The sequence below is a fragment of the Lysobacter brunescens genome (assembly GCF_042677005.1).
Lineage (GTDB): Bacteria > Pseudomonadota > Gammaproteobacteria > Xanthomonadales > Xanthomonadaceae > Lysobacter_I > Lysobacter_I brunescens.
In genome coordinates this window covers 2347854-2403558 of the sequence record NZ_JBHTIF010000001.1, presented here as the reverse complement: position 1 = coordinate 2403558, position 55705 = coordinate 2347854, and the positions used below count along the sequence as shown (strand labels likewise).

The window sequence follows — 55705 nt, the reverse complement described above, 5'->3', positions numbered from 1 at the left end:
GCGCGTCCGGATCCGACACGCCGACCGCGATCTGCTGGACAGACCCGGCGGAGAGGAAACTGTTGGTGTTCATGCGACGGCGCGCGGTCTCCAGGGGAATCACCACCAGGTCGTCCTGATCCTGGCCGAAACCGCCCTGCCCTTTCGACTTGAGCGTGCCGACCACGGTGAACGGCACGCGGCCGATGCGGATGGTCTGGCCGACCGCCTCTTCCTCGCCGAACAGCTCGCGGCGCACGGTCTCTCCGATGATCGCGGACTTGCCGCCGCCGTAGTCGCCGGACTCGAAGCCCGGGCCGCTGGCGATCTCCCAGCCGTTGATCGCGAACCAGTCCGGCTCGACGCCCTGCCAACTCGTCGACCAGTTGTTCTCGGCATAGATCACCTGCGAGCCGCCGCGCAGCAGCGAGCTGACGTACTGCACGCCGGGCACTTCGCGGCGGATCGCATCGGCGTCTTCTTCGGTGAGCGTGAAGAAATTGCCGCTGCCGGTGCGCACGCCGCCGAAGCCGCGGCCGGCGCCGGGATTGATGTCCAGTCGCTGCGAGCCGAGGCCGGAGACGATCTTCTCGATCTCCGCCTGCGTGCCCTGGCCGACCGAGACCATGACGATGACCGCAGCGATGCCGATGATCACGCCCAGCGAGGTCAGCGCGCTGCGCAGCCAGTTGCCGCGCAGCGCGTGCACGGCGGTGCGCAGCACTTCGAGCAGGGTCATGCCGCCTGCTGGAGAGGCGTGTGCGGCGCTCATGCCTTCGCCTCCACGTGCGCGTGGCCGGCCTGCGGATCGCTGTCGTGCAGCTCGCCGTCGCGCATGACGCAGGTGCGGTTCGCGTGCGCGGCGACTTCGGCATCGTGGGTGATGAGGATGATCGTGTGGCCTTCGCTGCGCAGGCGCTCGAACAGGGCGAGGATCTCCTGCCCGGTGCGCGAATCGAGCGCACCGGTCGGCTCGTCGGCCATGATGATCGGCGGCTGGTGGATCAGTGCGCGCGCGATCGCCACGCGCTGCTGCTGGCCGCCGGACAGCTCGCTGGGTTTGTGGTGCATGCGCTCGCCCAGACCGACCGCGGCCAGCGCCTCGGACGCGCGACGGCGACGCTCGGCGACCGGCGTGCGCGCATAGCTCAGCGGCATCGCCACGTTGTCCAGCGCGCTCATCCGCGCCAGCAGGTTGAAGCCCTGGAACACGAAACCGATCTTGTCGCGACGCAGGACCGCGCGCTCCTCGGCATCGAGCGTGGCGACATCGACGCCATCGCACAGATAGGTGCCCGACGATGGCGTGTCGAGACAGCCGATCAGGTTCATCAGCGTCGACTTGCCCGAGCCCGACGGCCCCATGATCGCGACGAACTCGCCATGCTCGATGCGCAGGTCGATGCCCTTGAGCGCGACGACCTCGGCTTCGGTGCCCTGCGAATAGACCTTGCTGAGCGCGCGCGTTTCGATGACCGGATGCGCGGCCGGGCGCGCGGCCGGATTGGCGACGACTGCACTCACTTGGCCGGCTCCGCCGCCTGCACGCCGACGATCACCTGGTCGCCGGGCTTCAGGTCGCCGATGATCTCGGTGCTGCTGCCATCGGAGGCGCCCACGCGGACCAGGACCGGCTTGGGCTTGCCCTCCGCGAGCACGTAGACCGGGGCACGGCGCGCGCCGATCAGTTCGTTGACGGCACGCTCCCACTGCGCACGCTGGTCGTCGCGCAGGGTGGCGCGGAACTCGCCGAACTGCTGGTTGAAGCGTTCGAGCATGCGCTGGCGCATCGCGCCGCTGGCGTTGCCGGCGCCACGGTTGCCGCCGGACTGCGGACCGCCGGGGCCACGGCCGAACAGGTTCGGCGCATTGCTGCCCTGCGGCGGCGCGGCGGTGCGCGCGGCGATGCGTTCGCGCATCTTCGCCAGCGCCGCGTCGAACGCGGCCTGCTGGTTCACATCGAGCTTCAGCGTCGCGACGAGCTTCGGCAGTTCGTCGCTCATGCCGCCGCCGCGCTGCGCGCCCTGTTGCTGCTCGGCTGCAGCCTCGTCGACCGGCGGCTTGAAGCGCATTGCGGCGTTCGGCACCTTCAGGACGTTGTCGCGACGGCTGACTTCGATCTCGGCGTTCGCGGTCATGCCCGGCAGCAGGGTCTGGTCGCTGTTGTCGACCGACACCACCACCGGATAGGTGATGACGTTGCTGGTGTTGGTGGACGACAGGCGCACCTGGCGCACCTGGCCCTTGAAACGGCGATCCGGGAAGGCATCGACGGTGAAGCTGACGGCCTGCGCCGGCTTGACCTGGCCAATGTCGGATTCGTCGACGGCGAGGACGATCTCCATCTGCGACAGGTCCTCGGCGATCTTGAACAGCACCGGCGCCTGCAGGCTGGCGGCGACGGTCTGACCGGGTTCCACCGAACGCGCCAGCACCACGCCGTTGACCGGCGAGCGGATGACGGTACGGGCGAGGTTGAGATGGGCGTTCTGCGCCGATGCGGTCTGCTGGCGGATCTGCGCCTCGGCCGAGGCGACCTGGGCACGCGCCTGGTCGCGCGCCGCCAGGGCCTGGTCGAGGTCGCCGCGTGCGATCAGCTTCTGGCCGACCAGTTCGGCCTTGCGGCCGTAGTCGAGTTCGGCGTTGCGGAGGTTGGCGCGCGCGGTCTGCAGGCTGGCGCGTGCGTTGGCGATGGCCGCATTGCCCTGTTCGATCTGGGCCTCGAAGGTGTCGGGATCGATGCGGGCGATGACCTGGCCCTTCTCGACGCGGTCGTTGAAGTCGACCAGCACCTCGGTCACCTTGCCGGACACCTCGCTGCCCACGTCGACCGTGGACAGCGCGCTGAGGTTGCCGGTGGCCGAGATCGCGACGCGGATGTCGCCCTGCTCGACTGCAGCGGTGCGGAATTTCTGCGCCTCGTCGCCTCCCCGGCCCTTCCAGTACCACCCGGCAGCGGCGAGAGCGACGACGACGGGGACGATGATCAGGGCAAGCGGGCGTTTGCGTTGTGCGGGCATGGGCGGCTGGGGTCTGCGGACGCGGATCGAGTGGTCGGGAACGCACCGGGGCGCCAGTGGTTGACCGGGCATGCGCGCGCCGGGTTCCCGGCATGGCGGGTTGCGACGGCATCCGCACGGTCGGCCTTGGCGGTCCGGACATGGCCGCGCATCATCGCACGTTCACTGTGCGGCCCAGCGTGCCGCCAAAGCCCGCAACGCCCCCTCCACGAAGAGCCCCCCATGTCCCTGCCCCTGGATCGCCTGCTGCCCATCGTCCTGCTGCTGTGCTCGAACATCTTCATGACCTTCGCCTGGTACGGGCACCTCAAGTACAAGTCCTCGCCGCTGCCGGTCGCCATCGCAGCGAGCTGGGGCATCGCACTGTTCGAGTACATGCTGATGGTCCCGGCCAACCGCTGGGGCAGCGCGGTCTACTCGGCGCCCCAGCTCAAGGGCATGCAGGAAGTGATCACCCTGCTGGTCTTCGCCGGGTTCTCGGCGTGGTTCCTCGACCAGCCCCTGAAGTGGAACCACTGGGCCGGCTTCGGCCTGATCGTGGTCGCCGCATGGCTGATCTTCCTGGAGTGACACGGTTCTGCAGAGCGGAGCGCAACTCCGCTGCAGCCTCACCGAAGCTCGCCCCACCACCGCAACCGCAGATTCAAAGGCTCGCGGGAAGCCTGCAGCGGATCTTCGATCCGCTGTGCAAAAGCAGAGATGCACGCGGTGCGGATCAACCCTCGCCGAGTTCGCGCTGCTTCGCCTTCGTCAGCTTCGCGCTCACCAGCTCGTAGCTGCGGCGCAGCAGGGGCTTCAGCTCGGCATCGCGCATCGCACCGGGCTCGGCGAGGCAGATCCACTTCGCGCGTGCCAGGTAGGGCGCAGGGAGGATGCCCGGGCGGTCGGTGAGTTCGAGGAAGCGGTCGTCGTCGACCTTGAAGCTCAATCCACCGCTGGCGTTCTCGTCTGCCGGCGAGGCGTCGATCACGCAGAACATCTTCCCGCCGACCGAGAACACGCGATTGGTGTCCCACTTGATGTCTTCGGTGACGCCGGGCCAGGCACCGACCCATGCGCGCAGTTGCTTGCTGTTCATGCGCAGAGCATACCGCCGGACCGACTGTGCGAAGATGCCCGCGTGAAGACCGGAGACCGTCTCCCGCCCTGGCACGAACACAAGCGGCTGCCCAACGGCCGCGAGGTGCTGATCCGTCCGATCCGCCCCGAAGACGCGGAAGTGCTGCGCGCCGGGTTCGCGCTCCTGCATCCCGAAGAGATCCGCCAGCGGTTTCTCTATGCGATCAAGGAACTGACGCCGGAAACCGCCGCGCGGCTGGCGAAACCCGATCCGGAGACCGAATTCGCCCTCGTCGCCGCCGAACCCTACCCGCCAGGCGAGGCGCTGATCGGCGCGGTGGCCCGGGTCGCGATCACGCCGGGCACGCGGGAGGCCGAATTCGCCATCCTCGTGAGCCACTTCATCAGCGGCATGGGCCTGGGACGGCACCTGATGCGCCGGCTGGTGCGATGGGCCCGGCGCAAGGGCCTGGACCGGCTCTACGGCGACGTGCTGGAGCACAACACCGCGATGATCGCGCTGGCGCTGTCGCTGGGCTTCCATCGCGAGCACGCAGAAGACCCCGGCCTGGTGCGCGTGAGCCTGGACCTGCGCGCACCTGCCGCGAAACAGTCCGGCGACGCCTGAAGCCGTCATGCCGGGCCAGGCATGCGGCCCGGCCCGGCACGTCCCTCAGAACGGCAGCGGGATCTCGTCGAGATCGTCGCAGGTGTAGGTCTGCTGGCTGCTGGTGGCGCCACGCTCCCCGACCAGCGGGAAACCGCAGGCACCGACCGCCTCCACGCCGACGAGCGCGCCGTTGGCATCGTAGTGGCTGGTGACGGTGATCGTTTCCCAGGGCCAGTAGGCCAGCGCCGCGGCCGAGGCCGACAGCACCGCGGCGAACGTGCCGGTCAGCAGCACGCGACGAACGAACGGAATCCGGAGACTTGCCTTCACTGTCTACTCCTTGTGATGGGGGCGAACGGGTGATGGATGCATCCATCCCGCCGGCCTGGCGCCCCGCGTCCCGGCTCGACGGGATCGACCGGCGCAGCGCCGGCGTCGCCATCATGGCAGAGCGCGCGCCCCGCCTGCCTGTCCGCGTCCGCCGGCAACAGGCCCGTTCCCGGCAGCGCCTGCCTGTGACAATGCCGGTCGCACGCTCTAACCTAGCGGCCCACCGGAAATCCCGCCCCCATCCGCACGTGCCCGTTTCCGCTTCCTCCTCGGCCCTGCTGCCCAAGCCCGGCCAGTCGCGCGCCTGGTGGCGCCTGCCCGCCAGCCCCAGCGCCCTCGCCTGGACCCTCGCCGGCGTCGCCCGCGCGCACGACGGCCCGCTGCTGGTCGTCGCCCGCGACAACCACGCCGCCCACCAGCTCGAACACGACCTGCGCACGCTGATCGGCGATCTCGCCGCCGTGCCCGTGGTGCCCTTTCCCGACTGGGAAACCCTGCCCTACGACCAGTTCAGCCCGCACCCGGACATCGTGTCGCAGCGCCTCGCCGCGCTGCACCGGCTGCCGACGCTGAAACAGGGTGTCGTCGTGGTGCCGGTGCAGACGCTCATGCAGCGCCTCGCACCGCTGTCGCACATCGTCGGCGGCAGCTTCGACGTGGCGGTCGGCCGCCGGCTGGACATGGATGCCGAGAAGCGCCGCCTCGAAGGCGCGGGTTACCGCAACGTGCCGCAGGTGTTCGATCCGGGCGATTTCGCGGTGCGCGGCGGCCTGCTCGACATCTACCCGATGGGCGCCGAGGAGCCGTACCGCATCGAGCTGCTGGACGACGAGATCGAATCGATCCGCGCCTTCGACCCGGAAAGCCAGCGTTCGCTGGAGAAGTACCAGTCCGTGCAGATGCTGCCCGGCCGCGAGGTGCCGCTGGAAGGCAGCGCGCTGGAGCGCGCGCTCTCGACGCTGCGCGACCGCTTCGACATCGACACCCGGCGCAGCGGCCTGTACCAGGACCTGAAGGCCGGCATCGCGACCTCGGGCATCGAGTACTACCTGCCGCTGTTCTTCGAGAAGACCGCGACGCTGTTCGACTACCTGCCCGCGAACGCGATGCCGGTGCTCGGCGATGGCGCGATGGACGCCGCCGACCAGTTCTGGCGCAGCACCGGCGATCGCTACGAGCAACGACGGCACGACATCGAACGCCCGCTGCTGCCGCCGGCCGAGCTGTACCTGCCGCCGGACGCGCTGCGCGAACGCCTCAACGAAGGCCGGCGCATCGAACTGTGCGGCGAAGCGCATCCGCGCCGCGACGACGCCCTGCCGCTGGGCTCGCAGCCCGCGCCCGACCTGCCGCTCATGGCAAAGGACGCCGAACCGGCGGCGGCGCTGAAATCCTTCCTCGGCGCCTATCCCGGCCGCGTGCTGATCGCGGCCGACTCCGCGGGTCGTCGCGAGGCGCTGATCGACATCCTGCAGTCGGCCGACCTGCGCGCGCAGGTACTGACGCGCTTCGACGAATTCGCGGCATCCGCCGAGCGGCTGTGCATCGTGGTCGCGGCGCTGGACAACGGCTTCGCCGTGGACGACGCCGCGCCGTGGACGGTGCTGACCGAGCGCCAGCTCTTCCCCGAGCGCGCCGCGCAGCCGCGCCGCCGCAAGCGCGCTGGCCGCGAGCCGGAAGCGATCATCCGCGACCTCGGCGAACTGAGCGAAGGCGCGCCGGTGGTGCACGAGGACCACGGTGTCGGCCGCTATCGCGGACTCGTGACGCTGGAGGCCGGCGGCCAGACCGGCGAATACCTCGACATCGAATACGCCAAGGGCGACCGGCTGTACGTGCCGGTGACGCAGCTGCACCTGGTCAGCCGCTACTCCGGCGCGAATCCCGACACTGCACCGCTGCACTCGCTGGGCGGCGAAGCCTGGAGCAAGGCGAAGAAGAAGGCCGCCGAGAAGGTCCGCGACGTCGCCGCCGAACTGCTCGAAATCCAGGCCAAACGCCACGCGCGCGCCGGCCTCGCGCTGGACATCGACCGCACCGTGTACGAACCGTTCGCGGCGACCTTCCCCTTCGAGGAGACGCCCGACCAGCTCGCCGCGATCGAAGCGGTGCTGCGCGACCTGTCCTCTTCGCGGCCGATGGATCGCGTGGTCTGCGGCGACGTGGGCTTCGGCAAGACCGAGGTCGCGGTGCGTGCGGCCTTCGCGGCGGCGATCAGCGGCAAGCAGGTCGCGGTGCTGGTGCCGACCACCCTGCTCGCCGAGCAGCACTACCGGACGATGCGCGATCGCTTCGCCGACTGGCCGCTCAAGGTCGAGGTGCTGTCGCGCTTCAAGTCGACCAAGGAGATCAAGGCCGAGCTGGAGAAGGTCGCCGACGGGCGCATCGACGTGATCGTCGGCACGCATCGCCTGCTGCAGCCGGATGTGAAGTTCAAGGACCTCGGCCTGGTCATCGTCGACGAAGAGCAGCGCTTCGGCGTGCGCCAGAAGGAGGCATTGAAGGCGCTGCGCGCCGACGTGCATCTGCTCACGCTGACCGCGACGCCGATTCCGCGCACGCTGAACATGGCGATGACCGGCCTGCGCGACCTGTCGATCATCGCGACGCCGCCCGCGCACCGCCTCGCGGTGCAGACCTTCGTCGTGCCCTGGGACGACGAGCAGCTGCGCGAAGCCTTCCAGCGCGAGCTGGCGCGCGGTGGCCAAGTCTACTTCCTGCACAACGACGTGGAAAGCATCGGCCGCATGCAGCGCGAACTGGAAGCGCTGGTGCCGGACGCGCGCATCGGCATCGCCCACGGCCAGATGCCCGAACGCGAGCTGGAAAAGGTGATGCTCGACTTCCACAAGCAGCGTTTCAACGTGCTGCTGTGCTCGACGATCGTGGAATCGGGCATCGACATCCCGAACGCCAACACCATCATCATCAACCGCGCCGACAAGTTCGGCCTCGCGCAGCTGCACCAGCTGCGCGGCCGCGTCGGTCGTTCGCACCATCGCGCCTATGCCTATCTCGTCGTGCCCGATGGTCGCAGCATCACCGCCGACGCGAAGAAACGCCTCGAAGCGATCGCCTCGATGGACGAACTCGGCGCGGGCTTCACGCTGTCCACGCACGACCTGGAAATCCGCGGCGCGGGCGAACTGCTCGGCGAGGACCAGAGCGGCCAGATGTCGGAGGTCGGCTTCTCGCTGTACACCGAACTGCTGGAACGCGCTGTGCGCAGCATCAAGCAGGGCAAGCTGCCCGGCGTGGACCAGCTGGGCCTGGATCTCGACGAGCAGCGCGGCGCCGTCGTCGAACTGAACATCCCGACCTTGATCCCCGAGGATTACCTGCCGGACGTGCACACGCGCCTGACGCTGTACAAGCGCATCAGCAGCGCGCGCGACGCCGACAGGCTGCGCGAGCTGCAGGTGGAGATGATCGACCGCTTCGGCCTGCTGCCCGATGCCACCAAGCATCTGTTCGCGGTCTCCGAACTCAAGCTCGATGCCACCGCACTGGGCGTGCGCAAGCTCGACCTCGGCGCAACCGGCGGCCGCATCCAGTTCGTCGAGAAGCCCCATGTCGATCCGATGTCGGTGATCCGCCTGATCCAGGGCCAGCCGAAGCACTACCGCATGGACGGCCCGGACAAACTGAAGATCACCCTCGACCTGCCCGATGCCGCCACCCGGATGCAGGCCGCGCGTGGCCTGTTCACCGCGCTGAGGCCGAACGCATGAACCGCATCGCCACGCTGCTGGGCATCCTGCTGGTGCTCGCTGCGACAGGCTGCGCGATGCCGACCGAGCGCGCTGCACAAACGGAAGCCCAAGGCGTGGTGTTCGTGCTCGTGCGCCACGCCGAAAAGGCGAAGGACGACCCGAAGGATCCGACGCTCAGCGACGCCGGCATGGCGCGCGCGAATCGACTCGCGGAATCGCTCGCGAAGCAACATGTGGTGGCCGCCTACGCGACAGCCTATCGACGCACGCAGCTGACCGCCGCGCCGACCGCGCGATCGCATGGGCTTGATGTGCGCACCCATGATGCCGGCATGCCCGCAGTCGAATTCGCACGGCAACTGCGCGCATCGCACCGGACGGGCACGGTGCTGGTGGTCGGCCACAGCAACACCATTCCCGAACTGGCCGGCGCATTGTGCGCCTGCCCGGTTGCGCCGATGGCCGAAGACGAATTCGACCGAAGGATGGACATCCGCATCGACGCGGACGATCGCGCCACGCTGGCGCAGCGCCGCGACTGAAGCGGCGCGCGCCATTGGACGGGCGGCTTACTCGCTGCCGGCCAGGCCCAGCGAACGGCGCGGGTCGAAATCGATGCCGGTGATGTAGCGGCGGCCGGCATGGGCCTTGATGTGGACCACGATGTCGATGGTCAGCATCAGCAGGCGCTTGATGACCGAGAACTCCAGGCCCGAGCCCTCGTTCGAGGCCTTGACCATGAGCGCGAGCTGATCCCAGGTCTGCGCGGTGCTGCCGGCGTGGCAGCTGGTGATCGAACCGGGATGGCCGGAGGCGCAGTTCCGGATGAAATAGAAGGCTTCGTCGCCGCGCAACTCGGCCAGGATGATGCGGTCCGGCTTCATGCGAAGGCAGGCCTCCATGCAGCTCTTCGCAGTGACGTTCGCCGCGCTCTGCCCGCCCTTGGAATACAGCAGGTGGACGATGTTCGGCTGCTCGATGAACAGCTCGCGCGCGTCCTCGATGGTCACCAGTCGCTCTTCGTGCGGGATGTGCCCGACCAGCGACTTCATGAAGGTGGTCTTGCCGCTGCCAGTCGCGCCGGCGACGACGATGTTCTTCTTGTACGCCACCGATTTCTTGAAGAACTCCGCATAGTTGCGCTCTGCGCGCAGTTCCAGCAGCTCCTTGTCGTGGTCGCTGACTTCCGGCGCGCCTTCGAGGATCTGCTTGAAGAAGCCGCTCTCCTCGTAGCTCTGCAGGGTGAAGTTGCGCTTGGCCGGCAGTCGGATGGTGATCGAGACCTTGCCCACGTCGCAGGCCGGCGGAATCACGAACTGGGCGCGCTGTCCCGTCGGAAAGGTCAGCGAGACGACCGGGTCGACGTCGGTGATGCGCTGGCCGGTGTTGCTCTCGTTCACCACCGCGGTGCAGAACTGGCGGGCACGCTCGAAAGTCAGCGAAGGCACCTCGATGCGCTTCCAGCCGGCATTGGTTTCCAGGTACAGCTCGCCCGGCTTGTTGATGCAGATTTCCGTCACTTCCGGCGACGACATGTACTCCAGGATGCCCAGCACGCTGTACTGGTATTCGAGGAAGTCGTTGGAGACGTTGGCGATGGGTGAATTGTCGATGTCCATGCGGAACCTGTCGTCGGCGCAGGCCGTGCAGCTGGCAAGCGTGCGGGTGGCTGGCAGCCTGGAATGGCGTGCCCCGGAACGAAAAACGACCGCTTGCGCGATCGCTTTTCGAGGTGTGCCGACCCCGTTGAAGCAGACAGGCCCGAACGGGCCCGCTGCTGCGGGATCGATGGCGGGATCAGCGGCTCCTGACCACGCCCGAGAAATCGACGTCCTTGGCGACGTAGATGTTCAGCACGGTGCCCTGGTTGATGGTGACCGTGGCGGGACGCTGGGCCGCCTTGGTCAGCGCCTGATTGGCGAGACGCTCCATCGTGCGCGCCGTATTGCTCTCGAACGGCTGCTCCACGACGGTACCGCTGCCGACACCTGTGGTGGTGGTGACCGGGCCGTTCTTCGCGGCGGCGTACTTGAAGGCGTCGCTGATCATGCTGATGAACAGGGCCGAGCTCATCTTGCTGAACCAGTGGCCGTTGTAGTCGCCCGGATGACCGGCACCGCCCAGGTTGTCCACGCCCGGACCTTCGAGGATCACGTCCAGTCCGTTCGGCGTGGTGACGCGATCCCACACCACCGCGACGCGCGGGCCGTTCGGCTCGCCTTCGTAGCGGCCGAGGGCCTTCGAGCCCTTCGGCAGCAGCAGGTGGCGTCCGTTGATGGAGTACACCGGCTCGGTGATGATGCAGGAGGTGTAGCCGGCGTAATCGGTGACGATGCGGGTCTCCAGCACGCAGCGGATGTAGGTGCCGCGCACCATCAGCGTGTCGGGATTGCGCAGGTACTGGGCGACGAGCTGCTTGGTCTCGCTCGCCGGCATCGCCTGCGCAGGCGCGTTGGCGTTCTGCTGCGCGGCCTGGGCATCGAGCACGGCCTGCAGGTAGGGCGACGTCTGCGGCATGCCGCCGGGACCGGCGCCACCGCCGCGACCGCCGCTGTCGACCATGCCCATGCGGCGCTCGGCGAGCGTCGGGCCACGCGGCTCGGGCGGACCGGCCTCGGCAGCGGCGGCGTCACGCCGGGGATCGCGCTCCTGCACGGGCTCCTGCGGCGGCAGCGGGGGCAGTTCCTGCACCGGCACCGGCTGGGGCTCCTGGACATCGGCAAAATCGGGACCGGTGCCACCGGGGCTCTTGGGCAGGTCGGGAATGACGACCTCTTCCTTCTTCGGCTTGGCGACTTCCTCTTCCTTGTCGGACATGAAGCCCTTCATCACGACCAGGGTCATGAGGATCAGCAGGGCCACGATGCCCGCGAGGAACATCAGCGCCTTGCGATTGACGCTCTGGGATTCCACCGTCTTCAGCTGCGGCGCACCGGCATCCAGGTTCGGCTGGTTCTGCGGTGCCTGCTGCTGGGCCGCGTAGTACGGATTGCTGCCCTGCTGATCGTCGGAGGAGTATTCCCCGGCCTGCCCGGGGCTGTTCGGCGGCAGATTCTGGTTCACTTGTGCTTGTTCCTACGCAGACCGACGACGTTCTTCCCGTGACGGAGGACCAGGAAGGGATAAGTACCGTGGACGACGAGCACCCCGTTATCGACCGTGGTGTTCACGAGGAAATCCTCGCCACCCTCGCGCTCGCGGCCGAACACGGCCGGGAAGTCGCCCGAGGGGAACCGGTTGATGTTGGCCAGGCGGATGTAGGTGAACTGGCCGTCGTCGTAGACGTTGACCGGGATCAGCCACTTGTTCTTGGTGCGGGTCGAATACGAATAGTCGAAGTAGTACGGACGCGTCTTGTCGAGGCGGATGTCCAGTTCGCTTTCGCGCGGCTTGGGCGCGCCGTCCTTGGCCTCGGCCTCCGCCGCGGAGAAGGACGTGTTGTTCGGATAGCTGAAGGTGATCTTGTAGTGCACGCCGGCGCGCTTGGCCTGTTCCAGCGCGGTCCAGTCGGTGGCGACGACCTTGAGCTCGAACAGGTACGAGTGCGTGGCGGTGCGCACCATCATGTTGGTGTCAACGTCGACGTTCTTGGGCTTGAGGTAGAAGACGTTGTCGCGACGGTTGAGCTCCCAGCCCGAATTGAAGCCGGTGCTGTAGTCGAGGATCTCCTCGCTCGGGCTCAGTTCGATCTGGGTAGTGATGCCCAGGCCGGTGCGCACCTCGTAGATGCGGTCGGGTTCGTATTCGTATTCGACGATGACCTGTGCGAACGCCGGCATCGCCAGCGTCATCGACGCCAGCACGCACAGCAGGACCGCATAGCAAGAGCGATGCAAGCGACTCATCGGGTGCCTACTCCATTGACTTGATTGGGGGCTTGCGGCTGACCGGCCGGAACGGTGCCGGCGGGCGCGGCGGGATACTGCTGCGGCGCGGCGCCGCCCGGCAGGCCGAAGTCGGGCGCGGCCGGAATCTGCTGCTGGCCCGGCATCGGCTGACCCGGCACCTGCTGGCCCTGGACCGGCTGACCCTGCATCGGCTGGCCCGGATAGGGCTGGCCCGGCATCGGCTGGCCCGGAACGGGCTGACCGGGATAAGGCTGGCCCGGCACGGCGCCCTGGACCGGATAACCGGCACCCGGGGCCTGCGGTGCTGCGCTCACCGGGTTCTCGACCGGCGGCGAAGCAGCGTAGTCGTTGTCGACCGTGTACTCGACGACCTGGAAGCCCAGCGGATTGTTGTAGCGCTGCTTCTCGTTCATCTCGAGATTCGGCTTGTAGGTGAACTCCATGCGCGCGATCTTGCTGTCCAGCGGCTTGGTGTCGCCGCTGCGCTTGTCGTACAGCACGCGCTGGAAGCGCACGGTCGCGCTGGTACGCGCGTTCTCACCCTGGCCGCGACGCTCCAGCTGCATGCTGAGGATCTTCACGCGGACCGCCTTGTCCTTGCCGTAGAGCTTGAACGGGCTTTCCGGGTTGGTGCGCGCATGGGTGGCGCTGTAGCCGGCGCGGACGTCGGGCGAGGACATCACGTGCACCAGCTCCCAGTCGCGCAGGGTCATCATGGCCACGTCGAAGGACTCGCGCGCGGTGATGTACTGGGCGATGTTCGCGCGGTTGACCGCTTCGCTGGCGGTGATGCTGTTCTTGCTGGTGAAGTCGCCGCGCAGGGTCGCGACCGTGGCCTGGCCGGTATAGGCATCGGCGAGGATCAGGTACGGGACTTCCTTCTTCAGCGGCAGGATGTAGATGAAGCCGCCGAGCATGATGAGGACGATCACGACGGCGACCGTCGCCACCGTCCATGCGCGTTTCTCGCTTCGCCGGGCGATGTCCGCGATGGTCACTTCGAAGTTGATGCCCTTGGCGGCGGTGTTTTCCACCTGGGCCGTGTTTTTCTGCTTGCCGAACATGAGCGGAGCCTGTGGACCGATTGGGTTGGGGGAATGCGTGCTGTCGCCGTTGCGCCGGACGGACCGGCGCGGCGCCCGATCAGGGCGTCGTGGCGCCGCCGGACGACACGCGGACGACGATCTCGTCGCCGCTCACGCCCACCGAGACCTGCTGCGCTGCGAAAGCCGCATTGAGCTGGGACACGGCTTCCTGCAGGCTCGGAGTGCGGATCTCGGCCACCGCGCTGTGCAGGGTGTAGTCCATCGGATGGCGGTAGGTCAGGACCATGTTCGAATCCTTGGCCCAGCGCTCGAGCATCGCCTTGAGCGTGCCGTCCATCGGCGATGCGTAGAACAGGTAGGTGTCCTGCAGCGGGATCGCCTGGGTTTCCTCGGAGAAGCGGTTGATGTTCTTCCAGCGGCCGCCGAAGTCGGGCGCAGGACGCGTCGCGCAGCTGGACAGCGCGACCACGGCCGCGAGGACGAGCAGGAACTTGGTGAGGATCGAGATCGTAGGTTTCACACGCCACCCGGATGGAGTTCTGGAAGATTGAGTGCGACGACCGCCCTGCCCCGGCACGGGCCGGGCAAGGCGGAGAATGGCTGCGACCGCGCGCGGACGCGCAGGCCCCGGGCAGCGCTCGGCGCGCCCGGTGAAAACGTCTGGAAGGAATGGCACCAGTGCCGGTACGGCCCTGAGGGTCTCCACGGAATCCCTGTTGTCACGTTGGATCAGGCCCCCTTTCTGCACCGATCTCCGCCAGCCCGGTCCGTGATCCGGAACCGACGGCGTCCTTGTTGACTTCACCCGATTGCGCTCCCCTGATGCCGTGCGATCCGCCGCATCCGAAAGCCGGCGACACGCCAGGAGATCGCATCCATGGCTGCGTGAATGGAACATATCCCGATCCGATGCGACGGGTCAAGGAACCGGACGCATGCGTATCGCCCGACGCAGCGGTCGCGGGCCTGCGACCCGGAGCGGCGTGGTTGCAGTTGAAACGATCCGCGTGTATTGCGTGCCGAGGGCGCGGGCCAGTCGAGACCCGGAGCGCTCAGCCCACCTGCCGCAGACGGCCTTCGTGCAATTCGAGGACGCGATCGAGGCGATGCGCCAGCTCGCGATCATGGGTCACCAGCACCAGGCTGGTGCCCTGCTCGCGGTTGAGCGAGAGCATCAACTCGAACACCGACGCAGCGGTCTTCTCGTCGAGATTGCCTGTGGGCTCGTCGCCGAGCACGCAGGCGGGGCGGTTGACGAGGGCCCGGGCGACCGCTGCGCGCTGGCGCTCGCCGCCCGAGAGTTCGCCGGGTTTGTGTTCGAGCCGATGGCCCAATCCCACCGCAGTAAGCAGATCGCGCGCGCGCCGGTCCGCCTCGCCATTCGCGCCGCCTGCCAGCAGCACGGGCAGCATCACGTTCTCCAGCGCGGTGAATTCCGGCAGCAGGTGATGGAACTGGTAGACGAAGCCGAGCGCGCGGTTGCGCAGGCGCCCGCGCTCGGCGTCCGAGAGCGCGCTCATGCGATGGCCGGCGACATGCACTTCGCCGGCAGTCGGCGTATCCAGGCCGCCCAGCAGATGCAGCAGGGTGCTCTTGCCCGCACCGGAAGCGCCGACGATCGCCACGGTCTCGCCGGCACGGACCGCGAGGTCGAGGCCTGCGAACACCGGCGTGCGCAGCTTGCCCTCGGCGTAGGTCATCGACAGCGATTCGGCGCGCAGCACGCAGCCGTCGGCCGAGGTCGTCGCCGCGATCGTCCGCTCATTCATAGCGCAGCGCCTCCGCCGGGGCCGTGCGCGCGGCGCGGCGCGCAGGATAGAGGGTGGCGAGGAAGGACATGACCAGCGCGACCAGCGCGATCAGGCCCACGTCCGACGCGCTCAGCTCGGTCGGCAGGCCGGTGATGTAGTACACGTCCGCCGGCATCAGCTCGACCCGGAACAGGCGTTCGATGGCACGCAGGATGTTCTCGAGGTTGAGGGTGAGCAGGATGCCGCCGACCACGCCCGAGACCGTGCCGATGATGCCGATCAACGAGCCCTGGACGATGAAGACCTGCATCACGCCGAACGGCGTCAGGCCCAGCGTGCGCAGGATCGCGATGTCGGCCTGCTTGTCGGTGACCAGCATCACCAGCGAATTCACCAGGGTGAACGCGCCCATCAGGATAATCAGCGACAGCAGGATCGCCATCATCGTCTTCTCCAGCTTGAGCGCGCGGAACATGTTGGCGTTCTCGCGCGTCCAGTCGCTGACCCGGTACACGCCCTTCAGGCGCCAGGCGAGGTCGTGGGCGACATCGAAGGCCAGGTTCATGTCGTGCAGCTTCAGGCGCACGCCGGTCACGCCCTCGCCCATGCGCAGCAGGCGCTGTGCGTCGGCGACGTGGATGACGGCGAGGTTGCGGTCGAATTCCTGATGGCCGACCTCGAACAGCCCGGTTACCGTGAAACGCTTGATGCGCGGCACGGCGCCCACCGGCGTGCTCTGGAATTCGGGCGTGTACACCATCACGGAGTCGCCGACGCCCACGCCGAGCCAGAGGGCGAGCTCGCGGCCGAGCACGATGTTGAAGGCGCCGGGCTTGAGGGTCTGCAGCGAGGCGCCATCGACCATCTTCGCGGCGATCACCGAGACCGTGGCCTCCTGCGCGGGATCGATGCCGCGCAGCAGCGCACCTTCCTCGCGCGGTCCCTGCAGCATCACGGGGCGCTCGACGTAGGGCGCCGCACCGGCGACGCGCGGATCCTTCTTCGCCTCGGTCACGGCCCGGGCCCAGTCGAGCATGGGCTCACCGTCGGCGGTGATGGTGGCGTGCGCGGCCATCTGCAGCATGCGGTCGCGGATCTCGCGCTGGAAACCGCTCATCACCGCCAGCGTGGTGATCAGTGCGGCCACGCCGAGCGCGATGCCGAGCATCGACGCGAACGAGATGAAGGAGATGAAACCGTTGCGGCGCTTTGCGCGGAGATAGCGCAGGCCGATGGCGACGGACAGGGGTCTGAGCATGAGAGTGCGTCGAGGGGTCCGGGCTATGGTGCCACCGGCCCGCCGATTCGCACAGCGGCGCGCGCGGCCGCGACCAGGCGCAGTTCACGCCGCGTTGCGGGGGCGAGGACATCCGGCCAGAGTGCGAGCCGATGGCCCTGCCCTGCCCCGTCGCGCCAGGACAGGAAGGCCAATGCGCCGCGCCAGGTGATGTCGAAGCCGTGCACGACCTGTCCCGCCACGGTGACGTCGCCCTCCGCCGGGACCACGATCGACAGCGGTACGATGCGCGCATGGCGCCATGCCGACCATCCGGCCCAGCCGCTGGCGAGGACCGCAAGCGGCCAGGCAGCGATGGCGGGCAGGTTCGAGGCCCACAGCGACAGCGGCGCCAGGACGGCCAGCGCGCAGAGCGCGGCCGTCACCCAGCGCGAAGGCCGCCACTCAAACCGGCAGGGCGCGGATGCGTTCGACGATCGCATGCAGGTCGGCGTCCTCTGCCGTTTCGTAGCCGAGGAACCAGCGCCACAGGCGATCGTCCTCGCAGGCCAGCAGGCGATCGAAGACCGCACGCTCGGCGTCATCGGCTTCCAGCCAGCGCGCGGCCAGGTAGCGTTCCATCAGCTGGTCGAGCTCGCGCATGCCGCGACGACTGCGCCAGCGCAGCTTCTGCAGTTCGATGCGTTCGGCCTCGGTGGGTGTGCGCATATCAGCCAGCGACCAGGTGGATCGCGATGCGTACCCACAGCGCCAGCAGGATCGCGGCGCCGAGCAGATAGGCCTTGAAGCGGTGCATGACCTTGTTGTAACTGCACTGGATCGCACTGTGCAGTGCGCGCGCGCCGACGAAAGCCCAGGCCAGCGCCAGGGTCGCGATGTCCTGCAGGCCGGTGATCGCACAGACCGCCAGCGCGAAGTAGAACAGCACCGGCAGTTCGAACAGGTTGCGGAAATTGTCCGCAGGACCGCTGTCGGTGAGTTTCGCCGCGGACTCCGCCGACGTCGCCACCGCCTGCGGATGGATGCGCTCGCGCTTCATCTGCGCGACGCGGCGGCGGTACATGACCATCAGCACGACGAAGGTGAGCGCCACCATCGCAAGGCCCGGCAGAAAGATCGCGTGATTGGTCATCGCTCACCTCGTAGGGTGGGCTTCAGCCCACCATTGCGGCACATCCTGCGCGGCCTGGGCCTGTCGCGAACACCTCGTGAAGACGGGCGCACGTGGCGCCCGTCGTGGGGTGATCGCGTGGATCAGACCTGTCGCGCCAGCATCAGCTTCTTGATCTCGCCGATCGCCTGCGCCGGATTCAGGCCCTTCGGGCAGGTCCGCGCGCAGTTCATGATGGTGTGGCAGCGATAGAGCTTGAACGGATCCTCGAGGTCGTCCAGGCGCGCACCGGTGTCCTCGTCGCGGCTGTCGATGATCCAGCGATAGGCCTGGAGCAGGATCGCCGGGCCCAGATAACGGTCGCCGTTCCACCAGTAGCTCGGGCAGCTGGTGCTGCAGCAGGCGCAGAGGATGCACTCGTACAGGCCGTCGAGCTTGGCGCGGTCTTCCTTCGACTGCAGGCGCTCCTTGTCCGGCGGCGGCGCGCTCTGGGTACGGATCCACGGCTTGATCGACGCGTACTGCGCGTAGAAGTGCGTGAGGTCCGGCACCAGGTCCTTGATCACCGGCATGTGCGGCAGCGGGTAGATCGGCACTTCCTGCTTGGCGCAGTCTTCGATGGCCTTGGTGCAGGCCAGCGTGTTGGTGCCGTCGATGTTCATCGCGCACGAACCGCAGATGCCTTCGCGACAGGAGCGGCGGAAGGTCAGCGTCGGGTCGATCTCGTTCTTGATCTTGATCAGCGCGTCCAGGACCATCGGGCCGCAGGTGTCGAGATCGACTTCGTAGGTGTCGGTGCGCGGATTCTCGTCGTCGTCCGGGCTCCAGCGATACACCTTGAACTCGCGCACGCGCTTGGCGCCGGCGGGCGCGGAGAAACGCTTGCCCTTGTGGACCTTGGAATTCTTGGGAAGGGAAAACTCGGCCATGATCAGATCCGGAATGCGCGGACGGGGCACGGGCCCCGTTCGCGGTTAGTAGGTGCGCTTCTTGGGCGGAACGGCTTCGACGTCGTTGCTCAGGGTGTACAGGTGGACGGGGCGGTAGTCGATGCGCGTGTTGCCCGCCTCGTCTGCCCAGCACAGCGTGTGTTTGAGCCAGTTCTCGTCGTCGCGGATGCCGTTCTCGGCGAGGTTGCCGTGCTCGTCCTTCTCCCAGAAATCCTCGCGGGCCTGGGCACCGCGCGACTCCGTGCGGTTCTCGGCCGAAACGATCGTCGTGAGCGCCTGGCCCAGCAGGTTCTGCAGTTCCAGCGTCTCGATGAGGTCGGAGTTCCAGATCAGCGAACGGTCGCTGACGCGGATGTCCTCGAAGGCCTTCACGCAGTCGCGGATGCGGCCGACACCGCGGGTCAGGCCGTCCGGCGTACGGAACACCGCCGCGTCTTCCTGCATGGTGCGCTGCATGCGCAGGCGCAGGTCCGCGGTGGCGGTGCCGCCGTTGGCGTTGCGCAGCTTGTCGAGGTTGGCCAGCGACTTGTCGCAGGCATCCGCCGGCAGGGACTTGTGGGGCATGCCGGGACGGATCGTTTCGGCACAGCGGTTGGCGACCGCACGGCCGAACACAACGAGGTCGAGCAGCGAGTTCGAGCCCAGGCGGTTGGCGCCGTGCACCGACACGCAGGCCGCTTCGCCGATGGCGTACAGGCCGGGGACCACTGCGTCCGGGTTGCCGTCCTTCAACTGCACGACTTCGCCGTGGTAGTTGGTCGGGATGCCGCCCATGTTGTAGTGGACGGTCGGGATCACCGGAATCGGCTGCTTGGTCACGTCGACGTTCGCGAAGATGCGCGCGCTCTCGGCGATGCCCGGCAGCTTCTCGTGGATGTCGTTCGGATCGAGGTGGGTGAGGTCGAGATGGATGTGGTCGCCATGCTCGCCGACGCCGCGGCCTTCGCGGATTTCCAGGGTCATCGAACGCGAGACGACGTCGCGAGAGGCGAGGTCCTTCGCGTTCGGCGCGTAGCGCTCCATGAAGCGCTCGCCCTTGCTGTTGCGCAGGATGCCGCCTTCGCCGCGCACGCCCTCGGTGATGAGGCAGCCAGCGCCGTAGATGCCGGTCGGATGGAACTGCACGAATTCCATGTCCTGCAGGCCGAGGCCGGCACGCAGCGCCATGCCGCCGCCGTCGCCGGTGCAGGTATGCGCCGAAGTCGCGGAGAAGTAGGCGCGACCATAGCCGCCGGTGGCCAGCACCACGCCCTGGGCGCGGAACAGGTGCAGCGTGCCTTCGGCCATGTCCAGCGCGAGCACGCCGCGGCAGACGCCCTCCTCGTCCATGATCAGGTCGAGCGCGAAGTATTCGATGAAGAAGCGCGCGTCGTGCGCCAGCGACTGCTGGTAGAGCGTGTGCAGGATCGCGTGGCCGGTGCGGTCGGCGGCGGCGCAGGTGCGCTGCGCGGTGCCCTTGCCGTAGTGCGTGGTCATGCCGCCGAACGGACGCTGGTAGATCTTGCCGTCTTCGGTGCGCGAGAACGGCACGCCCTGGTGTTCGAGTTCGATGATCGCGGGAATGGCCTCGCGGCACATGTACTCGATGGCGTCCTGGTCGCCCAGCCAGTCCGAGCCCTTGATGGTGTCGTAGAAGTGGAAGCGCCAGTCGTCCTCGCCCATGTTGCCCAGCGCGGCGGAGATGCCGCCCTGCGCCGCGACCGTGTGCGAGCGGGTCGGGAAGACCTTGGTGATGCACGCGGTCTGCAGGCCCTTGTGGGCGAGGCCGAAGGTCGCGCGGAGGCCGGCGCCGCCGGCGCCGACGACGACCATGTCGTACTTGTGTTCGGTGATCTTGTATGCGGAGGTCATGGGCTCAGGCCAGCAGGGCGATGCGACCGATCGCGTAGAGGGAAGCGAGCGCGCCGGCCGCGCAGGCGAACGTGATCAGCAGTTGCAGGGCGATCTCCGTCGCGCGGTGGTGGATGTAGTCCTCGACCACCACCTGCAGGCCCAGGCGGGCGTGCCAGAACAGGCAGATCGCGAACAGCGCCAGCGCGATGGCGTTGAACGGCTTGGCCAGCGTGGCCTGGATGTCGTAGATGTCGGCACCGACCAGGGCCAGCGCCAGGCCGATCATCCACGGCACCAGCAGGGCCAGGGCGATGGCGGTGACGCGCTGCCACCAGAAGTGGCCGGTGCCGGACTTGGCGGAACCGAGGCCGCGCGCGCGGCCGACCGGCGTGCGGAAGTCGCGGGTGTTGTTGCGGGACGACGAACTCATGCCGCACCCCGCAGCGCGAAGAACCAGATCGCGGCCGTGAAGACGACTGTCAGCGCCAGCACGGTGTAGCCGGACTTGTAGACCTGCGGGATCTGGAAGCCCCAGCCCGCGTCCCACAGCAGGTGGCGGATGCCGTTGAGCAGGTGGTAGACCAGCGCCAGCGAGAAACCGAACAGCGCCAGCTTGCCGAACGGCGAGGCCAGGCAGGCCGAGGCGAGTTCGTGGGCCTCGCCACCCTGCGCCACGGCGAGCAGCCACCAGGCGAGGACGAAAGCGCCGAAGGAAAGAATGATGCCGGTGATGCGATGCATGATCGACATCGTCGTCGTGATCTGCGGACGGTAGATCTGCAGATGCGGCGACAGGGGTCGTGCGCGGTTAGGCATGTTCGATGCGCCCAGGTCGGAGAAGGAAGAGTGACGAAACGCCGACGGGGATCCGCGACAGCCGACGAACCGGCGCCTTCGTGGATCATGCCGGGCGCGCGCTGCGCATCGGCGATGACCACGTCGGCGGGACGCCGGAGCTGCGAAGCCCCGCAAGCTCAGAAATCGATACAGCGCCCGTTCTTCTCCCAATCCCCGTAACGCGTCGGATCGGGGCCTTCACGGCCGCCGATCTCCTTGACGTCGGTGCGTTGTCCCTGCCTGGACTCGTTGCCGGAAGCGGTGGCTCCCGGAAGGCTTTCTGGGGTCGGAACGGTTTCGCCTATCATGTCTGCAATCCTGAACTGTCAAGTTTAAGTCCCGCCCCCATGTCGGACAACCCACACGCGTCGCAAACCCCGTGGTTTCCGCTCTACGACCATCGCCTGGTGGCGCTTTCCGGTCGCGACGCGCTGGCGTTCGCGCAATCCCAGACCATGAACGACGTGGGTGCGCTGGCCGATGGGCAGTGGCACTGGAACGGTTGGCTCACCGCGAAGGGACGGCTGATCGCCCTCTTCGCGCTGATCCGGATCGCTGCAGATACGGTATGGCTGGTGGTTCCGGATGCAGATGCCGACGACCTGGCGACCCGCCTGCGCCGCTTCCAGTTCCGCAGCAAGCTCGCGATCGAGCTCCGCGACGACCTGCGCATCGCCGGCAAGCTGTCCGCGTCCAGCCTGGCCTCGGGCAATCACTGGGTCGGCAGCGCCGCCGACGGCATCGAACTCGATCTCAGCGGCCGGATGGACGGCGGCATGCCCGGACGCAGCCTCAGGATCGGCCCCGAATTGCACCCTGGCGCGAACGCCGCCCTGGTGGCGCGCTGGCGCTGCATGGATCTGGCGCATGGCCTGCCCCGCCTGGACCCCTCGCAATCCGAGCAGTGGACACCGCAGCAGCTGTCGCTGGAGCGCCTGAACGCCTTCAGCGTGAAGAAGGGCTGCTACCCGGGGCAGGAAATCGTCGCCCGCACCCATTTCCTCGGCCAGGCGAAGCGCGGCCTGGCACTGGTGCGCAGCGACGCCCCGCTGGTCCCCGGCACGGAGCTGCCGCTGGGCGACCAGACCGTGGGCACGGTCGTCTCGGCCTGCGGCGACCTGGGCCTGGCGGTGCTGCCGCTGGACCTCAATGCCGAAAACCCCGGCATGGCCGGGGCTTCGTGGCGGTTCGAGCCGTTGCACGGCGGGCTGGCCCGCTGACCCTCGATTCCCGGTCCTGAGTCCTCGGCCCTGAATCTTCGGTCGTGAATCCTCGATCCCGGCCCGCAGGCCGGGAGTCGCATCGGCATCTCAGAACAGCGAACGCGGGCCCATCCCGGGCTGCTGCGTATTCGGATCCACCGATTGCTGCTGCGTCGGTTGCGGCGGCGCCTGGGCCTGGCTGCGCTGCTGCGCCTGCTGCAGTTGCTGGTTGGCCGCATCGATCTGCTGCAGGCTCTGCTCCGGCGCCTGCATCAGGTCCCGGGTCGGCACCGCAAGGTTGCGCACGGTTGGGCTGTTCGGATCGCCCTGGTAGAGGATCGCGTACTTGCCGCCGACATCCGGGTTCTGCGCGCTCGCCTGGCTGAGCACGACGCCGTCGATACCCGCATCCGCCCTGAGCGCGCCGCCGGCGGCGCCATCGCGCTTGTAGGCGGCGAGCAGGGCCAGCGAGGCCTGGCGGTTCATGGCGTCGTCGGCGGCGATGCCGTTCTGGGCATGCATGCCCTGGACCATGCCATGCAGGTTGCGATAAGTGCCGTGGTCGGGGTGCCCGGAGACGGACGGATCCTGCGGCCTGCCGGGCTGTTCCACCGCCGGCGGCTGCGCAGCGACAGGCTTGGCCGGGGCCTCGGGCGGCACGACGCCGATCGACACCCTGCGCCAGTCGAAGGCCGCCGCCATGCGCTCGTCGCGCGGCTCGGCGTTGAAGGCGTCGCCGCCCTTGCCGACCAGCCGGTCCGGCGCGAGTCGCTCCACGGTGCCCTCGTCCTCGCGGCGATCGACCTTGGGCGTGATCCGGTACAGGAACATGCCCTGCTCGGAGCGGTGCACCACGTTCATCGCCGGATCGCTCGGCTCCTGCACCTTGTTGAGGAACGGCCGATCGCTCAGCGCGTTCACGTAGTCGGTCATCAGGTTGCCGCTGCGCGAGGATAGGCCGTCGAGGTGATAGCTGCCGCCGACATCGGAATGCGCGCCCGCCACCATCACGTTGAGGAAACGACCGTCCGGGGTCTGCCCGGGATCCATGATGCTGGTCGACTTGAACAGGCTGCGACGCTCGTCCTCGGCGGTGATCTGGAAGCCGGAAATGACCGAGGGCGGCAGGCGGCGGTCGTGATCGCGCGGCACGCCGGTGCCGACCGGATCGAACAGGCCCACGGCCTGCGGGGTCTGGCCGGGCGCGGCCAGCGCCGGCGCGGTGTAGTCGATGCGCTTCTGGCCGTGCTCGTCGCGGACGACGCGGGCGCCGTCGATGTCCTGGATCCCGCGCTCGTGGACCAGGCGGGTGAAACCGGCGGCCTGCTCGGCGCCGCGGCTGAAGCCGACGCTGACCACGCGGACCTGCGCGTCCGGATCCTCGGCGAGCCAGCGCTTGGTCTGGATCGCGAGCTGGTCGTACATCTCCTCCAGCCGCTGCTCGTAGGTGTGGCCACGCGCGCCGTCGATCGCGCGTGCGATCGCATTGCGCTGCGTCCCCGGGCCTTCGACATAGCCGACCTTGATGCGGTCCGCGTCCGGACCTTCGAGCGCCTCGACCTGGTCGCGGAAGCGACCGACGTTGGTCATGTGCGCCGGATCGCGGTTGGCATCGTTGCCGGTGCCGTCGAAGGCCGCGACGAACAGGCGTTCGTGCGGGTTGCTGCTGCGATACAGCGTCGGCGCCGGCAGCTGGCTCAGCGCGTCGCGCGCATCGACGAAGGTCTGCATGTCGTGCGCGTCGGCCGGATAGGTCGCCACGCCGTCCGTCAGACGGCCGTCCTTGTCGCGCTTGTGGGGTTCGCCGTCGTTCTTCTCGCCGCCCATGGCTCGTCTCCCTGCGTCAGTAGGTACGCGTGAACGCGAGGACGAAATCCTCGGCGAAATTGGTGAACCGGTTGCCCGGGACCCTTGGCGCCTTCAGCGGGATGTGCGCTTTCATGAAGACGTTGATGGTGCGGTCGTCGACTTCCAGGAAGATGTCCGGGTCGGCGATGTAGGCGTTCTCCGGGATGTCGCCCGGCGGCACCTGGAACAGGATCTTCTGCTCGGCGAAGATCCCGCCGATGTCGACCTCGGCACGATGCGCCTCGCCGTCCTTCGAGCGCCAGGTCACCACGGCCGGGGCCGGGAAGTTCTTCACGCCGATGTACGACGCCCCACTCCAGCGCTTGCGATGGTCCGCGCCGGCCGGCGGACGCGTCGCGTCGTCGGCGTCGCGCACGTGGTAGTGGTCGTTGTAGAGGACCTTGCAGCCGGTCGTGGCGTAGCAGTGCGCCTCGAAGTTGTGCGCGTCGAAGCGCAGGTCCGACGCGCCTGCGGTGCGGGCGGTGTCGGCGGGGAATGGAGCGGGCGTGGACATGGCGGACTGGCATCCCATCAGGTTGATCGCGAAAACGGCGCCGAGCAGCGCGACCAGCCGCGTCGCCCGGGTTCCATGGCGTCGATCGCATCGTCGCGATCGCGTGGGGCCGTCGTGCGGACGCCCCCGGGGCAGACTTCGTTCCATGCCGGCCTTCAATGGCGCAATGCGGTGAACCGATGGTACACCGCGATTCCGGGGCCGGACCATACGGACCGGCACGAAGACTGTGACGCAGCCCCGGAAACGACGCGACCCCGCGAGAAGCGGGGTCGTGGGTGATCGGATGCGCGGGCGCGATGCCGACTGTGTCTCGGAATGACTCAGAACAGGCTTCGACTGCCGATCCCCGGCTGTTCGGCCTCCCGGGCCTCGGCATCGCGGGCCTGGGTTTGTACCTGTGCCTGCTGGCGCTCCAGCGACTGCGTGCGCTGCTGCGTCTGCTCGTTGAGCCGGTTGATCTCCTGCAGATTCTGCTCTGCGGGCGCGAGCAGCTGCTGGGTCGGCACGCCGAGGGTGCGGACGGTCGGCTGGGTCGGGTCGCCCTGGTAGGCGATCGCGTACTCCCCGCCCTGCACGCGGCCGTTGCCGCGGCTGAGGACGACGCCATCGATCTCGCCCGGGCCGAGCCGGCTGCGGTCATCGATCGCATCCTGCTTGATCGCGCGCAGCATCGCGGCGGTGGCGCGGTGACTGATGTCGCCCGAAGCGACATCGACGCCGTTCTCGCCGTGCATCCGGTCGACCATGCCCCTCAGGCTCATGTACTGGTCGTAATCCGGGTGCCCGGGGTCGGAGGCGTATCGCGGTTCGTGTGTCATGGCTGGCTCCCTGTCTACTCGTCCTGCCGGAGGCCCGGACGGCGCGTGGATCGCGTGCCGTCCGATGCTACACCGGCATCGCCGCGCGGGTCATCGCCCGGCGGCGCATCCGTTCAGCCCGCCAGCGCGTCGGCCGCGGCGATGATGTCATCGTCCGCCGGGATCACCAGGAACGCGGCGCCGGCCAGCGGGGTAAAGGTGTCCGCACCGACCACGCGACGCAGCGGCGTCGCACCGAAGCCGCCCTCCACGACAGCGGTGATGACGCCCTCGCCCACGCCGGCGCTGCGGCGGCCCTCGTCGACGACGAGGATGCGCTTCGCGCTCGCGGCCTGTTCGCGGATGAAGGCGTCGTTGAGCGGCGCCAGCCAGCGCAGGTCGACCACGCGCACCTTCCAGCCGTGCTTCGCCTCGATCGCGCGTGCCGCACGCAGGCTCATCGGCACGCCGTTGCCGAAGGTGAAGACCACGAGATCATCGCCTTCGCCATAGACGCGGCCCTCGCCCAGCGTCATCGCCTTCTCCGGCGACGGGTATTCGGTGAGCCACAGGCCGTCGCCGGCTTCGTACAGGTCCTTGGTCATGTACAGCGCGATCGGTTCGAGATAAGCGCAGACGCGGCCGTCGACCTTGGCCAGCGCCATCATCGTGCGCAGCATCATCGCTGCGTCGTCGCCGCGCGACGGGCAACCGACCACCAGGCCGGGGATGTCGCGCAGCGCGGTGATCGAGTTGTCGTTGTGGAAATGGCCGCCGAAGCCGCGCTGGTAGCCCAGCGAGGCCACGCGCATCACCATCGGGTTGCGGTACTGGCCGTTGCTGAAGAACTGCAGGCTCGCCGCTTCGCCGCGGATCTGGTCGCAGGCGTTGTGGAAATACGCCAGGTACTGGATCTCCGGCAGCGGCAGCATGCCCATGTTGGCGTAGCCCTGGGCCAGGCCGAGGATCACGGTCTCGTCGAGCAGCGTGTTGAAGATGCGCTTCGGGCCGAACGCCTTGTGCAGGCCCTTGGTCACTGTGTACACGCCGCCCTTCTGCGCGACGTCCTCGCCGAACAGCATCGATTCGGGATACTTGATGAAGAGGTCGTGCAGCGCCATGCCGATCTGGATGGCCAGGTGCTTCGCCGGCTGCTTCTCGGGCAGTTTCGCTTCGCCACCGAAGATCTCGGCGCGCTTGTCGGCGTAGTCGAAACGCTCGGCCTCGGCCTTCACCTTGTCCGGCGTGTACGGCGCGAGCGGGCGCATCACTTCTTCCAGCGTGGTGATGCGCGGACGGCTGTCGGCGTCCTCGGCGGCGTCGAAGCACTTCTTCCGCGTCGCTTCGTAGAGGCCGAGGATCTCGTCCTTCGACATCAGGCCCGACTCCAGAGCGATCTGCGCGCTGCGCAGCAGCGGATCGCTGGCCTCGACGCGGCACAGTTCGTCGATGCTGCGCCATTCGATCTCGAAGTCGGTGCCGGCGTGACCCATGATGCGCGTGGTGCGCAGGTGCAGGAAGGTCGGACGGCGCGTGCGGCGGCAGTGTTCGACCGCCGCCTGCACCTGGCCGTAGCCGTTCGCCAGGTCGAGACCGTCGGCGTAGAAGTAGTCGAGATCGGCGCGGTCGCGGTAGTTGCGCGCGACCCAGCCGTCCGGCGTCTTCACCGAGATGCCGATGCCGTTGTCCTCGCACACGTACAGCACCGGCGCGGGCAGCTTCTGGTAGGCGGTCCACGCAGCGGCATTGAACGCGGTCTGCGCGGTCGCGTGGTTGCTCGACGCGTCGCCGAACGAGCAGATCGCGATGCTGTCGTCGGGGATCGGCAGCGCATGGCCGATGCGGCGCGCATGCTCGATCGCGATCGCGGTGCCCAGCGCCTTCGGCAGGTGCGAGGCGATCGTCGAGGTCTGCGGCAGCACCCACAACGGCTTGCTGCCCCAAACCTTGTGGCGACCGCCGCTGGCCGGGTCTTCCGCGCTGGCCGCGAACGACAGCGCCGAATCCATGATCGGGTCCATCCCAGGCAGCTTGCGGAAGCGCTCGGCCATGAAACCGCCGGAGCGGTAGTGCAGGAAGGCCGGGTCGGTGTGGCGGGTCGCGCGCGCGACCATCGCATTGCCTTCGTGGCCCGACGAACCGATGGTGTAGAAGACCTTGTTCTGCACGCGCAGCACGCGCGCCATCAGGTCGAGGTGGCGACTGATCAACTGCGACTCGAACAGTTCGCGGAAGCCCTGGGCATCCAGCGCGCTGCCATCGAGGATCGCTTCGTGCGCCGCCGGCTTCGGCTGCGCGGCGCCGTCCCAGCCCTTCACGAATTCCTGGAAGTTGACGTCGCAGATCTCGGCGCGGTTCAGGCCCTTCATGCGGGCCGGGATGGGATTGGGAACGGTGGCGAACATGGTCTGTGGCTCTGCGGTGTGTGTGTGTGTAGAGCGGAGCTTGCTCCGCTCGTGCGTGATCGAAGGGTGATTCGAGTGGAGCGGAGCAAGCTCCGCTCTACAAGAAGAGAGGACCGCTGCGTTCAGTCCGTGCGGTCGGCCTCGCGCATCGGCACGAAGCCCGGCTGCGCCTGCACGCGCTTGAGCCAGCGTTCGACGTGCGGATAGCCGCCGAGGTCGAAACCGCCGTCGTCGGCGATGTGCGTGTACGCGAACAGCGCGATGTCGGCGATCGTGTAGCGCTCGCCGCCGAACCACGGCAGGCGCGTCAGGTGGCGTTCCATCGCGGCCAGCGCTTCGTTGCCCGAGGCGGTCAGCGCATCGAGTGATGCGCGGCGCGGATGGTCGGCCGGCAGGAACTTGCGGATGAAGCGCGCGACCGCGATGTAGGGTTCGTGGCTGTACTGCTCGAAGAACATCCACTGCAGGGTCTTGGCGCGCGCCCAGGGATCGGCCGGCAGCAGTTCGCTGCCTTCGGCGAGGTAATGCAGGATCGCGTTCGACTCCGACATCGTGCGACCGTCGTCGAGCTTCATCACCGGCACCTTGCCGCGATCGTTCATCGCCAGGAATTCCGGCGACAGGTTCTCGCCGCGCAGCACGTCGATCTCTTCCCAGGCGTAATCGCGGCCGAGGTTCGCCATCAGCAGCTGCAGCTTGTAGCAGTTGCCGGAATTGGACATGCCGTACAGCGTGATCATGCGCGCGTGCTCCTCCTGACCTGCCAGTCCTCGCGGGATTGTCCCCATACATCCACCACCACATGCTCGTAGGGCGCAGGCATGCCGCTCTGGCGAAGCACCCGCGAACCGAGCCGGCGCGCGAGCGCCTGCGAGGCGGCGTTGTCGGCGTCGATGCAATGGATGACCTCGGTCCAGCCGAGGTGCGCGAAGGCCCAGTCGATGGCCGCAGCCGCGCCTTCGTACGCATAGCCCTTGCCCCAGGCGTCGCGATGCAGTGCCCAGCCGACCTCCGTGCCGGGCCAGCCATCCGGCTGCCACGGACCCAGCTGGCCCAGCCAGAGACCCGACGATTTCTCGATCACCGAGAACATCGCGAAGCCCTGCACCGCCCAGGCGCCCGGCATCTGCAGGAAGCGGCGCCACGCCGCCGGACGCGGCATGTGTCCGCCGATGAACCGGCAGGCCTCTTCGTCGGCGAGCAGTTCGGCGTAGCGTTCGAAATCCTCGATCCGCGGCACGCGCAGGACCAGGCGTTCGGTTTCGATGCGGGGCGTCGTGTCCGACATCACATCACGACCGAGAAATTGAAGCGGGCACCGCGCGCGGCGGCGTCTTCCGCAAACGCGAAAGCTTCGCGCAGCTCGGCGAGCACCGCATCGCAGTCGTTGCGCAGCAGGCCGAAGCGCGGGCGTTTCGTTTCGATCGTCGCGATCAGCGCGGCCAGGCCGCGCATGGCCACGTCGGCCTCGACCCATACGCCGTCGCGCGCCATCCACTCGCTGGTCGACGACATGCCCGCCGGCAGCTCGATGTCCTCGACATTGAAGCGCAGGTCGGTCGAATCGCACCAGGACGACAGCGGTGCAAGACCTGCAGCCTTCGCGAGTTTGTCCAGCTGCGACAGATGCCGATGCAGCGCGTACTTGTCGGACTCGTCGGACGTGACCTGGCCGTCTTCCAGCCGGTTGGCCCACAGCACGGTGCTCATGCGATCTCCCGCCCGGCGGACATGCGCGGCCGTGCGCGCCATTCGTCGCGCGTCTGGCCCCAAACTTCCACCGGCATCTCGTGGAAGGGTTCCGGCAACCGGCCCATGTGCAGGAAGCGCGAGCCCAGTCGGCGCGCGACGGCCTTCGACGCTTCGTTCTCGGGCGCGATGGTGTGGATGATCGCGTCCCAGCCCAGCACGTCGACGGCCCAGTCCATCGCGGCGCCAGCCGCTTCCACGGCATAGCCGCGACCGCAGGCATCGCGCACGAGGCTCCAGCCGACTTCGGTGCCCGGCCAGCCATGCGGCGACCACGGACCGACGCGACCGATCCAGCGTCCGCTGGACTTCTCGATCACCGAGAACATCGCGAAGCCTTCGGATGCCCACATGCCGATCATCGCCATCAGGCTGCGCCAGACCACCGGCGGCGGCTGCGCGCCACCGATGTGACGCACGTGTTCGGCGTCGGACATCATGTCGGCCCACGCCTCGAAATCCTCGCGCCCCGGGGGGCGGAGGATCAGTCGTCCGGTGTCGATCCGGGTGTCGAGACGGGGGCCGAAGCTCATGGCGCGGCCCGGATCAGAACGCGTTGATGCCCGTCAGCTCGCGGCCGATCACCAGCTGGTGCACGGTTTCCGTGCCCTCGTAGGTGATGACCGATTCGAGGTTCAGCGCGTGGCGGATCGGGGAATGCTCGGTGGTGATGCCGGCGCCGCCGAGCAGGTCGCGCGCCTCGCGGGCGATGTCGATCGCCATGCGTACGTTGTTCCACTTGGCGAGCGACACCTGCGCCGGCTGCATCGTGCCGGCGTCCTTCAGGCGGCCCAGCTGCAGGGACAGCAGCTGCGCCAGGGTGATGCGGCGGGCCATGTCGGCCAGCTTCAGCTGCGCGGCTTGGTTGGCCGACACCGGGCGGCCGAACAGGATCCGCTCGCCGCTGTACTTCAGGGCTTCGTCGAGGCAGGCGATGGCGGCGCCGATCGGGCCCCAGGTGATGCCGTAGCGGGCCTGCGTCAGGCAACCCAGCGGACCCTTCAGGCCCTTCACGTTCGGCAGGCGGTTCGCCTCCGGCACGCGCACGTTGTCGAAGAACAGCGCGCTGGTGACCGACGCGCGCAGGCTCATCTTGTGCTTGATTTCCTGGGCGGTGAAGCCCGGCATGCCCTTCTCGACGAGGAAGCCCTGGATGCCCTCGTCGGTCATCGCCCAGACGATCGCGACGTCGGCGAGGTTGCCGTTGGTGATCCACATCTTCGAACCATTGATGACCCAGTCGCCGCCATCGCGCTTGGCATTGGTCTTCATGTTCGCCGGGTCGGAACCGCCGTGCGGCTCGGTCAGGCCGAAGCAGCCGATGAGCTCGCCCTTGGCCATGCCCGGCAGCCAGCGCATGCGCTGCTCTTCGCTGCCGTAGGCATAGATCGGATACATGCACAGCGAGCTCTGCACGCTGACGAAGCTGCGGATGCCCGAGTCGCCGCGTTCCAGTTCCTGACAGATCAGACCGTAGCTGACCGCGTTGAGGCCGGCACAGCCGTACTTCTCGGGCAGCGAGGAGCCGAGCAGGCCCATCTCGGCGATTTCGGGGACCAGTTCGCGCGGGAAACGGCCTTCGTCGAAGGCCTTGCCGATGATCGGCAGCACGCGCTCATCGGTGAACCGGGCGACGGTGTCCTGCACCGCGCGCTCTTCTTCGCTGAGCATGGAACGGACGTCGTAGAGATCGTAGGGATGCAGGGCCATGGCTTCGTGGTCGTTTCGGGCAAAGCGTCATTGTAAGGTCGCATCCTGCACAGACGATACCTGCAAAGCGACAAAGCCGATCCGGCAAAACGCCGATTTCCAGCCCAAAGCGTGCGATTCCGCCAGCCTGCCGGACAGCCCCCGGACGTGGAGGCCAACGCACCTCCGAACGCAGGACGGGGCCGGCTCGCGCCGGCCCCGTCGGGGTGGATTGCAGCGCCCCGCGACCGGGGCATGAAGGGGGTCAGGAGCGGGAGTCGGCGTCGCCCGCGGCTCGGGTCATGACCATGCCGTCGACCACCGGCAGACGCTGGCCCGGCCGTTCGTCCAGCCGTACCCAGCCTTCCTCGCCCTGGTAGCGGTAGGTCACGTCGTAACCGACCACGACCTTGTCGGTGCCGACCGGAATGCGCTCGCCCGGCTTGCGCTCGGTGCGCATGCGCTCGGTGGCGCCCTCGGGCGTGCGGTAGGTCACTTCCCAGGCCACCGTCTTCGTCCGGCTTGTCGGCTCCGACACCGTGCGGCACTGGCGCTCGGTGCGATCCACGACCTGCCCACCTTCGTGGCGACGATCGATGCGGTTGCCGATGTAGCCGCCGGCGACGGCACCCGCTGCGGTCGCGGCCTTTCGGCCGTTGCCGTCGCCGACCTGGTTGCCGACCAGGCCACCGATCAGCGCACCGGCCACGGTCCCGCCGACGTTGCGATCGCGCTCCGGCAGGCGTTCCTGCACGACCACGTCCTCGCAGACTTCACGGCTCGCGGTGGACGAGACGGTCTCGGTGATCGGCGCCGTGCCGATCACGGTGGCGTAGCGTTGCTCGCTGCGGGTCACCGGAACCACCGAGGTCACTTCGGCGTATTCCAGGCGCGGCTCCGGAATATCGCTGGCTGCGCGGCCACCATCGACAGTGTCGTCGTACTGCTGTGCGGCATCGGTGGCATCGGACATGGCCCTCGTCGGCGCGTCGGTGTCGCGATTGCCCATGTAGGCTGCGACGGCGATGCCGCCGACCAGCAGCGAGCCGATGGCCACGGCAAGGAGTTGCCTGTTCAGTGCAGGCGTCTTGGATGCAGGCGTGTTCATGCGTTGTTTCCTCCGCTTGCGGCGTGGGCATGCTGCCCGCCGGGACGCTGGGGATTGCAGCACCGCGCGACTGAACGAAACCCGCCCCGGGACGTGAACGCCTCGTTGCCGTTCAGGCTCGCATCGCTGATGCCGCGAGTCGAAAAACGCTTGCAACGCGCCCCCGGCGCCTCCATCCCCGTGATAGCGTTCGCACAGCCCCCGTGTTCCGGAATCGTCGCCATGGCCAACCCGCTCGTCGCACCGATCCTCGGCTTCCTCAGCCGCCTCAGCTTTCCGCGCCTGTTCCTGCTCGCCGCTTCGCTGTGGGCCGTGGACATGGTGATCCCGGATTTCATTCCCTTCATCGACGAGCTGCTGCTCGGCATCGGCACCCTGCTGCTCGCCAGTTTCCGCAAGCGCAAGGCGCCGGAGGTGAAGGATGTGAAGGACGCGCCGCGACCCGGCGACGTACCGCGGATCGGTTGATCGGACGCATTGACCGGCTCACCGTGATCGCGTGCCGCGCATGCTGATCGACAGCCACTCGCATTTCGACGCGCCGGAATTCGATGCCGATCGCGACGCCGCGCTCACGCGTGCGCGCGACGCCGGGGTAACGCGGCAGATCGTGCCGGCGGTCGCTGCGGCAGGCTGGGACAAGCTCCGCGCGACCTGCATGCCCGGCTCCGGCCTGCATCCGGCCTATGGGCTGCACCCGATGTATCTGGACGAACACCGCGACGAACACCTGCCGCTGCTGCGCGCATGGATCGAACGCGAGCGCCCGGTGGCGGTGGGCGAATGCGGCCTCGACTTCTTCGTCGAAGGACTCGATCCGCAGCGGCAGGCGTTCTTTTTCGACGGCCAGCTGCGCCTGGCGCGCGATTTCGAGCTGCCGGTGATCGTGCACGCGCGTCGCGCCGTCGACGCCGTGCTTGCGGCGATCCGTCGCTTCGGCCCGCTGCGTGGCGTGGTCCACAGCTTTTCCGGCAGCGCGGACCAGGCGAAACGCCTGTTCGACCACGGCTTCCTGATCGGACTCGGCGGCCCGGTGACCTACGAGCGCGCGAACCGGCTGCGCACGCTCGCGCGCGAGCTGCCGCTGGAATGCCTGCTGCTCGAAACCGATGCCCCGGACCAGCCGGATTCGGGTATTCGCGGCCAGCGCAACGAACCGGCGCGCCTGCCGGTGGTGCGCGACTGCATCGCCGCGCTGCGCGGGATCGCGCCCGATGCGCTCGCGCATGCGACCACCATCAATGCGGAACGCCTGTTCCGGCTGTCGCAGCCCGTCGCGGACTGGCGCTGAGGCGCGAAATCGCTGCGCGCGTCGCAACCGGACGTGATCGGCATCACGCCGCAGGACTTCGGCGACGGAACCGAGTTGCTACACTGCCCCGGCCTTTCCCCATGGATCCGACGCCGCGATGTCGAAACCGCACGCACTGCGCCCCGCCGCCCTCGCCCTCTGCCTCGTTGTCGCCATCGCCGCACCGCACGCGGATGCGGCGAAGAAGCGCAAGCCCACCAAGCCCGCACCGAAACCGGTCGCCGCGCTCAGCGCCTGCGCCGACCTCTACGGCGCCACGAACGCGGACTGGTTGAAGGCGAACCCGGTGCCGGCCAGCGGCAGCGCCAGCGCGCTGGGCGAGCTGGCGACGCAGGCGCGCGACCAGCAGCGCGCGCTCCTGGAGGCCGCAGCGAAGTCGCCGCAGGGCCAGGTGCAGAAGCTGCTCGGCGATTTCTGGGCCAGCGGCATGGACGAAGCGGCGGTGGAACGCGACGGTGCCACGCCGATCGCACCGCTGCTCGCACGCATCGATGCTATCAAGAAAGCGCAGGAAATCGCGCCGGCGATCGCCGCGCTGCACCAGATCGGCATTCCGGTGGTCTTCAATTTCACCGCCGACATCGACCTGAAGAACCTCGATACCTACATGGGCTATTTCGCCCAGGGCGGCCTCGGCCTGCCGGATGCGAGCTTCTACACGCGCAGCGATGCCGATGCGCGCAACCTGCTGGGCCGCTACAACGGCTACGTGCAGAAGATCATGGTGCTGACCGGCACCCCCGCAGCGAACGCCGCAGCCGACGCCGCGCTGGTGATCGACCTGGAAACCCGCATCGCACGCGCCTCCAAGGCACGCGCAGACCTGGTGCGACTGCGCAGCAACTACAACCCGGTGCCGACCAAGGACTTCACGAAGAAATACCGGAACCTGCAGCTCGCGGCCTTCCTCAAGGCGCAGGGCGTGACCGCCGAGCAGGTGTCGATGGCCGATCCGGCGCTCTTCGCTCAGCTCGACAAGCTGACGACCAGCCTCAAGCCAGCGCAGTGGAAAGCCTACCTGCGCTTCCAGGTCGGCAACGCGATGGCACCCTACCTCAGCAAGAACTGGCGCGACGCCGACCACGAATTCCGCGGCCGACTGCTGCGCGGCGAGATGGATCCGGCACCGCGCACGCAGCAGGTGCTCGATGCGATCAATGCGTCGGCTGGCGGCATGATGGCGCACGCCTACACCGAGCGTTACCTGACGCAGGACGCCGCCGATCGCGCGGCGACGATCAGCCGCCACGTGCGCGAAGCACTGGAAGCCTCGATCGCCTCGAACACCTGGATGGACGACGCGACGCGCGCGGAAGCCGTGGCCAAGCTGCAGAAGCTGAAGATCGAGATCGGCAAGCCGCGCTCGGACCTGGATTTCTCGGTCCAGCCGATGGGTCGCGGCAGCTTCGGCAGCAACATCCTGATCGCGTCGACCTGGCACCACCGCGAGGAAATGAAGCGCATCGGACGTCCGAACGCCGATCGCCGCTGGGACGTACTGCCGCAGTTCCCGGCACTGAGCTACGACCTCGCGCACAACCGGCTGTTCGTCACTGCCGCCGTGCTGCAGGCTCCGGTCCTGGACCTCAAGCAGCCGCTGGCCGCGCAGTACGGCAGCTTCGGCGCGCTGGTCGGCCACGAGCTGTCGCGTGTCGCCGACACCAAGGGTCGCTACGTCGATGCCGGCGGCAACCTGCGCGACTGGTGGTCGCCAACGACGACGAGCGCCTGGCAGGGCCGCATCGCGCCGCTGCAGGGCGTGTACGCCCGCTTCGCCTACCCCGGCAAGCCGGACCTGAAGATCGACGGTGCGCGCACGCTCGGCGAGAACGCCGCCGACCTCGCCGGCCTCGAACTGGCGTGGACCGCGTACGCGCGCCAGGAACCGCAGGCCGCCGACAACGCGCAGCAGGCCTTCTTCCGCGGCTGGGCACGCCTGTGGGCGCAGCAGCTGTCCAGCGATGCCACCGCCACCCATGCGCAGGCCTCGCCCTATGCCCCGGGCCAGTGGCGCGCGAACGCACCGGCGATGCAGTTGCCCGCCTTCGCCAAGGCCTTCAGCTGCAAGGCAGGCAATGCACTGTTCGTCGCCGACGGTGAACGGGTGTCGATCTGGCGTTGAGTCGACGTTCGTGCGGGGTCAGGTCGAGGCCTCAGTAACGGGGTCAGGTTCACTTTGTCCGAAGTGAACCTGACCCCGTTACTGGCGACCACGTTACTGCCCTGCGCGCTGCGCCTGCAGCGATTTCATTGAATTCACCTTGAGCCACGGCCACCAGTCTCGCCCGGTCATCGCGTAGCGATCGGCGGCGCGTTCGAAGGGATTGCGCACGCTGACGCCGCCGAAGGCGAGGTACAGCGGCAGGAAGAACGGGCCGAGGGCCATGTACTGGAAGACATGGGCGCGCTCGTGGTCGCCGATGCGCGTCATCGGGTCTTCGCACAGGCCGGCGCGGGTGGCGTAGGTGCGGCAGCGACCGTCGAGATCGGCGTGGGTGTTGAGGATCACGTTGCCGAAGGTGATCGCGCCGCCGGGGCCCCAGGGCAGGCGGTTGAACACCAGCGCGCAGTCGCGCGGATCGAAACGTGGCTTCGCGCCGAAGCACATCGCGGCCAGGCCGGCGGAGACGCCGACCGCCGTGTTCGGCAGGGTCCAGAGCACGCCCAGCGTGCGCAGCGCGAACAGCCCGGCGCGATTCATTGCGCGTCCCGACTCACGGCTCTTCCGGCATCAGCAGCCAGAGCGCGAGGTAGACGAGGATGCCGGGGAATGCCGCCGACAGTGCGGAACCGAGGACATAGACGACGCGCAGCAGGGTCGAATTCCAGCCGAAGCGGGCGGCGATGCCGCCGACCACGCCGACCAGTACGCGGTCGTTGCGGCTGCGGGCGAGCGTGGAAGTTCCGGACATGCGCACCTCAGTGTGTGATCGCGGGGGCGATGCCTGCATTGCAGTCGATCAGCGCGCGGCCCGCAAGTCCCGCAGCTGGCGGTTGAACCATGCCGAAGCCGGTTCGACCGCCTTGCCCGGGCAACGCACGTGGTAGGCGCGACCGCTGGTGCTGCTGCGGCTGGCGGCGCGTTCGATGAACGACTCCGCGCTGCCGTTCGGATCGCGGCGGCGCAGGTAGTCGTACTTGCGACCGAGGTGCGTGCGCGCCCGCGCGCCGTCGTACCACTCGCCGTTGCGCTCGAACGCGCAGCCGGAGCGACCCAGCGCGTCGATCAGGCCCTGGATCTCGCGCTGCGCCGTGGCGGCATCGGCCGGTTTCGCGACCGGCTTCGCGACGGGGCTGGCCGCCTGCACCGACAGCGCAACGGTGCAGGCGAGCAGAGCAGTGATGAGCCGACGCATCATGCCGAGCGCTTCGTCAGCCAGTCGTGGATCGCCGCCGGCACTTCCTTCTGTGCGCGCCCGGACACGTAGATGCCGATGTGGCCGCCACGGAAGGAGATTTCGGAGTAGTCGTTGCTGCCGACCAGTCCCTTCATCGGCTTCGACGCCGACGGCGGCACCAGATGGTCCTGCTCCGCGTAGATGTTCAGCACCGGCATGTCGACGAAGCCGAGATCCACTTCGCGCTCGCCGATGACGATGCCGCCGTTCACGAAACCGTTGCCCTGGTAGTACTGCTTGATGAACTGGCGGAAGGCTTCGCCGGCCTGGTCGGGCGAGTCGAAGATCCACTTCTCCATGCGCAGGAAATCCTCCATCGCCTTCCTGTCGTCGAGGATGTCGACCATGCCCACGTACTTCTGCACGAACAGCCGGTAGGGCTTGAGCGTGAGGTAGCACAGGTTCATCAGGTCGGCCGGCACGTTGCCGAGCGTGTCGACGAACTGGTCGATGTCGAGGTCCTGGATCCAGTTCGACAGCATGTTGTCGTCGGTGTGGAAATCCACCGGCGTGACCATGGTGATCAGGTTGCGGACCTTGTCCGGATGCAGCGAACTGTAGGTCAGCGAGAACGCGCCGCCCTGGCAGATGCCGAGCAGGTTGATGCGGTCCTGGCCCGTGGTTTCGCGGAGATGGTCCACGGCGCCGTCGATGAAGCGCTCGATGTAATCCTCCAGGGTGAGGAAGCGATCGGAGCGGTCGGTGTAGCCCCAGTCGATGAGGTACACGTCCTGGCCCAGCGCCAGCAGGTTCTTCACCAGCGAGCGGTCGTCCTGCAGGTCGACCATGTACGGGCGGTTGACCAGCGCGTAGCAAATCAGCAGCGGCACCTTCGCGGTGTGTGCCTTCTCGCCGCGGAAGCGATACAGCACGACCTTGCCGTCGCGCCAGACTTCTTCCTTGGCGGTGACGCCGTAGTGCACGTCGTCCAGTTCGCGCAGCGTGGCGAGGCCCGCGCCGAGCTTCTGCTGCATGGTGGCCGCTTCCTCGGCCAGCTTGTCGGGGGTCACGTCGAATGGCGTGTTGTACATATCAGCGGGCCCTCTTCGTGGTCTTGGCCGAGGTCTTCGCGGTCGCGATCGGCTTCAGCGGTTCCGGCAGCGGGATCGAAGCGATCGCCGGCTTCGGCGCGCGCTTGGCGGCGGCGCGGACCGGCTTCGCCTTCGCTGCTGCGGCCTTTGCCGCCTTGGCTGCCTTCCTAGGCGCAGGGCTTGCCTTGGGTTTCGCGGCCGGCTTCGCAGGCGATTTCACGGCGACGTCGACCTTCGGAACGCCTGGCACCGCGACCGGCTTCTGCGGTGCCTGCTTCGAGGGGGCGGGCTTCGCCTGGGCCTGCGGTGCGGCGGTGCGCAGGCGACGCACCTGGCGTTCGAGTTCGGCGATGCGACGATGCGCGGCGTCCACCTCGGTGCGGCCAGGCATCCCGAACAGATCGCAGAACAGCTCCACTTCGCGCTGGATGCCGGCGCGGACCTTCATCTGCGCGTTCACCAGTTCGCCGTACAGGCGGCGGAATTCGTGCGACAGCGCGACCTCGGCGTAGGCCTCCTCGGCCGCATCGATCCACAGGTCGAACAGCGCGCGCGCCGACTTCAGCTGGCGGCCGGGTTCGCTGCGCTCGGCGAGCTTGCGCTCGAAGCGCACGAACGCGTCCTGGCCGATGGCGAGCATGCGCTGGTTGTAGGCGTCGTTCTTTTCCTGCAGCTCGATCTGCGCCGCGACCAGCGCCTGCAGGCGCTCCTGGTGTTCGCGGTTCATGCCGAAGGCCGGCATGCGCAGCAGGCCCAGGCCTTCCTGGCGCAGTCCGCCCATCAGCATGCCGCCGAGCATCGCGTTGAGGATCGGTGCGGCCTGCGCATGCCACTGGTCGAAGCCCGCCTGACCGCGACCGGCCATGCCCTCGAACAGCGCGGCGAAGGGGTTGCCGCCCTGCCCGCCCATGGCCTGCTTCCAGGCGCCGGCGATGTCGGCCGGCGAGGCGTCGCGACCGGCAAACTGGCCGGCGACCTGCTGCATCATGCCCAGCCACTGCCGGGCCTGGGCGGAAAAGCGTTCGACCATGTCGGCGGCAGCGTCGCGGCGACCGACACCGGCCATGCGGCTCCATGTCTCGAAAGCGGCCTGCCACGGGTCCTGCGGCGGCTGCGGCTGGCCCGAGAAAGCGCGCATGGCATCACCGAAGGCATTCATCCATTGCCTGGCCATCGCATCCGCGTCGCCCGGCATCCCGAAACCCGCACCACCTGCAGTCCGCATCGCATCGCTCCAGATCAGGAGCCGACATGATAGCAACGGCGGATGACGGTCTCCGTCGGCGGCGTGAGGCATGCAATCCGCAGAGGCAAAGCCAGCCCGGCATGCGCGCACGAAACCCATCCCCACCCAACCCTCCCCTTGAAGGGGAGGGAGACAAGCGCGGCGCTTTGAAAGCCCTCCCCTTCAAGGGGAGGGTTGGGTGGGGATGGGTTTGATCATGGATTTCGTCCAAGTGATGGACAGCGCCCGGCCCAGAACCCGCGAATTCAGACTTGTCGGCTCACCACTTCGGGATGCGCAGGGTCTTGCTGATCATCAGCGAGCCGGACAGGGCGTACATCAGCACCATCGGATGCAGGACCCAGGGGCCGAGCCGGTGGGCGCCGAACCAGAAGTTGCCGCCGATGCGGCCGGCGTCGGCGGCGATCACCAGCACCACCACCAGCGCCAGGCTGGTGGGGATCGGCGTGCCCTCGAAATGCTTGACCTTGTCGCCATCGCCCGAGAGCTGCTCGGCGGTGACGTTGAAGCGCGCCAGGCGGCTGACGCCGCAGCAGACGAAGTAGCCCAGCACCAGCCAGTCCCAGCCGCCCTGCAGCCCCGCGGCGAAGCCCAGAGCAGCCGGGGCCACGCCGAAGGAGATCACGTCGGCCAGCGAATCGAGTTCCCGGCCCAGCGTCGACGAGGACTGCCGCCAGCGCGCCACGCGGCCGTCCAGGGCGTCGAACACGAAGGCCAGCGGCACCAGCGCGCAGCCCAGCAGCAGCAGGCGGATGTCCTGCGAGGTGGCGTACAGCATCGCGAGGAACACCGCGCTGACGCCGCAGAAGGCGTTGGCCAGGGTCAGCCAGTCGGCCAGGTGGAAGTCGCGCAGCATGGAGAAGTGGCGTTGTTTCATCGGCGATCCTCGCCCGCATCCCGGGCCCTCATGCGCTGATCGTACTCGCGACGGTTGCGCGCCGTCTGCAGCAGGCCCTGCGGATCGCTGGCGTGGCGGCGCACCTGCTGCACGAAATACCGCGCCAGCGCGGCCGGCAACGGATGATCCTCGGCGATGTCGCGCCGCGCATACGGGAAGACCTTCGGCTGCGTCCACGGATCGAAGCCGCGCGTGCCCAGGCTCTGCGCGCCGTCGAGGAAGATCTGCGAGGTCGGCACCACGATCCGAACCTCGGCTGGCATGTTGCCGGACCCGGCAGGCGCGGGCTGGATGGTCCAGACCGCGACCGTATGGGTGCTGGTCGGCCAGAACAGGCCGACGCGCGAACGCGACGACAGGCCCATGCCGTGCGCGACCACGGCGAACAGCGCCGACAGTTCGTCGCACTCGGCGATGGCCGTCGACGGCGGCAACGCGCCATCGGCAGGCAGCACGAGCGCATCCCATTGCGCCCAGATCCGGTCCGACTGCGGCAACTGGTCGGTGACCCGCCACTGCAGGCCCCACAGGCCGCCGGCACGCGTCGCTTCGAAGGCGATGCGGACGCGCAGGTAGTCGGGAAAGAGCGTGCTGTCGTCGGGCAGGCCGTGCGCCTGTATCAGGCGCTGGTACTCGTCACGGACAAGCTGCGAGGTCGACAGGCGATCGGCTTCGCGAGACAGCGCCGCGAACAGATCGCGTACCGGGACTTTCTCGCGGTCGGGAAAAGGGTCGAAGGCGGCAGGCGCCGCAGGTCGTGCGGCGACAGCGGCGGCAGTCGCCACCGGCAGCGTCGTCCCCGCATCGCCATCGCGCATGCAGCCCGCGAGCAACGCGGAGCACGCGAGGGATGCCGCAATGCGCATGACGCGCCCGACCGGCTTCAAGACGACACCTCCCTGCGCCGGCGTGCATGCCGGCACGGCGATGGTGCTCCGTCGATCAAGGCAGCGCCAGATGCTCCGCCGTCAGCGGCTTCCCGGCGCGCGGGACGGTGTCGATCACCGCGTCGCCGGGCAGCGACTTGCCCTGCTCCAGCGCGTCGAGCGTGCGGTCCAGCGCGCGGTAGACGTAGGGCAGCATCGGCAGGTAGCGCGCGCCGTAGTCGGGCAATCCCAGGAAGGCGTCGAAATGCTGGGCGTGGCGAACCTGCCAGAAACGTACGTCGCGACCGGCGGCACGCGCCTTCGCCACGTAGGGCGCGCTGGTGAAGGCCATCGGGATCAGGCCATCGTCGGCGCCGTGGATCACCGTCACCGGCAAGCCTTTGCGTGGCAGTCCAGCGCGCGTCTCCGCGACGCCGCGATGGACGCGCTCGGCCTCGACCGATGCGCCGCTCCACAGCCCGCGCAGGCACTGCAGTCGCGACAGGGAGGGATCGACACGGACGCTGTCGTCGACGATGCCCACGCCCGCGCCGGGCGGAATGCCGCTGGCGTCGCTCCACCACGCCGCGCGCTCCTGGGCGGTGGCGACGCGACGCGAACCCTCCGCGTTCTGTGCCGACCAACCGTAGCCGCAGGGATGCGCGTCGATGCCGAAGCGGCCGTAGGCCGAGGCGTAGTTCACCGCGACCGCGCGCCAGAGATCGAAGCCGACGCTCAGCGCACCTGCGCGCAGGGCCTCGTCGGTCCAGCCGGAGGCGCGCATGCGCGCGAGCGCGTCGCGGGCCTGCGCATCGGCATCACTGCCATCGACCAGTCCGGCTTCGCGCAACACGCGGCAGCGCTCGGTCCACTGGCCGCGCGCCTGCGCCTGCAGCGGCGGCTGCGGCAGGTCGTCCATCGCGAGCAATGCGCAGGGCATCAGCAGCATCGCTTCGGTCGTGTAGTCGTACAGCGCGCGGCTGTCGTGCCCGTCGACGAGCACGCTGGGCTCGCCGGCGACCACCGCGTCGAGCCAGTCGCCGTCCTGTTCGGCCGCGCGCAGCACCGCGCCGCCGCCGTTGGAGATGCCGACCGCGATCACCCGGGTGTTGGCGAAGGTGAACGGCGCCTCGGCCGGGAACGCCTCGTCGAGTGCGACCAGCGCGAACTCGGCGGCCTGGCGCACGTGGCGGCCCCAGTCGGCCTCGGGGTTGTCCTGCGAGTGCGCATGCTTGAACGCGACGCCGGTCGCGCCTTCGGGCACCTCGGGCGCGAAGGCCAGCGCTTCGGTGCCGAGCGCCGCGATGCTGCCGTCGGCCTGCATGCCGGTGCGTGCATCGAGATCGACGTAATCGCTGCCGGTGCCCTTGTCGGTGTAGGCCACGGCGCAGCCCTTCGGCAGGCCCCAGGCGCCGGCGACCGCGATGGCGCCGTACACGCCGCGCGAGCCCGACGACGGCGCGACCAGCACGCAGCGGCGCGTGCGATCGAAGGCATCGGGCACCTGGACCAGCACGCGATGCGGCTGGCGCGCGCCGGGCACGGTGGCCAGCGCGGAGAACTCGCGACCGGGTACTGTGGCCACGCTGCCGTAGACCTCGCCGTAGCCGCCACCGGGTGCGAGGTCGGCGATGCCGCGCCAGTTGCTCCAGATCGCGCGACGGCGCAGTTCGACGGGCGTCGGCGCGGCGGCATCGGCGAACGCCGGCGGCGCAAGCATGCGCAGGCCGGCGAGGCCGAGGCCTGCGGTCAGCAGGTCGTCGCCGTCGCGATGCGACGTGGTGCGCTGAACACGGAAGGCGGAAGCGTCGCGTTCGATCATCGAAGGTGTGACAGGGCGGGGCGCGGAGGCGCAGGCGGCGAGACCCAGCGCGAGCGCGAGGACGACGACCGGACGGCATGCGGAGTGGGCGATGGGCATCATGACCGATCACCGTACCAGCGCCGCATGACCGCGACATCGTACTTTGGTACGAGACCGTGGCCGTCATCGCCTGCCCCGGCCCTGCTAGGCTTGCCGGCACCCTGCCCGACTCCGCCATCGCCGATGCCCCTGCTGCTGATCGCCGACGACCATCCGCTGTTCCGGGCCGCACTGCGCGGCGCGGCGGTGGACGCGGCGGACGATGTGCAGACCTGTGAAGCGGCCTCGCTGGACGAGGTGCTGGCGACGCTGGAGGCGCGCCCCGACGTAGACCTGGTGCTGCTCGACCTGCACATGCCCGGCAACCACGGCCTGGCCGGGCTCGCTGCGATCCGCGCGCAGTACCCGGCGGTGGCGGTCGCGCTGGTCTCGGCAAACGAGGACCCGCAGATCGTCCGTCGCGCGCTGGACCACGGCGCCGCCGGCTACATCCCCAAGAGCGCGGGCCTGGACGAACTGCGCGACGCGATCCGCGCCGTGCTCGCCTGCGAGGAATGGCTGCCGCCGGCGCTGCGCCCCGCCGTCGCCCGCGCGCGGTCCACGCCCGACGACGCCGACCTCGCCGCACGCCTCGCCAGCCTGACGCCGCAGCAATTCCGCGTGCTGGCGCTGGTCGCCGAAGGCCTGCTCAACAAGCAGATCGCCGACCGCCTCGACGTGCAGGAACGCACGGTCAAGGCGCACCTCAGCGCGATCTTCGAGAAGCTCGGCGCGCGCAACCGCACCCAGGCGAGCGTGATCCTGCGCGGACTGGAGATCAGCGACCCGGCGCGGCAGACCGGCGAAGCGTGACACATATGCCGCGCGATCGCGTCGAACGCCTGCTGCCCGCACTGCTCACCGCGCTGTTCCTGCTCGGCATCGGCGGCTACGTCGCGTGGCGCAGCAGCGCGCATCGCGAAGCGCAGGCCATGCAGGGCGCGCAGGCCGCGAAACCCGCCGCCGCACGAGCGCGCCTGCCCGCGCATCCTGCGCCGCTGCCCGGCGCGCGCGTTGTCGAGACCGCGCATTACGCAATCACCAGCAGCGCCGACGACGAACAGACCCTGCGTGTCGGCGATGCGGTAGAGGCGCTGCACGCCGCTTATCTGGCGTGGTTTCCGCAGGTGGCGCCGCGCGCTGCGGATGCGCCGAAACTGCGACTCACGCTGTACGCGCGCAAGGGCGAATTCCAGGCGAACAACCGCAGCAGCCCGTGGGCCGAGGCCTACTACCTCGCGCCGGTGTCGTACGCCTACTACGCGAAGGATGGCGCGAATCCGTACCACTGGATGCTGCACGAGGCGACGCACCAGCTTAACAACGAAGTCGCGCGCTTCCCGAAGACGAAATGGATCGAGGAAGGCCTCGGCACGTATTTCGGCGCGAGCCGCATCGTGGGCGGCCGCCTGCGGCCCGGCGAGATCGACGGCGACGCCTATCCGATCTGGTGGCTGGACCGCACGGAACTGAGCGGCGACCTCGACGCCGACATCGCTGCCGGACAGTGGATCCCGATCCGCGCGCTGATCACCGGCCGCGATGCGCCGAGCATCCACAGCCACGTCAACCGCTATTACGTGCAGTACTGGAGCCTCACCCACTTCCTGTTCCACGGCGACGGCGGACGCCACGCCGATGCCTATCGACGGCTGATCGCCGAAGGCGGCACGCTGGAGAACTTCGAGCGCCTGATCGGCCCGGCCGACCGGATCGAACGCGACTGGTATCGCCACCTGCAGGCGCGTATCGCCGAATCGGCATCACGGAATTGAAGGGCCTGCGGTTCCGTGCCCTTCCGTACGTGGCGATGCACGGACACAATCCGGCATCCCCGGCATGGAATTCCGACGCGATGCGCCTGCACCCGACTCGCCCCCTGCTCGCCGCCCTGCTCCTGGCCCTGTTCGCCACCGCCGTGCCCGCCCTGCCCGCGCACGCGAAAAAGCCTGCGGACACGTCTGCGAAGACGCAGGCATCGCCGCAGGAAGCCAAAGCCCGCGCACTGTTCGAGCGGTTCGTGCAACTCAACGAAGCCTTCGATTCCGCCCTCGTCGACCTGTACGCCGACACCGCGAAGATCAGCAACCGCCGCATCTTCCCCGACGGCACCTCGCGCGAGATGGCCATGCCCGCACCCAGCTACAAGGCGCTGCTGCGCCAGGTGCTGCCGGTGGCGAAGGAACAGAACGATCTCGACCGCTACAGCGAGGTGCGCTACGTCGTCGAAGGCGACAACGTCCGCATCAGGGCCACGCGCTATTCGGTGATGAAGGATTACTCGGCGCCGCACACGCTGCTGGTCGGTCCGGACACCGACGGCACCTGGCGCATTCTGGAAGAATCGGGCGAATCGCGGCCCTGAGCACACGCTGTCATAGGGTGCGCCTTGGCGCACCGGCTTTTCGCGCGAGGATCCGACACGGTGCGCCAAGGCGCACCCTATACAAATCCGTCAGCTCAGATCCGCGAATAACTCCACGACACCATCCGCCCGTCGCGATACGGCATCACACCGTGGAAGGCGCGTGGATCGTCGTCGAACACCAGCGGCAGGAAATGGCGGTCGCCATCCCACAGCGGCAGGTCGAGGATGCGGTCGACCGGCACCCATTCCAGCGTGCCTTCGGGATTGCTCGTGAACGGCTTGCCGCTGAAACGCGTGACGACGAAAACGAAACCCAGCCAGTCCTCGCCCTGCTTGCCGAAGCCGGGCCAGCTGATCGTGCCACGCAGCGCAAGTTCCTCGCATTCGATGCCCGCTTCCTCGCGGATCTCGCGCTGCATGCCGGCGACCACGTCCTCGTCCGGTTCGATCTTGCCGCCCAGACCGTTGTACTTGCCCAGGTGCTGGTCGCCGGGCCGCGCGTTGCGATGGATCAGCAGCGCCTGCGAACGATCCGGCGACAGCACGTAACCCAGGGTGGCGACGATCGGCGTGTAGGGCATGGGACGGTATCCGGTGCGGGAGCCGCATTGTAAGCCGCGGGGCAAGCGGTGCCTTGTCATCCCGAGCGCAGCGAGGGACCTGTTTCTGGATCGTTGCGACACGCCTGAACAACAGCAGGTCCCTCGCTACGCTCGGGATGACAATCAGAGGCTCCGTGCCGCCAGCAACCGTCGCAGCATCGAGCGCAGCGCCAGCGCCTTCACCGGCTTGGGCAGCAGGCCGAGGCCATGCTCGAGCGCGACGCGACGGACCTCGCCGCTGTCGTCGGCGCTGAGGATCAGGCACGGGCACGCGCCGAAGCGTGCGGACAATCGCGCGTGCAGCGCAACGCCGGTGTCGCCGTCGTCGAGGTGGTAGTCGAACAGCCACAGGTCCGCGAGCGTATGGGCGAGCGCGGCTTCGGCGGCGGCACCGTCGGCGACCGCGACAACGCGGTACTGCCAGCCGGCAAGCACCGCGCACAGCGCGGCCAAGGCCTGCGGATCGTTGTCGACGACGAGCACGCGGAGGCCCGTCTCGCTGTCCTGCGACAGGCCCGCGCTCATCGTTTCGGGATGCACCGGCGCGACTGCGTCCAGGGTCAGCGAGAACGCCGTGCCGCAGCCCGGCCGACTGCGCAGACCCAGCGGTGCATCGAGCAGGCGCGCGATGCGGTCCGCGATCGCCAGTCCCAGGCCGAGCCCCTGCCCGGCCGCACCGTCGCCGCGCCGGAATTCCTCGAAGATCGCCTGCCGTTCCGCTTCCGCGATGCCCGGGCCGGTGTCGTGCACCTCAATGCGCAGGCACCCGCCGTCGCGACGCACGCCCAGCAGCACGCCGCCCTGCGCGGTGTAGCGCACGGCATTCGCGAGGAAGTTCTGCAGCACGCGGCGCAGCAGCTGCGGATCGGTGCGTACCCAGGCGCGCGTCGGGCGCATGCGGAACGCCAGCCCGCGTTCGGCAGCGAGCGCGCGGAACTCCGACGCCAGCGGATCGAGCACCTCGGCCAGCGGGAATGCGCGCGGCTGCGGGACCAGTCCGCCGGCTTCGAGCCGCGACATGTCCAGCAGGCCGGCGAGCAGGTCGCCGGTGGAATCGAGCGCGCCGCGGATCTGCCGCGCGGTGCCGCGACGCGCGGCGTCGGGCAACTGTTCGACCAGCGCGTCGGTGAACAGCTGCGCGGCATGCAGCGGCTGCAGCAGGTCGTGGCCGATCGCGGCGAGGAAGCGGCTCTTCGCGTCGTTCGCGCGCTCTGCGTCGGCGCGCGCCTGGTCGAGCCGCGCGGTGCGGTCGGCGACGCGCTGCTCCAGCGTCTCGTTGCTGCGGATCAGTGCCGCCTCGGTCTGGCGGAACGCGGTGACATCGGTGAAGGTCGCGACGAAACCGCCTCCGGGCATCGGGTTGCCGCGGATTTCGATGACCATGCCGCCGGGGAAGACGCGCTCGCTGACGTAGGGCGTGCCGGCGCGCATGTGGCGCAAGCGCTTGTCGACTTCGTCCTCGATCGCAGCGACGTTCCAGCCGTGGCGCAGGTTGTGGCGCAGCAGATCGGCGATCGGCACGCCCACGCGCAGCAGCGATTCCGGATAGCCGAACAATTCGGCATAGCGCCGGTTCCATGCGACCAGGCGCAGCTCGCGGTCGACGACGCTGATGCCCTGGCTCATGTTCTCCAGCGCGGCTTCGAGCAGGCGCTGGTTGAAACGCAGGTCCTGCGAAGCTTCGCCGACGATCGCAGCGACGGTGTCGAGGTCGCGGCCGGCCTCGCGTCGCGCCGCATCCAGCAGCAGGCGTGCCGACGCCGCGCCGAGCACCGAGGCCAGCTCGCGTTCGAGCCGCGCTTCCTGCAGTGCCGGCACCGCTGCGTCGGCGCGCGCGCCGGACAGCGCGGCATCGACCACCTCGCGCGCGAGGAAGCGCCGGCCGACGTCGCGCAGCAGGTCAAGCGACAGCCCGCGCGCACCGGCACGACGCGGCCCGGCCTGCCACCACGCGCTGCCGCGCGTCGATGCGATCCAGGTGACGACCACGCCGGCGAACAGGCTCATCACCACCGCGCGCCCCAGCCGACTCCAGCCGGTCAGGCCGAAGAACGCATCCGGCGCGATCAGCGACCAGCCCCATGGCCCGGTGCGCAGCCACTCGGCATGCACACCGCGCGACTGCACCAGCGACTCCACCATCACCGGCACCAGCAGCAGCCACATCCACAGCGCGACGGCCACGGCGATGCCCAGCAGCACCGCGCGCGGCGGCGTCTGCGGGCGCCACAGCGCGAAGCCCAGCGCAGGCGCCAGCGAGGCCAGTGCGGAGAACGACAGCGCGCCGACATCCGCCAGCGCGTCGCTGCCGGCGATCAGGCGGCCATAGCCCCAGGCGAGCAGAACGATGGCGAGGATGCCGATGCGCCGCTGCACCAGCACCGCGCCGCGCAGGTCGGCCGATGCGGTCGCGGTCGTGCGGTTCGGCGCCCACGGGCCGCGCAGCCACAGCGGCGTGAGCCAGTGGTTGCCGATCATCAGGCTGAGCGTGACGGTGCTGACGATCACCATGCCGGTGCCGGCACTGAGCCCCCCGAGGAAGCCGAGCAACGCCAGTCCTTCGTGCCCCTGCGAGAGCGGCAGCGCCAGCACGTACAGATCGGAGGGCACGCCCTGCGCACCGAGCAGCGCATCGCCCGCGCGCGCCAGCGGCAGGATCGGCAGCGCGATCAGCACGAGGTAAAGCGGGAACAGCCAGCGCGCGCGCAGCACGTCGCGCTCTTCGCGGCATTCCACCGCACCGACATGGAACTGGTGCGGCAGCGTGAACATCGCCAGCACGCCGAGCAGCACCAGCGGTCCGAAGCCGGACAGATCTGTCTGCGCGACGGGCTGCACGGGCGCGACAGCGAGATCGGTCGGCAGCGAGATCGCGAACAGGCCGATCGCCAGCATCGCGCCGAGCTTGAGCAGGGCCTCGAAGGCCATCGCGAGGATCAGTCCGCGGTTGTGCTCGGCCGCGCTGGCGCTGCGCGTGCCGAACAGCATCGCGAACGCGGCCATCGCCAGCGCCACGTACAGCGCGCTGTCCTGCCAGGCCGGCACCTGCGCGGCATCGTCGCGTACCAGCAGCGCGAAGCTCATCGCCACCGCCTTCAGCTGCAGCGCGATGTACGGGACGATGCCGAGCACCGCGACGAAGGTGACGCCCGCCGCGAGCCAGCCGTCCTGGCCGAGTCGGCTGGCGACGAAGTCCGCGATGGAGGTGCTATTGCTCTCGCGCACCAGGCGCACCAGGCGCATCAGCAGGCCGATGCCGAAGACGTACAGCAGAATCGTGCCGATGAAGGTCGGGGGCAGCGGCCAGCCCGAACGCGCGGCCTGGGTGACCGTGCCGAAGAAGGTCCACGAGGTGCAGTACACCGCCAGCGACAGCGTGTAGACCACGGCCCAGCGTCGCGCGAAGGCCTGCGGGCGGCGCTCGCCGATCACGGCGACGGCGAACATCAGGCCCAGCCACGCCAGTCCGGCGACGATGACGCCGCCGACGCTCAGCATCGCGATGGCCTGCGCAGAGGGGGCATGTCGTCCCGGGCGGATGTGGACGGATCGGGACGAGGATAGCGCGGTCGCGCCCTCACCGGAGCCCCGGGCAAGGGCCCGGACGCGATGCTGCGACTTCGATCAGATCCTCGATCGGGACGGTCCGTGCGGCAGGCAGACGGCGTCGAGCCGCACGACCTGGAACGCAACCGGATCGGTCAGGCGCCTTCCTGCATGTCGTCGCTGTCGGCGGCGATCTCGGCGGTGATCTCCTCGGCGGCGATCTCGGCCACATCCTCGTTCGCCGCCTCGACCTCGGGCTTGGGCGCCGGACGCAGCACGTCGATCAGCAGGCGCTCGGTGGCGTCGAGGTCGGGCACCAGCGCGGTGTCGTCGTTGAACAGCACGCGCAGCTTGATGCCATTGGGCAGGCTTTCGAGGTGCTCGCTGTCGAAGATCATGTTCTCGCGGGTGATCGTGACCAGGCGCGGGAAGCCCTGCGCCACCAGCGCGAAATACGGCATCTTCGGGTCGCCGCCGAGCGCCTTGATCACGATGACCTTGGTGCCGATGGCCGCGCCTTCGGTGTGCGTGCCGGCGATGCGCGCATACGACACCAGCGGCAGGCGCCAGCCGCGCCAGCGGATCTGGCCGAGCAGCCAGTCCGGCGCGTTCTCGATCGGCTCCGGATCGGCGTACGACAGCACTTCGACGGTCGCGGCGTTCGGCAGCAGCAGCTGCGAACCCGCGATCTGGATCAGCACGCCTCGGATGTCGTTGGCTTGGGTGTTCACGGGTGTACTCGCTTCGAATCTCGTGGCGGGGACGACGGTCAGCTCGGCCAGCGCGCGGCGAGCCGGCCGGCCAGCTCGACCGGCAGGCCGGAAGCCGCGCCACGCGAGCGCAGCACCGCGCAGGCCGCGCCGTCGTAGCAGTCTTCCGGCGTCTGCGCGGCGACCAGGGTGCCGGTGGCGGTGGCGGCCATCGCCGCGTCGATCAGCGCCGGATCGCTGCCGCTGAGGAAGACGATCGCGCTGTCGCCCGGCGGCAGGGCCGCGAAGATGGCGGTGGCGCCGCCCGCTTCGGGCACGAAACGCAGGCGTCCACCGCCGGCAGGTTCGACGCCGACGCTGTCGGGCATGAAGTAGATGGTGCCGGGGTTCGCGCTCGCACCGCTGGCCGCCAGGGCCACCGGCAGCGCAGACGCGCGCTCCATCTGCGCGACCAGTCGGTCGTAGCGTCCGCCCTGCAGGTGCAGGCGCACCAGCACGGCAGCCGGGAAATCGGCGGGAATCGACGACAGCAGCTGGCGCGCGGGATCCGGACCACCGAGTCCGGCCTCGATCAGCACGACGCCGGCGGTGTCCGCGCCTGCGATCGGCGGCAGCGGCGGCGGGCCGGCGCTGGCCAGCGGCGGTGGCGCGATCGACGGCACCACCGGCGCGGCCGGCGTGGTCATGTCGAGGGCCGGCGGCAGCGGATCGTCATCGAGCAGGAAGGGGTTGTCGCCGGTGCCGCGCTTCGCCTCGTCCTCGATCGCGACCAGCGACAGGCTGGAGATCCGCGCTTCGAGCGCGCTCAGGTCATGGCTGGCGGGCTTCGGCTTGTCCGCAGGCGCCGGCGCGGCGACGGGCGCATCCTCCACCGGCGCGAGCGAGAGTTCGCCCAGCGAGAAGGTCGGAGCGACGGCCGGCGCAGGCGCGGCATTCGCCGGCTCGGCGGTGGATGCAGGCAGTGGCGGCGGCAGGTTCGGAGACGACATCGGCGCAGCGGGCGCGGAACCGACGGTTTCGGACGCCGGCACGTCATCGGCGGCAGCCATGCTCCGGGCGATCAGCTCCTCGAACGACAGCACCGTCTCCGGATCGCGCTTGGGCGCGGGTGCCTGCACCGACTCGAAGTCCATCGCGGCGGCATCGAAATCGTCGAAACGGATCTCGGGCAGCGGTTCGGTCGGTGCGGCGCGGTCGTTGGACAGCGTTTCGAGGAAGAACGCGTCGTCGTCGAGCTGCAGGCCGGCGGCCGCAGGCGCAGAATCGGCAGGCGCAGCCACAGCCGGCGCGTCGAAATCGAAGGCGTCCAGCGACAGCGACGCATCGGCGGCCGACATGTCGTCGAGCGACTCCTCCGCCATGGCGTCGATCGAAAGCGATTCGATCGGGGCATGTGCGATGTCGGGGGCGCCGAAGTCGACGGCTTCGATGTTGAAGGCCTCGATGTTGAAGGACTCGCCCTCGGCGACCTCCATTTCGAGGGATTCGATCTCCAGCGCGCCGAAGGACACGCGCGGCGTCTCCGCAGGCGTGGCCGGCACGGGTTCGAAGGTCGCTGCCGGCGGCGGCGCCACGGGTGCGGCCACAGGCGGTGCGACCGGTGCGGGCGCGGCGGGAATGGCGTCGAGCAGGCCTGGATCGAGCACGACCGGATCCAGTCCGGGGACAGGCGTCCGGGCGTCGGCGGGCATGCCATCGGCGGGCACGCTGTCGGCATGCGCCACTGCTTCTTCGGTGAAGCTCGCCATGTCGACATTGGCATAGGCCGCCGACGGCGCCGGCACCTTGCCGGGCGAAGGCTGCCAGTCGGCTTCGTTCTCGGCACCTGGGGGCAGCACGTTGGAATCGCGGCGCAGCTTCGCCGACAGATGGCGGACCCAGCGCTGCGCGTCCCAGCCGCTGCGGTGCGCCGCGACGTCCGCTTCGTCGAAGATCACGATCATCGACGGATCGACCAGGATGTCGTCGAAGTTGTCGAGCGAGGCCTCGATGCTCGGTTCGAGCGCGATCAGCAGGGCCTGCGGACGCAGCGCGCGCAATGCGGCCTCGTCCGTCGCGGCGGGATCGACCGCCACGATCAGCTCGGCGCCAGCCTGGCGCACCGCATCGGCGAGGTTGTCGGCTGCCTTGCCCGGTCGCGCGAGCAGCGCGACGCGGGTCCCTGCACCGATGTTGGGCACGTCAGCCATTCGGCCTCACCGATTCGAGTTCGAGCAGCGAGAACACGTTGCGCATGAGCTCGTTCTCCTGGTACGGCTTGCCGAGGTAGCGGTCGACGCCGATGTCCATCGCGCGCTGGCGATGTTTGTCGCCGGTACGCGAGGTGATCATGATGATCGGTACCTTCGCGAGGCGGGCTTCGGCCTTCATCGCGGTCGCCAGCTCGTAACCGTCCATGCGCGGCATTTCGATGTCGAGCAGCATCAGGTCGGGCACGCGTTCGGCCATGCGCTCCAGCGCGTCCAGGCCGTCCTTCGCGGTGATGACCTCGAAGTTGTTGCGCTCCAGCACGCGGCCGGTGACCTTGCGCATGGTGATCGAGTCGTCGACCACCATGACCAGCGGCACCGGACGCTCCTCGACGGGCGCGACCTCGATGACTTCCTCGGCGGCCAGCGCGGCCTGGCGACGCACCAGCGGCGCGACGTCCAGGATCACCACGACGGAGCCGTCACCCATGATGGTGGCGCCGAAGATGCCGGGGATCGACGCGACCTGCGGGCCGATCGGCTTCACCACGATTTCGCGGTTGCCGATGATCTGGTCCACGGTCACGGCGACATGCAGGTCGCCCGAACGGGTGAGCAGCAGCGGCATCTGCAGCTGGCCTTCGGCCTTCGCCGGTGCGTGGCCGAGCAGCTTGCCGAGATCATGCAGCACGTACTCTTCGTTGCCGTAGCGGTAATTGGTGACGCCCTTGGCGAGCTCTTCGCGCGGGATGCGGCCGACGCCGCGCACCGACGCGATCGGCACGGCGAAGGTGGTCTCGCCGATGAGCACGAAGGCCGCCTGGGTGACCGCGAGGGTCTGCGGCAGGCGCAGGGTGAAGACGGTGCCCTTGCCCGGCTCGGAGTGGATGTCGATGGTGCCGCCGAGCTGGCGCACTTCGCTGGCGACCACGTCCATGCCGACGCCACGGCCGGCGAGACGGGTGACTTCCTCGGCCGTCGAGAAGCCCGGCTCGAAGATCAGCGCATCGAGCTGCGCGTTCGACAGCGGGACGTCCTTGCGGACCAGGCCACGGGCTTCACCGCGGGCGCGGATGGCGGCGCGATCGAGGCCACGGCCGTCGTCGCTGACCTGCAGCACGACTTCCGAACCTTCCTTGCGCACCGCGATCTGCACCACGCCTTCGCTGGCCTTGCCGTTCGCGGTACGCACGTCGGGCATTTCGAGGCCATGCGCGACCGAGTTGCGGAGCATGTGCTCCAGCGGCGCGGTCATGCGCTCCAGCACGTTGCGGTCGAGTTCGCCCTGGGCGCCATCGAGTCGCAGCTGGACCTGCTTGCCGGTGTCGCTCGCCGCCTGGCGCAGCACGCGACGCAGGCGCGGCACCACGGTGTCGAACGGCACCATGCGGGTGCGCATCAGACCTTCCTGCAGTTCCGAGCTCACGCGCGACTGCTGCAGCAGCAGGGTTTCGTACTGCTGGGTCAGGTCGTCCAGCGTGGTGTGCAGGCTGCCCAGGTCGGCGGAGGTCTCGACCAGCGCACGGGACAGCTGCTGCAGGTTGGAGAAGCGGTCGAGTTCGAGCGGGTCGAAGTTGCTCTCGACCTCCTCGCCCGCACGCTGGTAGCGCGCGATGATCTGCGCTTCGGTTTCGATTTCCAGGCGACGCAGCTGGTCGCGCAGACGGATGTTGGTCTGCTCCATTTCCGCGGTGGCGCTGCGGAAGGCACCGAGCTGCTGTTCGAGGCGCGAGCGGTAGATCGCGACTTCGCCCGCGTAGTTCACCAGGCGATCGAGCAATTCGGCGCGGACGCGGACCTGTTCCTGCGTGCCGCGCAGCGCGGCGTCCTCGTCGACGCCGGTCGACGCTTCGAGCGGCGTGGACAGCGGACGCAGGCCGGTGGCGGGACGCGGCGCGGCGGTCGGCAGCGGCGCGGGCTCGGCGGCGACGGCATCGGCGACCGGCGCGGTCGCTGCGACGTCTTCGGCGAAGACCGGCGCAGCCTCGACCGGGGCCTCGAACTGGGCCTCGGCAGGCGCTTCGATGCGGGTGTCGGCGGCAGCCTCGGCCACCTCCTGCACGGGTACGGCCTCTTCGACCACGCTGTCCACGACCGGCGGCACGGCGACCGGCGCATCGACCGGCAGCGTGTATTCGCGGCCCTTGGCGCGCGCATCGAAGGCTTCGATCAACGCATCCGGCATCGAGATCGCGCGGCGGTCGCCGACGCGGGTGACCATCGTGTGCAGGCGATCGAAACCGCGCTCGAGCAGCGGGATGTCCTGGCGACCGAGCTGGGTGCGATGTTCGGCCGCCGCTTCGAGCAGGGACTCCATCGCATGGCCGAGCTCGCCGATCGGCATGATACCGGCCATGCGCGCACCGCCCTTGAGCGTGTGCAGATCGCGCTGCAGGCCACCGATGACTTCGCGTTCGTCCGGGCTTTCGCGCAGGCGGACCAGCAGCTGGTCGGAATGGTCGAGCAGGTCGCGGCCTTCCTCGACGAAGATGTCGACGAGGTCTTCGTCGAGATCGTCCATGTCGAGGGCTTCGTCGGGATCGACCGAAGCGGCCTTGCCGAGCATCGCGGCGACCGCTGCGGCAGCGGCGGTGCCGCCGACCGCGATCGCGGGCACTTCGATGGCAGGCATGTCGACGGCAGGCGCGGCAGCCGCTTCTTCGATGAGCGCAGCTTCCTCCGGCACGAACGGCGTATCGACATGACCGACTGCTTCCGGCGCTTCGGCCAGACGGCGCTCGGCTTCGAGCAGCTCGGCTTCGAGACGCTCGGCTTCGGGACGTTCGGCTTCGAGACGTTCGGCTTCGAGACGTTCGGCTTCGAGACGTTCGGCTTCGAGGCGCTCGGCTTCGAGGCGCTCGGCTTCGAGGCGCTCGGCTTCGAGGCGCTCGGCTTCGAGGCGTTCGGCTTCGAGGCGTTCGGCTTCGAGGCGCTCGGCTTCGAGGCGTTCGGCTTCGAGACGTTCGGCTTCGAGGCGTTCGGCTTCGAGACGTTCAG

At 68.7% G+C, this 55705-nt stretch carries 54 protein-coding genes and 2 pseudogenes (1 of these 56 running past the window's edge); 12 read left to right on the top strand and 44 right to left on the bottom strand.

Annotation, left to right across the window (positions count from 1 at the left end; genetic code table 11):
• The 3 genes in view from ACFQ0E_RS10585 to ACFQ0E_RS10575 are tightly spaced (each overlapping or abutting the next) and all read right to left on the bottom strand, a layout consistent with a single transcriptional unit that may run on beyond the window.
• Positions 1-751, bottom strand: the 5' portion of a protein-coding gene (locus ACFQ0E_RS10585; RefSeq protein WP_386823613.1) for an ABC transporter permease. The gene continues 515 nt to the left of window position 1, outside the view; only the first 751 of its 1266 coding nucleotides appear in the window; the start codon lies at positions 749-751; its stop codon lies off the left edge, out of view.
• A complete protein-coding gene (locus ACFQ0E_RS10580; RefSeq protein WP_386823612.1) occupies positions 748-1503 on the bottom strand; it encodes an ABC transporter ATP-binding protein in 756 nt (251 codons plus the stop codon). Before ACFQ0E_RS10580 ends, ACFQ0E_RS10585 begins: the two co-directional genes overlap by 4 nt.
• The gene (locus tag ACFQ0E_RS10575) at positions 1500-2999 is read right to left on the bottom strand and encodes an efflux RND transporter periplasmic adaptor subunit (RefSeq protein ID WP_386823611.1); all 1500 of its coding nucleotides are present in this window, start codon (positions 2997-2999) and stop codon (positions 1500-1502) included. Before ACFQ0E_RS10575 ends, ACFQ0E_RS10580 begins: the two co-directional genes overlap by 4 nt.
• Before the next feature lie 222 nt (positions 3000-3221).
• On the opposite strand from ACFQ0E_RS10575, the gene ACFQ0E_RS10570 reads away from it, so the two are divergent.
• Positions 3222-3569, top strand: coding sequence for a DMT family protein (locus tag ACFQ0E_RS10570; RefSeq protein ID WP_386823610.1), 348 nt, complete (start codon positions 3222-3224; stop codon positions 3567-3569).
• Between the two features lie 145 nt (positions 3570-3714).
• Here ACFQ0E_RS10570 and ACFQ0E_RS10565 read toward each other — a convergent pair whose 3' ends face one another.
• Positions 3715-4077, bottom strand: coding sequence for an MmcQ/YjbR family DNA-binding protein (locus ACFQ0E_RS10565; RefSeq protein ID WP_386823609.1), 363 nt, complete (start codon positions 4075-4077; stop codon positions 3715-3717).
• Positions 4078-4119: 42 nt separating this feature from the next.
• On the opposite strand from ACFQ0E_RS10565, the gene ACFQ0E_RS10560 reads away from it, so the two are divergent.
• On the top strand, positions 4120-4686 hold the full coding sequence (locus tag ACFQ0E_RS10560; RefSeq protein WP_386823608.1) for a GNAT family N-acetyltransferase: 567 nt from the start codon (positions 4120-4122) through the stop codon (positions 4684-4686).
• 45 nt (positions 4687-4731) lie between these two features.
• Here the strand turns inward: ACFQ0E_RS10560 and ACFQ0E_RS10555 are convergent, their stop codons facing one another.
• Positions 4732-4998: a hypothetical protein gene (locus ACFQ0E_RS10555; RefSeq protein ID WP_386823607.1), complete on the bottom strand. Its 267-nt coding sequence runs from the start codon at positions 4996-4998 to the stop codon at positions 4732-4734.
• A gap of 248 nt (positions 4999-5246) precedes the next feature.
• On the opposite strand from ACFQ0E_RS10555, the gene mfd reads away from it, so the two are divergent.
• Positions 5247-8729 carry a transcription-repair coupling factor gene (gene mfd / locus ACFQ0E_RS10550; protein ID WP_386823606.1) on the top strand — a complete coding sequence of 1161 codons (3483 nt, stop codon included), beginning with the start codon at positions 5247-5249 and terminating at the stop codon, positions 8727-8729.
• Positions 8726-9253 (top strand): SixA phosphatase family protein, encoded by a 528-nt coding sequence (locus ACFQ0E_RS10545; protein ID WP_386823605.1) that lies wholly within the window; start codon positions 8726-8728, stop codon positions 9251-9253. The genes mfd and ACFQ0E_RS10545 overlap by 4 nt, the downstream gene beginning before the upstream one ends.
• Before the next feature lie 27 nt (positions 9254-9280).
• Here the strand turns inward: ACFQ0E_RS10545 and virB11 are convergent, their stop codons facing one another.
• From virB11 to ACFQ0E_RS10470, 15 genes are all read right to left on the bottom strand, one after another.
• Positions 9281-10330, bottom strand: coding sequence for a P-type DNA transfer ATPase VirB11 (gene virB11, locus ACFQ0E_RS10540; RefSeq protein ID WP_386823604.1), 1050 nt, complete (start codon positions 10328-10330; stop codon positions 9281-9283).
• A 178-nt stretch (positions 10331-10508) separates the two neighbouring features.
• The gene (locus ACFQ0E_RS10535; RefSeq protein ID WP_386823603.1) at positions 10509-11774 is read right to left on the bottom strand and encodes a TrbI/VirB10 family protein; all 1266 of its coding nucleotides are present in this window, start codon (positions 11772-11774) and stop codon (positions 10509-10511) included.
• Positions 11771-12502, bottom strand: a complete 732-nt coding sequence (locus ACFQ0E_RS10530) for a TrbG/VirB9 family P-type conjugative transfer protein (RefSeq protein WP_386824109.1) — start codon at positions 12500-12502, stop codon at positions 11771-11773. The genes ACFQ0E_RS10535 and ACFQ0E_RS10530 overlap by 4 nt, the downstream gene beginning before the upstream one ends.
• Positions 12503-12552: 50 nt before the next feature.
• On the bottom strand, positions 12553-13623 hold the full coding sequence (locus tag ACFQ0E_RS10525; RefSeq protein ID WP_386823602.1) for a virB8 family protein: 1071 nt from the start codon (positions 13621-13623) through the stop codon (positions 12553-12555).
• 79 nt (positions 13624-13702) lie between these two features.
• Positions 13703-14125 (bottom strand): hypothetical protein, encoded by a 423-nt coding sequence (locus ACFQ0E_RS10520; RefSeq protein ID WP_386823601.1) that lies wholly within the window; start codon positions 14123-14125, stop codon positions 13703-13705.
• A gap of 532 nt (positions 14126-14657) precedes the next feature.
• The gene (gene lolD / locus ACFQ0E_RS10515) at positions 14658-15374 is read right to left on the bottom strand and encodes a lipoprotein-releasing ABC transporter ATP-binding protein LolD (RefSeq protein WP_386823600.1); all 717 of its coding nucleotides are present in this window, start codon (positions 15372-15374) and stop codon (positions 14658-14660) included.
• A complete protein-coding gene (locus tag ACFQ0E_RS10510; protein WP_386823599.1) occupies positions 15367-16614 on the bottom strand; it encodes a lipoprotein-releasing ABC transporter permease subunit in 1248 nt (415 codons plus the stop codon). The genes lolD and ACFQ0E_RS10510 overlap by 8 nt, the downstream gene beginning before the upstream one ends.
• Positions 16615-16637: 23 nt before the next feature.
• Positions 16638-17018, bottom strand: coding sequence for a hypothetical protein (locus tag ACFQ0E_RS10505; RefSeq protein WP_386823598.1), 381 nt, complete (start codon positions 17016-17018; stop codon positions 16638-16640).
• A 19-nt stretch (positions 17019-17037) separates the two neighbouring features.
• Positions 17038-17301, bottom strand: coding sequence for an FAD assembly factor SdhE (locus ACFQ0E_RS10500; RefSeq protein ID WP_386823597.1), 264 nt, complete (start codon positions 17299-17301; stop codon positions 17038-17040).
• Position 17302: 1 nt separating this feature from the next.
• Positions 17303-17725 (bottom strand): MAPEG family protein, encoded by a 423-nt coding sequence (locus ACFQ0E_RS10495; protein WP_386823596.1) that lies wholly within the window; start codon positions 17723-17725, stop codon positions 17303-17305.
• Between the two features lie 122 nt (positions 17726-17847).
• A complete protein-coding gene (locus tag ACFQ0E_RS10490) occupies positions 17848-18633 on the bottom strand; it encodes a succinate dehydrogenase iron-sulfur subunit (protein WP_386823595.1) in 786 nt (261 codons plus the stop codon).
• Positions 18634-18678: 45 nt separating this feature from the next.
• Positions 18679-20505 carry a succinate dehydrogenase flavoprotein subunit gene (sdhA, locus tag ACFQ0E_RS10485; RefSeq protein WP_386823594.1) on the bottom strand — a complete coding sequence of 609 codons (1827 nt, stop codon included), beginning with the start codon at positions 20503-20505 and terminating at the stop codon, positions 18679-18681.
• A 4-nt stretch (positions 20506-20509) separates the two neighbouring features.
• On the bottom strand, positions 20510-20917 hold the full coding sequence (gene sdhD / locus ACFQ0E_RS10480; RefSeq protein WP_386823593.1) for a succinate dehydrogenase, hydrophobic membrane anchor protein: 408 nt from the start codon (positions 20915-20917) through the stop codon (positions 20510-20512).
• Positions 20914-21303 (bottom strand): succinate dehydrogenase, cytochrome b556 subunit, encoded by a 390-nt coding sequence (gene sdhC / locus ACFQ0E_RS10475; protein WP_386823592.1) that lies wholly within the window; start codon positions 21301-21303, stop codon positions 20914-20916. Before sdhC ends, sdhD begins: the two co-directional genes overlap by 4 nt.
• Before the next feature lie 158 nt (positions 21304-21461).
• Complete coding sequence (locus tag ACFQ0E_RS10470; RefSeq protein WP_386823591.1) at positions 21462-21632, bottom strand: DUF1674 domain-containing protein; 171 nt, start codon at positions 21630-21632, stop codon at positions 21462-21464.
• Positions 21633-21671: 39 nt separating this feature from the next.
• On the opposite strand from ACFQ0E_RS10470, the gene ygfZ reads away from it, so the two are divergent.
• Positions 21672-22544 (top strand): CAF17-like 4Fe-4S cluster assembly/insertion protein YgfZ, encoded by an 873-nt coding sequence (ygfZ, locus tag ACFQ0E_RS10465; protein ID WP_386823590.1) that lies wholly within the window; start codon positions 21672-21674, stop codon positions 22542-22544.
• Between the two features lie 90 nt (positions 22545-22634).
• Here the strand turns inward: ygfZ and ACFQ0E_RS10460 are convergent, their stop codons facing one another.
• From ACFQ0E_RS10460 to ACFQ0E_RS10415, 10 genes are all read right to left on the bottom strand, one after another.
• Positions 22635-24353, bottom strand: a complete 1719-nt coding sequence (locus tag ACFQ0E_RS10460) for a phospholipase effector Tle1 domain-containing protein (RefSeq protein ID WP_386823589.1) — start codon at positions 24351-24353, stop codon at positions 22635-22637.
• 16 nt (positions 24354-24369) lie between these two features.
• The gene (locus ACFQ0E_RS10455) at positions 24370-24888 is read right to left on the bottom strand and encodes a hypothetical protein (RefSeq protein ID WP_386823588.1); all 519 of its coding nucleotides are present in this window, start codon (positions 24886-24888) and stop codon (positions 24370-24372) included.
• Between the two features lie 323 nt (positions 24889-25211).
• Positions 25212-25709, bottom strand: coding sequence for an XVIPCD domain-containing protein (locus tag ACFQ0E_RS10450; RefSeq protein ID WP_386823587.1), 498 nt, complete (start codon positions 25707-25709; stop codon positions 25212-25214).
• 113 nt (positions 25710-25822) lie between these two features.
• Positions 25823-28093 carry a thiamine pyrophosphate-dependent enzyme gene (locus ACFQ0E_RS10445; RefSeq protein ID WP_386823586.1) on the bottom strand — a complete coding sequence of 757 codons (2271 nt, stop codon included), beginning with the start codon at positions 28091-28093 and terminating at the stop codon, positions 25823-25825.
• 122 nt (positions 28094-28215) lie between these two features.
• Positions 28216-28833, bottom strand: a complete 618-nt coding sequence (locus tag ACFQ0E_RS10440) for a glutathione S-transferase family protein (protein ID WP_386823585.1) — start codon at positions 28831-28833, stop codon at positions 28216-28218.
• Positions 28830-29381, bottom strand: coding sequence for a GNAT family N-acetyltransferase (locus ACFQ0E_RS10435; protein WP_386823584.1), 552 nt, complete (start codon positions 29379-29381; stop codon positions 28830-28832). Before ACFQ0E_RS10435 ends, ACFQ0E_RS10440 begins: the two co-directional genes overlap by 4 nt.
• The gene (locus tag ACFQ0E_RS10430) at positions 29381-29803 is read right to left on the bottom strand and encodes a hypothetical protein (RefSeq protein WP_386823583.1); all 423 of its coding nucleotides are present in this window, start codon (positions 29801-29803) and stop codon (positions 29381-29383) included. The genes ACFQ0E_RS10435 and ACFQ0E_RS10430 overlap by 1 nt, the downstream gene beginning before the upstream one ends.
• On the bottom strand, positions 29800-30375 hold the full coding sequence (locus ACFQ0E_RS10425) for a GNAT family N-acetyltransferase (RefSeq protein WP_386823582.1): 576 nt from the start codon (positions 30373-30375) through the stop codon (positions 29800-29802). The genes ACFQ0E_RS10430 and ACFQ0E_RS10425 overlap by 4 nt, the downstream gene beginning before the upstream one ends.
• A gap of 13 nt (positions 30376-30388) precedes the next feature.
• Complete coding sequence (locus tag ACFQ0E_RS10420) at positions 30389-31552, bottom strand: acyl-CoA dehydrogenase family protein (RefSeq protein ID WP_137851548.1); 1164 nt, start codon at positions 31550-31552, stop codon at positions 30389-30391.
• A gap of 244 nt (positions 31553-31796) precedes the next feature.
• Positions 31797-32639, bottom strand: coding sequence for a glycine zipper 2TM domain-containing protein (locus tag ACFQ0E_RS10415; RefSeq protein WP_386823581.1), 843 nt, complete (start codon positions 32637-32639; stop codon positions 31797-31799).
• 222 nt (positions 32640-32861) lie between these two features.
• Between ACFQ0E_RS10415 and ACFQ0E_RS10410 the strand changes: the two genes are divergently transcribed.
• The 3 genes from ACFQ0E_RS10410 (at position 32862) to ACFQ0E_RS10400 (ending at position 36073) form a co-directional block, all read left to right on the top strand.
• Positions 32862-33107 carry a DUF6116 family protein gene (locus ACFQ0E_RS10410; RefSeq protein WP_386823580.1) on the top strand — a complete coding sequence of 82 codons (246 nt, stop codon included), beginning with the start codon at positions 32862-32864 and terminating at the stop codon, positions 33105-33107.
• Between the two features lie 40 nt (positions 33108-33147).
• Positions 33148-33930, top strand: a complete 783-nt coding sequence (locus ACFQ0E_RS10405; RefSeq protein WP_386823579.1) for a TatD family hydrolase — start codon at positions 33148-33150, stop codon at positions 33928-33930.
• A gap of 118 nt (positions 33931-34048) precedes the next feature.
• A complete protein-coding gene (locus ACFQ0E_RS10400; RefSeq protein WP_386823578.1) occupies positions 34049-36073 on the top strand; it encodes a M13-type metalloendopeptidase in 2025 nt (674 codons plus the stop codon).
• Positions 36074-36166: 93 nt separating this feature from the next.
• On the opposite strand, the gene ACFQ0E_RS10395 is transcribed toward ACFQ0E_RS10400, so the two are convergent.
• The 8 genes from ACFQ0E_RS10395 to ACFQ0E_RS10360 form a co-directional block, all read right to left on the bottom strand.
• Positions 36167-36652 carry a hypothetical protein gene (locus tag ACFQ0E_RS10395; RefSeq protein ID WP_386823577.1) on the bottom strand — a complete coding sequence of 162 codons (486 nt, stop codon included), beginning with the start codon at positions 36650-36652 and terminating at the stop codon, positions 36167-36169.
• A 13-nt stretch (positions 36653-36665) separates the two neighbouring features.
• Positions 36666-36863: a PspC domain-containing protein gene (locus ACFQ0E_RS10390; RefSeq protein ID WP_386823576.1), complete on the bottom strand. Its 198-nt coding sequence runs from the start codon at positions 36861-36863 to the stop codon at positions 36666-36668.
• A gap of 48 nt (positions 36864-36911) precedes the next feature.
• Positions 36912-37310, bottom strand: coding sequence for a DUF5329 family protein (locus ACFQ0E_RS10385; RefSeq protein WP_386823575.1), 399 nt, complete (start codon positions 37308-37310; stop codon positions 36912-36914).
• Positions 37307-38380, bottom strand: a complete 1074-nt coding sequence (locus ACFQ0E_RS10380; protein WP_386823574.1) for a class III poly(R)-hydroxyalkanoic acid synthase subunit PhaC — start codon at positions 38378-38380, stop codon at positions 37307-37309. The genes ACFQ0E_RS10385 and ACFQ0E_RS10380 overlap by 4 nt, the downstream gene beginning before the upstream one ends.
• Position 38381: 1 nt before the next feature.
• Complete coding sequence (gene phaE, locus ACFQ0E_RS10375; RefSeq protein ID WP_386823573.1) at positions 38382-39605, bottom strand: class III poly(R)-hydroxyalkanoic acid synthase subunit PhaE; 1224 nt, start codon at positions 39603-39605, stop codon at positions 38382-38384.
• Positions 39606-39885: 280 nt separating this feature from the next.
• On the bottom strand, positions 39886-40503 hold the full coding sequence (gene pssA, locus ACFQ0E_RS10370) for a CDP-diacylglycerol--serine O-phosphatidyltransferase (RefSeq protein ID WP_386823572.1): 618 nt from the start codon (positions 40501-40503) through the stop codon (positions 39886-39888).
• Positions 40500-41342, bottom strand: coding sequence for a hypothetical protein (locus tag ACFQ0E_RS10365; RefSeq protein WP_386823571.1), 843 nt, complete (start codon positions 41340-41342; stop codon positions 40500-40502). The genes pssA and ACFQ0E_RS10365 overlap by 4 nt, the downstream gene beginning before the upstream one ends.
• A gap of 124 nt (positions 41343-41466) precedes the next feature.
• Entirely contained in the window at positions 41467-43314 is a 1848-nt protein-coding gene (locus ACFQ0E_RS10360) for a 3-hydroxybutyrate oligomer hydrolase family protein (RefSeq protein ID WP_386823570.1), read from the bottom strand.
• 123 nt (positions 43315-43437) lie between these two features.
• Here ACFQ0E_RS10360 and ACFQ0E_RS10355 point away from each other — a divergent pair, with 123 nt between their 5' ends.
• The 3 genes from ACFQ0E_RS10355 to ACFQ0E_RS10345 all read left to right on the top strand — a co-directional run bounded on the left by ACFQ0E_RS10355 (position 43438) and on the right by ACFQ0E_RS10345 (position 45658).
• Positions 43438-44106, top strand: a complete 669-nt coding sequence (locus ACFQ0E_RS10355; protein ID WP_386823569.1) for a response regulator transcription factor — start codon at positions 43438-43440, stop codon at positions 44104-44106.
• Positions 44103-45068 carry a DUF1570 domain-containing protein gene (locus ACFQ0E_RS10350; RefSeq protein WP_386823568.1) on the top strand — a complete coding sequence of 322 codons (966 nt, stop codon included), beginning with the start codon at positions 44103-44105 and terminating at the stop codon, positions 45066-45068. The genes ACFQ0E_RS10355 and ACFQ0E_RS10350 overlap by 4 nt, the downstream gene beginning before the upstream one ends.
• Positions 45069-45148: 80 nt before the next feature.
• Complete coding sequence (locus tag ACFQ0E_RS10345) at positions 45149-45658, top strand: hypothetical protein (protein ID WP_386823567.1); 510 nt, start codon at positions 45149-45151, stop codon at positions 45656-45658.
• Positions 45659-45753: 95 nt separating this feature from the next.
• On the opposite strand, the gene ACFQ0E_RS10340 is transcribed toward ACFQ0E_RS10345, so the two are convergent.
• The 6 genes and pseudogenes from ACFQ0E_RS10340 to ACFQ0E_RS19235 all read right to left on the bottom strand — a co-directional run.
• A complete protein-coding gene (locus tag ACFQ0E_RS10340; protein WP_386823566.1) occupies positions 45754-46242 on the bottom strand; it encodes an NUDIX hydrolase in 489 nt (162 codons plus the stop codon).
• A 144-nt stretch (positions 46243-46386) separates the two neighbouring features.
• Positions 46387-49761, bottom strand: coding sequence for a PAS-domain containing protein (locus ACFQ0E_RS10335; protein ID WP_386823565.1), 3375 nt, complete (start codon positions 49759-49761; stop codon positions 46387-46389).
• Positions 49762-49964: 203 nt separating this feature from the next.
• A complete protein-coding gene (locus tag ACFQ0E_RS10330; protein ID WP_386823564.1) occupies positions 49965-50540 on the bottom strand; it encodes a chemotaxis protein CheW in 576 nt (191 codons plus the stop codon).
• A 38-nt stretch (positions 50541-50578) separates the two neighbouring features.
• The gene (locus ACFQ0E_RS10325) at positions 50579-52708 is read right to left on the bottom strand and encodes a chemotaxis protein CheB (protein WP_386823563.1); all 2130 of its coding nucleotides are present in this window, start codon (positions 52706-52708) and stop codon (positions 50579-50581) included.
• Positions 52701-54656 (bottom strand): annotated as a pseudogene (locus ACFQ0E_RS10320) (response regulator); the annotation flags it as partial. The gene ACFQ0E_RS10325 and the pseudogene ACFQ0E_RS10320, both read right to left, overlap by 8 nt.
• Positions 54657-54974: 318 nt before the next feature.
• Positions 54975-55229, bottom strand: a pseudogene (locus ACFQ0E_RS19235) (Hpt domain-containing protein); the annotation flags it as partial.
• 188 nt (positions 55230-55417) lie between these two features.
• On the opposite strand from ACFQ0E_RS19235, the gene ACFQ0E_RS10315 reads away from it, so the two are divergent.
• The coding region (locus ACFQ0E_RS10315) for a pentapeptide repeat-containing protein (protein WP_386824107.1) at positions 55418-55705 on the top strand (288 nt) is incomplete at its 3' end.

Bases quoted from the DNA above. Each gene is read 5' to 3' on its own strand.
- sdhA (WP_386823594.1), bottom strand. From the start codon at position 20,505: ATGACCTCCGCATACAAGATCACCGAACACAAGTACGACATGGTCGTC.
- ACFQ0E_RS10385 (WP_386823575.1), bottom strand. From the start codon at position 37,310: ATGATGCGTCGGCTCATCACTGCTCTGCTCGCCTGCACCGTTGCGCTG.
- ACFQ0E_RS10410 (WP_386823580.1), top strand. From the start codon at position 32,862: ATGGCCAACCCGCTCGTCGCACCGATCCTCGGCTTCCTCAGCCGCCTC.
- ACFQ0E_RS10435 (WP_386823584.1), bottom strand. From the start codon at position 29,381: ATGTCGGACACGACGCCCCGCATCGAAACCGAACGCCTGGTCCTGCGC.
- ACFQ0E_RS10395 (WP_386823577.1), bottom strand. From the start codon at position 36,652: ATGAATCGCGCCGGGCTGTTCGCGCTGCGCACGCTGGGCGTGCTCTGG.
- ACFQ0E_RS10445 (WP_386823586.1), bottom strand. From the start codon at position 28,093: ATGTTCGCCACCGTTCCCAATCCCATCCCGGCCCGCATGAAGGGCCTG.
- ACFQ0E_RS10365 (WP_386823571.1), bottom strand. From the start codon at position 41,342: ATGCGCGATGGCGATGCGGGGACGACGCTGCCGGTGGCGACTGCCGCC.
- ACFQ0E_RS10470 (WP_386823591.1), bottom strand. From the start codon at position 21,632: ATGATAGGCGAAACCGTTCCGACCCCAGAAAGCCTTCCGGGAGCCACC.
- pssA (WP_386823572.1), bottom strand. From the start codon at position 40,503: ATGAAACAACGCCACTTCTCCATGCTGCGCGACTTCCACCTGGCCGAC.
- ACFQ0E_RS10490 (WP_386823595.1), bottom strand. From the start codon at position 18,633: ATGGCCGAGTTTTCCCTTCCCAAGAATTCCAAGGTCCACAAGGGCAAG.
- phaE (WP_386823573.1), bottom strand. From the start codon at position 39,605: ATGCGGACTGCAGGTGGTGCGGGTTTCGGGATGCCGGGCGACGCGGAT.
- ACFQ0E_RS10335 (WP_386823565.1), bottom strand. From the start codon at position 49,761: ATGCTGAGCGTCGGCGGCGTCATCGTCGCCGGACTGGCGTGGCTGGGC.
- sdhD (WP_386823593.1), bottom strand. From the start codon at position 20,917: ATGAGTTCGTCGTCCCGCAACAACACCCGCGACTTCCGCACGCCGGTC.
- ACFQ0E_RS10570 (WP_386823610.1), top strand. From the start codon at position 3,222: ATGTCCCTGCCCCTGGATCGCCTGCTGCCCATCGTCCTGCTGCTGTGC.
- ACFQ0E_RS10405 (WP_386823579.1), top strand. From the start codon at position 33,148: ATGCTGATCGACAGCCACTCGCATTTCGACGCGCCGGAATTCGATGCC.
- ACFQ0E_RS10390 (WP_386823576.1), bottom strand. From the start codon at position 36,863: ATGTCCGGAACTTCCACGCTCGCCCGCAGCCGCAACGACCGCGTACTG.
- ACFQ0E_RS10460 (WP_386823589.1), bottom strand. From the start codon at position 24,353: ATGGGCGGCGAGAAGAACGACGGCGAACCCCACAAGCGCGACAAGGAC.
- lolD (WP_386823600.1), bottom strand. From the start codon at position 15,374: ATGAATGAGCGGACGATCGCGGCGACGACCTCGGCCGACGGCTGCGTG.
- ACFQ0E_RS10380 (WP_386823574.1), bottom strand. From the start codon at position 38,380: ATGTACAACACGCCATTCGACGTGACCCCCGACAAGCTGGCCGAGGAA.
- ACFQ0E_RS10340 (WP_386823566.1), bottom strand. From the start codon at position 46,242: ATGCCCTACACGCCGATCGTCGCCACCCTGGGTTACGTGCTGTCGCCG.
- ACFQ0E_RS10565 (WP_386823609.1), bottom strand. From the start codon at position 4,077: ATGAACAGCAAGCAACTGCGCGCATGGGTCGGTGCCTGGCCCGGCGTC.
- ygfZ (WP_386823590.1), top strand. From the start codon at position 21,672: ATGTCGGACAACCCACACGCGTCGCAAACCCCGTGGTTTCCGCTCTAC.
- ACFQ0E_RS10575 (WP_386823611.1), bottom strand. From the start codon at position 2,999: ATGCCCGCACAACGCAAACGCCCGCTTGCCCTGATCATCGTCCCCGTC.
- ACFQ0E_RS10420 (WP_137851548.1), bottom strand. From the start codon at position 31,552: ATGGCCCTGCATCCCTACGATCTCTACGACGTCCGTTCCATGCTCAGC.
- ACFQ0E_RS10425 (WP_386823582.1), bottom strand. From the start codon at position 30,375: ATGAGCTTCGGCCCCCGTCTCGACACCCGGATCGACACCGGACGACTG.
- ACFQ0E_RS10525 (WP_386823602.1), bottom strand. From the start codon at position 13,623: ATGTTCGGCAAGCAGAAAAACACGGCCCAGGTGGAAAACACCGCCGCC.
- ACFQ0E_RS10530 (WP_386824109.1), bottom strand. From the start codon at position 12,502: ATGACGCTGGCGATGCCGGCGTTCGCACAGGTCATCGTCGAATACGAA.
- ACFQ0E_RS10495 (WP_386823596.1), bottom strand. From the start codon at position 17,725: ATGACCAATCACGCGATCTTTCTGCCGGGCCTTGCGATGGTGGCGCTC.
- ACFQ0E_RS10450 (WP_386823587.1), bottom strand. From the start codon at position 25,709: ATGACACACGAACCGCGATACGCCTCCGACCCCGGGCACCCGGATTAC.
- ACFQ0E_RS10510 (WP_386823599.1), bottom strand. From the start codon at position 16,614: ATGCTCAGACCCCTGTCCGTCGCCATCGGCCTGCGCTATCTCCGCGCA.
- ACFQ0E_RS10355 (WP_386823569.1), top strand. From the start codon at position 43,438: ATGCCCCTGCTGCTGATCGCCGACGACCATCCGCTGTTCCGGGCCGCA.
- ACFQ0E_RS10325 (WP_386823563.1), bottom strand. From the start codon at position 52,708: ATGGCTGACGTGCCCAACATCGGTGCAGGGACCCGCGTCGCGCTGCTC.
- ACFQ0E_RS10345 (WP_386823567.1), top strand. From the start codon at position 45,149: ATGCGCCTGCACCCGACTCGCCCCCTGCTCGCCGCCCTGCTCCTGGCC.
- sdhC (WP_386823592.1), bottom strand. From the start codon at position 21,303: ATGCCTAACCGCGCACGACCCCTGTCGCCGCATCTGCAGATCTACCGT.
- ACFQ0E_RS10500 (WP_386823597.1), bottom strand. From the start codon at position 17,301: ATGCGCACACCCACCGAGGCCGAACGCATCGAACTGCAGAAGCTGCGC.
- virB11 (WP_386823604.1), bottom strand. From the start codon at position 10,330: ATGGACATCGACAATTCACCCATCGCCAACGTCTCCAACGACTTCCTC.
- ACFQ0E_RS10430 (WP_386823583.1), bottom strand. From the start codon at position 29,803: ATGAGCACCGTGCTGTGGGCCAACCGGCTGGAAGACGGCCAGGTCACG.
- ACFQ0E_RS10545 (WP_386823605.1), top strand. From the start codon at position 8,726: ATGAACCGCATCGCCACGCTGCTGGGCATCCTGCTGGTGCTCGCTGCG.
- ACFQ0E_RS10400 (WP_386823578.1), top strand. From the start codon at position 34,049: ATGTCGAAACCGCACGCACTGCGCCCCGCCGCCCTCGCCCTCTGCCTC.
- ACFQ0E_RS10360 (WP_386823570.1), bottom strand. From the start codon at position 43,314: ATGATGCCCATCGCCCACTCCGCATGCCGTCCGGTCGTCGTCCTCGCG.
- ACFQ0E_RS10455 (WP_386823588.1), bottom strand. From the start codon at position 24,888: ATGTCCACGCCCGCTCCATTCCCCGCCGACACCGCCCGCACCGCAGGC.
- ACFQ0E_RS10415 (WP_386823581.1), bottom strand. From the start codon at position 32,639: ATGAACACGCCTGCATCCAAGACGCCTGCACTGAACAGGCAACTCCTT.
- ACFQ0E_RS10440 (WP_386823585.1), bottom strand. From the start codon at position 28,833: ATGATCACGCTGTACGGCATGTCCAATTCCGGCAACTGCTACAAGCTG.